General features: G+C 45.7%; 48 protein-coding genes, 1 pseudogene and 1 riboswitch (1 of these 50 running past the window's edge). Of the genes and pseudogenes, 42 read left to right on the top strand and 7 right to left on the bottom strand.

What is annotated here, in order from left to right; translation table 11 throughout:
• Together ACMN7X_RS12540 and ACMN7X_RS12535 are read left to right on the top strand one after the other, a co-directional pair.
• Nucleotides 1-2,292, top strand: the 3' end of a protein-coding gene (locus tag ACMN7X_RS12540) for a SpaA isopeptide-forming pilin-related protein (RefSeq protein ID WP_418747805.1). It extends 10,152 nt beyond the left edge of the window; the window shows 2,292 of its 12,444 coding nt (coding positions 10,153-12,444); its start codon lies beyond the left edge, outside the window; its stop codon occupies nt 2,290-2,292.
• Nucleotides 2,293-2,654: 362 nt separating this feature from the next.
• Nucleotides 2,655-3,446, top strand: a complete 792-nt coding sequence (locus ACMN7X_RS12535; RefSeq protein ID WP_418747804.1) for a GNAT family N-acetyltransferase — start codon at nt 2,655-2,657, stop codon at nt 3,444-3,446.
• 36 nt (nt 3,447-3,482) lie between these two features.
• On the opposite strand, the gene ACMN7X_RS12530 is transcribed toward ACMN7X_RS12535, so the two are convergent.
• Nucleotides 3,483-4,481, bottom strand: coding sequence for an MBL fold metallo-hydrolase (locus ACMN7X_RS12530; protein ID WP_418747803.1), 999 nt, complete (start codon nt 4,479-4,481; stop codon nt 3,483-3,485).
• Between the two features lie 100 nt (nt 4,482-4,581).
• On the opposite strand from ACMN7X_RS12530, the gene ACMN7X_RS12525 reads away from it, so the two are divergent.
• The 9 genes from ACMN7X_RS12525 to ACMN7X_RS12485 all read left to right on the top strand — a co-directional run bounded on the left by ACMN7X_RS12525 (nt 4,582) and on the right by ACMN7X_RS12485 (nt 16,791).
• Complete coding sequence (locus ACMN7X_RS12525) at nt 4,582-5,289, top strand: ClpP family protease (RefSeq protein WP_418747802.1); 708 nt, start codon at nt 4,582-4,584, stop codon at nt 5,287-5,289.
• 173 nt (nt 5,290-5,462) lie between these two features.
• Complete coding sequence (locus ACMN7X_RS12520) at nt 5,463-6,344, top strand: undecaprenyl-diphosphate phosphatase (RefSeq protein ID WP_418747801.1); 882 nt, start codon at nt 5,463-5,465, stop codon at nt 6,342-6,344.
• 106 nt (nt 6,345-6,450) lie between these two features.
• A complete protein-coding gene (locus ACMN7X_RS12515; RefSeq protein ID WP_418747800.1) occupies nt 6,451-9,213 on the top strand; it encodes a DNA translocase FtsK 4TM domain-containing protein in 2,763 nt (920 codons plus the stop codon).
• 18 nt (nt 9,214-9,231) lie between these two features.
• On the top strand, nt 9,232-10,902 hold the full coding sequence (locus tag ACMN7X_RS12510) for a formate--tetrahydrofolate ligase (protein WP_418747799.1): 1,671 nt from the start codon (nt 9,232-9,234) through the stop codon (nt 10,900-10,902).
• A 20-nt stretch (nt 10,903-10,922) separates the two neighbouring features.
• On the top strand, nt 10,923-11,768 hold the full coding sequence (folD, locus tag ACMN7X_RS12505; protein WP_418747798.1) for a bifunctional methylenetetrahydrofolate dehydrogenase/methenyltetrahydrofolate cyclohydrolase FolD: 846 nt from the start codon (nt 10,923-10,925) through the stop codon (nt 11,766-11,768).
• 2 nt (nt 11,769-11,770) lie between these two features.
• Nucleotides 11,771-13,108: a 30S ribosomal protein S12 methylthiotransferase RimO gene (rimO, locus tag ACMN7X_RS12500; protein ID WP_418747797.1), complete on the top strand. Its 1,338-nt coding sequence runs from the start codon at nt 11,771-11,773 to the stop codon at nt 13,106-13,108.
• Nucleotides 13,092-13,634 (top strand): CDP-diacylglycerol--glycerol-3-phosphate 3-phosphatidyltransferase, encoded by a 543-nt coding sequence (gene pgsA / locus ACMN7X_RS12495; RefSeq protein WP_418747796.1) that lies wholly within the window; start codon nt 13,092-13,094, stop codon nt 13,632-13,634. The genes rimO and pgsA overlap by 17 nt, the downstream gene beginning before the upstream one ends.
• A complete protein-coding gene (locus ACMN7X_RS12490; RefSeq protein WP_418747795.1) occupies nt 13,634-14,887 on the top strand; it encodes a competence/damage-inducible protein A in 1,254 nt (417 codons plus the stop codon). Before pgsA ends, ACMN7X_RS12490 begins: the two co-directional genes overlap by 1 nt.
• An 11-nt stretch (nt 14,888-14,898) precedes the next feature.
• Nucleotides 14,899-16,791 carry a hypothetical protein gene (locus ACMN7X_RS12485; protein WP_418747794.1) on the top strand — a complete coding sequence of 631 codons (1,893 nt, stop codon included), beginning with the start codon at nt 14,899-14,901 and terminating at the stop codon, nt 16,789-16,791.
• Here the strand turns inward: ACMN7X_RS12485 and ACMN7X_RS12480 are convergent.
• Nucleotides 16,788-17,429: pseudogene (locus ACMN7X_RS12480) on the bottom strand (TIGR01906 family membrane protein). The gene ACMN7X_RS12485 and the pseudogene ACMN7X_RS12480 overlap by 4 nt on opposite strands.
• Nucleotides 17,430-17,545: 116 nt before the next feature.
• Nucleotides 17,546-17,590, top strand: a riboswitch (PreQ1 riboswitch).
• Nucleotides 17,591-17,611: 21 nt separating this feature from the next.
• On the opposite strand from ACMN7X_RS12480, the gene ACMN7X_RS12475 reads away from it, so the two are divergent.
• The 3 genes from ACMN7X_RS12475 to ACMN7X_RS12465 are packed head-to-tail and all read left to right on the top strand — an operon-like array spanning nt 17,612 to nt 19,870.
• A complete protein-coding gene (locus ACMN7X_RS12475) occupies nt 17,612-18,616 on the top strand; it encodes a nucleoside hydrolase (RefSeq protein ID WP_418747793.1) in 1,005 nt (334 codons plus the stop codon).
• Complete coding sequence (locus ACMN7X_RS12470) at nt 18,613-19,194, top strand: ECF transporter S component (RefSeq protein WP_418747792.1); 582 nt, start codon at nt 18,613-18,615, stop codon at nt 19,192-19,194. The genes ACMN7X_RS12475 and ACMN7X_RS12470 overlap by 4 nt, the downstream gene beginning before the upstream one ends.
• Nucleotides 19,181-19,870: a radical SAM protein gene (locus ACMN7X_RS12465; protein WP_418747791.1), complete on the top strand. Its 690-nt coding sequence runs from the start codon at nt 19,181-19,183 to the stop codon at nt 19,868-19,870. Before ACMN7X_RS12470 ends, ACMN7X_RS12465 begins: the two co-directional genes overlap by 14 nt.
• A gap of 53 nt (nt 19,871-19,923) precedes the next feature.
• Here ACMN7X_RS12465 and ACMN7X_RS12460 read toward each other — a convergent pair whose 3' ends face one another.
• Nucleotides 19,924-20,748 carry a YhfC family intramembrane metalloprotease gene (locus tag ACMN7X_RS12460; protein ID WP_418747790.1) on the bottom strand — a complete coding sequence of 275 codons (825 nt, stop codon included), beginning with the start codon at nt 20,746-20,748 and terminating at the stop codon, nt 19,924-19,926.
• A 185-nt stretch (nt 20,749-20,933) separates the two neighbouring features.
• On the opposite strand from ACMN7X_RS12460, the gene ACMN7X_RS12455 reads away from it, so the two are divergent.
• Genes ACMN7X_RS12455 through ACMN7X_RS12440 form a run of 4 tightly spaced genes read left to right on the top strand, consistent with a single transcriptional unit; the run spans nt 20,934 to nt 23,049 of the window.
• Nucleotides 20,934-21,308: a GntR family transcriptional regulator gene (locus ACMN7X_RS12455; protein ID WP_418747789.1), complete on the top strand. Its 375-nt coding sequence runs from the start codon at nt 20,934-20,936 to the stop codon at nt 21,306-21,308.
• Nucleotides 21,309-21,310: 2 nt separating this feature from the next.
• The gene (locus tag ACMN7X_RS12450; RefSeq protein ID WP_418747788.1) at nt 21,311-22,168 is read left to right on the top strand and encodes an ABC transporter ATP-binding protein; all 858 of its coding nucleotides are present in this window, start codon (nt 21,311-21,313) and stop codon (nt 22,166-22,168) included.
• A gap of 1 nt (nt 22,169) precedes the next feature.
• On the top strand, nt 22,170-22,808 hold the full coding sequence (locus ACMN7X_RS12445) for an ABC-2 transporter permease (protein ID WP_418747787.1): 639 nt from the start codon (nt 22,170-22,172) through the stop codon (nt 22,806-22,808).
• A gap of 19 nt (nt 22,809-22,827) precedes the next feature.
• Nucleotides 22,828-23,049 carry a hypothetical protein gene (locus ACMN7X_RS12440; RefSeq protein ID WP_418747786.1) on the top strand — a complete coding sequence of 74 codons (222 nt, stop codon included), beginning with the start codon at nt 22,828-22,830 and terminating at the stop codon, nt 23,047-23,049.
• A 53-nt stretch (nt 23,050-23,102) separates the two neighbouring features.
• On the opposite strand, the gene ACMN7X_RS12435 is transcribed toward ACMN7X_RS12440, so the two are convergent.
• Complete coding sequence (locus tag ACMN7X_RS12435; RefSeq protein WP_418747785.1) at nt 23,103-24,746, bottom strand: ABC-F family ATP-binding cassette domain-containing protein; 1,644 nt, start codon at nt 24,744-24,746, stop codon at nt 23,103-23,105.
• 286 nt (nt 24,747-25,032) lie between these two features.
• On the opposite strand from ACMN7X_RS12435, the gene ACMN7X_RS12430 reads away from it, so the two are divergent.
• The 6 genes from ACMN7X_RS12430 to ACMN7X_RS12405 all read left to right on the top strand — a co-directional run bounded on the left by ACMN7X_RS12430 (nt 25,033) and on the right by ACMN7X_RS12405 (nt 36,762).
• Entirely contained in the window at nt 25,033-26,415 is a 1,383-nt protein-coding gene (locus ACMN7X_RS12430; protein WP_418747784.1) for an NCS2 family permease, read from the top strand.
• A gap of 22 nt (nt 26,416-26,437) precedes the next feature.
• Nucleotides 26,438-28,228, top strand: a complete 1,791-nt coding sequence (locus ACMN7X_RS12425; RefSeq protein ID WP_418747783.1) for an ABC-F family ATP-binding cassette domain-containing protein — start codon at nt 26,438-26,440, stop codon at nt 28,226-28,228.
• 202 nt (nt 28,229-28,430) lie between these two features.
• A complete protein-coding gene (locus ACMN7X_RS12420) occupies nt 28,431-31,970 on the top strand; it encodes a response regulator (RefSeq protein ID WP_418747782.1) in 3,540 nt (1,179 codons plus the stop codon).
• A 143-nt stretch (nt 31,971-32,113) separates the two neighbouring features.
• Nucleotides 32,114-32,386, top strand: coding sequence for an Hpt domain-containing protein (locus ACMN7X_RS12415; RefSeq protein ID WP_418747781.1), 273 nt, complete (start codon nt 32,114-32,116; stop codon nt 32,384-32,386).
• A 1-nt stretch (nt 32,387) separates the two neighbouring features.
• A complete protein-coding gene (locus ACMN7X_RS12410) occupies nt 32,388-34,940 on the top strand; it encodes a response regulator (protein ID WP_418747780.1) in 2,553 nt (850 codons plus the stop codon).
• Nucleotides 34,941-34,959: 19 nt separating this feature from the next.
• Complete coding sequence (locus tag ACMN7X_RS12405; RefSeq protein WP_418747779.1) at nt 34,960-36,762, top strand: alpha-amylase family glycosyl hydrolase; 1,803 nt, start codon at nt 34,960-34,962, stop codon at nt 36,760-36,762.
• A gap of 47 nt (nt 36,763-36,809) precedes the next feature.
• On the opposite strand, the gene ACMN7X_RS12400 is transcribed toward ACMN7X_RS12405, so the two are convergent.
• Together ACMN7X_RS12400 and ACMN7X_RS12395 are read right to left on the bottom strand one after the other, a co-directional pair.
• Nucleotides 36,810-36,992 carry a hypothetical protein gene (locus tag ACMN7X_RS12400; RefSeq protein ID WP_418747778.1) on the bottom strand — a complete coding sequence of 61 codons (183 nt, stop codon included), beginning with the start codon at nt 36,990-36,992 and terminating at the stop codon, nt 36,810-36,812.
• A gap of 87 nt (nt 36,993-37,079) precedes the next feature.
• On the bottom strand, nt 37,080-37,559 hold the full coding sequence (locus ACMN7X_RS12395; RefSeq protein ID WP_418747777.1) for an S-ribosylhomocysteine lyase: 480 nt from the start codon (nt 37,557-37,559) through the stop codon (nt 37,080-37,082).
• 136 nt (nt 37,560-37,695) lie between these two features.
• On the opposite strand from ACMN7X_RS12395, the gene ACMN7X_RS12390 reads away from it, so the two are divergent.
• The 9 genes from ACMN7X_RS12390 (at nt 37,696) to ACMN7X_RS12350 (ending at nt 46,448) form a co-directional block, all read left to right on the top strand.
• On the top strand, nt 37,696-39,081 hold the full coding sequence (locus ACMN7X_RS12390; protein WP_418747776.1) for a MurT ligase domain-containing protein: 1,386 nt from the start codon (nt 37,696-37,698) through the stop codon (nt 39,079-39,081).
• A complete protein-coding gene (locus ACMN7X_RS12385; RefSeq protein WP_418747775.1) occupies nt 39,078-39,785 on the top strand; it encodes a hypothetical protein in 708 nt (235 codons plus the stop codon). The genes ACMN7X_RS12390 and ACMN7X_RS12385 overlap by 4 nt, the downstream gene beginning before the upstream one ends.
• A 33-nt stretch (nt 39,786-39,818) precedes the next feature.
• Nucleotides 39,819-40,937 carry a MurT ligase domain-containing protein gene (locus tag ACMN7X_RS12380; protein ID WP_418747774.1) on the top strand — a complete coding sequence of 373 codons (1,119 nt, stop codon included), beginning with the start codon at nt 39,819-39,821 and terminating at the stop codon, nt 40,935-40,937.
• The gene (locus ACMN7X_RS12375) at nt 40,934-41,647 is read left to right on the top strand and encodes a hypothetical protein (protein ID WP_418747773.1); all 714 of its coding nucleotides are present in this window, start codon (nt 40,934-40,936) and stop codon (nt 41,645-41,647) included. The genes ACMN7X_RS12380 and ACMN7X_RS12375 overlap by 4 nt, the downstream gene beginning before the upstream one ends.
• Before the next feature lie 13 nt (nt 41,648-41,660).
• Nucleotides 41,661-42,704, top strand: a complete 1,044-nt coding sequence (locus ACMN7X_RS12370) for a lactonase family protein (protein WP_418747772.1) — start codon at nt 41,661-41,663, stop codon at nt 42,702-42,704.
• A 113-nt stretch (nt 42,705-42,817) separates the two neighbouring features.
• Complete coding sequence (locus ACMN7X_RS12365) at nt 42,818-43,477, top strand: response regulator transcription factor (protein WP_418747806.1); 660 nt, start codon at nt 42,818-42,820, stop codon at nt 43,475-43,477.
• Entirely contained in the window at nt 43,474-44,931 is a 1,458-nt protein-coding gene (locus ACMN7X_RS12360; protein ID WP_418747771.1) for a sensor histidine kinase, read from the top strand. The genes ACMN7X_RS12365 and ACMN7X_RS12360 overlap by 4 nt, the downstream gene beginning before the upstream one ends.
• Complete coding sequence (locus ACMN7X_RS12355) at nt 44,918-45,616, top strand: hypothetical protein (protein WP_418747770.1); 699 nt, start codon at nt 44,918-44,920, stop codon at nt 45,614-45,616. Before ACMN7X_RS12360 ends, ACMN7X_RS12355 begins: the two co-directional genes overlap by 14 nt.
• Before the next feature lie 91 nt (nt 45,617-45,707).
• Nucleotides 45,708-46,448 carry a M15 family metallopeptidase gene (locus tag ACMN7X_RS12350; RefSeq protein ID WP_418747769.1) on the top strand — a complete coding sequence of 247 codons (741 nt, stop codon included), beginning with the start codon at nt 45,708-45,710 and terminating at the stop codon, nt 46,446-46,448.
• A 16-nt stretch (nt 46,449-46,464) separates the two neighbouring features.
• On the opposite strand, the gene aroC is transcribed toward ACMN7X_RS12350, so the two are convergent.
• A complete protein-coding gene (gene aroC / locus ACMN7X_RS12345) occupies nt 46,465-47,571 on the bottom strand; it encodes a chorismate synthase (protein ID WP_418747768.1) in 1,107 nt (368 codons plus the stop codon).
• Between the two features lie 302 nt (nt 47,572-47,873).
• Between aroC and ACMN7X_RS12340 the strand changes: the two genes are divergently transcribed.
• The 9 genes from ACMN7X_RS12340 (at nt 47,874) to ACMN7X_RS12300 (ending at nt 57,003) form a co-directional block, all read left to right on the top strand.
• Nucleotides 47,874-48,095 (top strand): HPr family phosphocarrier protein, encoded by a 222-nt coding sequence (locus ACMN7X_RS12340; protein ID WP_418747767.1) that lies wholly within the window; start codon nt 47,874-47,876, stop codon nt 48,093-48,095.
• 333 nt (nt 48,096-48,428) lie between these two features.
• Complete coding sequence (gene tgt, locus ACMN7X_RS12335) at nt 48,429-49,565, top strand: tRNA guanosine(34) transglycosylase Tgt (protein ID WP_418747766.1); 1,137 nt, start codon at nt 48,429-48,431, stop codon at nt 49,563-49,565.
• Nucleotides 49,566-49,583: 18 nt separating this feature from the next.
• Nucleotides 49,584-49,874, top strand: coding sequence for a preprotein translocase subunit YajC (gene yajC / locus ACMN7X_RS12330; RefSeq protein ID WP_418747765.1), 291 nt, complete (start codon nt 49,584-49,586; stop codon nt 49,872-49,874).
• A 198-nt stretch (nt 49,875-50,072) separates the two neighbouring features.
• A complete protein-coding gene (locus ACMN7X_RS12325) occupies nt 50,073-50,771 on the top strand; it encodes an ABC transporter ATP-binding protein (RefSeq protein ID WP_418747764.1) in 699 nt (232 codons plus the stop codon).
• Between the two features lie 11 nt (nt 50,772-50,782).
• A complete protein-coding gene (locus tag ACMN7X_RS12320) occupies nt 50,783-53,101 on the top strand; it encodes an ABC transporter permease (RefSeq protein ID WP_418747763.1) in 2,319 nt (772 codons plus the stop codon).
• Nucleotides 53,102-53,123: 22 nt separating this feature from the next.
• Nucleotides 53,124-55,169 (top strand): hypothetical protein, encoded by a 2,046-nt coding sequence (locus ACMN7X_RS12315; protein WP_418747762.1) that lies wholly within the window; start codon nt 53,124-53,126, stop codon nt 55,167-55,169.
• 239 nt (nt 55,170-55,408) lie between these two features.
• Nucleotides 55,409-55,771, top strand: a complete 363-nt coding sequence (locus tag ACMN7X_RS12310; RefSeq protein ID WP_418747761.1) for a hypothetical protein — start codon at nt 55,409-55,411, stop codon at nt 55,769-55,771.
• A 223-nt stretch (nt 55,772-55,994) separates the two neighbouring features.
• A complete protein-coding gene (locus ACMN7X_RS12305; RefSeq protein WP_418747760.1) occupies nt 55,995-56,558 on the top strand; it encodes a hypothetical protein in 564 nt (187 codons plus the stop codon).
• A gap of 49 nt (nt 56,559-56,607) precedes the next feature.
• A complete protein-coding gene (locus ACMN7X_RS12300) occupies nt 56,608-57,003 on the top strand; it encodes an iron chaperone (protein WP_418747759.1) in 396 nt (131 codons plus the stop codon).
• Nucleotides 57,004-57,671 lie beyond the last annotated feature (668 nt).

The raw sequence follows: 57,671 nt of genomic DNA, 5'->3' as shown, positions 1-57,671 counted from the left end.
CTGTTGGACGGTGCGGAATTTTCACTGAAGGTTTTAGACGCAGATAATAATTGGAGAAGAGTTGTGGCTGAAAACCTGGTAACGGATCCGAAAGGAGAAATCAAACTGCAGGCAGAGGACGGAACTTCTCTGATAACCTCCGGTTCACAATATATGCTGACGGAAGAAAAGGCACCGGAAGGCTATATTACCCGGATACCGGCATTGAGTGTACAGTTTACGGCCGATGTTGATGGAACAGTGATCTTGCCGCAATCTCATGATGCGGACATTTCCCTTAACGACAGCAGGGACAGGATCATTGTAAAAAATATGGAGACAGCCATCTTTATTCAGAAGCTGGACAGTGAGACGGATGCGCCGATTCCGGGGGCAGAACTGGCGATTTATAAAAAGTCAGATTTTGTCGTGGATGATGATGGCGTGCCGATAAAACCGAATAGCGGAGCAGTGCCGGAGGCAGAATGTATCAGTGCCCGGGAGGCTATAAATCTGGAAGGGCTTGCGGAAGAAGAGAATTATATTCTCTGTGAAACAAAGGCTCCATCCGGCTATGATTCCTTTGCACCTTTCGAGTTCAGACTGGCAAAGGGTAATGTAGTCAGCCTTACGGGTAGTGACAGAAGTGACGCGCAGGTCCAGAGAACGGATGACCGGGGATATTATACCATTTTCATAGAAGACAGGCGAATCCGCGGACATGTGGAGCTGACGAAGTTTGTTGACAGCGATGGCGACGGCAAAGGTGATGAAGCGTTGAAGGGCGTTGAGTTTGCCCTGTACAGAGTCGGCTTTGATGAACCGATTGCAGAAAATCTGACAGTTGATGCGGATGGTAAATGGTGTTCTAAAAATAATATTGAGGATACATTTGTTGACCTTGATGGAGAGAAAAAGAACTTTGCGGATGGTCTCACGACAGGAGAATATTATTTCCTTGAGACAAAAGCGACGGCGGCGACAGCGCTGAATACGGAAAAGCACAGTTTTATCATCGGGGATTCGGATACGGGTGCCCATGGAAAGACAGCAGAGGTTACTGTGCTCAATGAAAGTTATGCGGCGGCAGTGGCATTGAAGAAGCTGGATGAAGAGAATGGTGAAGGAATTCGCGGAGTTTCCTTTGAGCTAAGCGGCATCCCTGAAGGCGGGACAGAAGCCGACCGGGTGACTCTGGAGGGAACAACGGACAGTAACGGCTGTCTGACCTTTGAGGGACTTGTGAAGGGCAACTATCGGCTGACGGAGATCAGTGCCGACGGATATGACATTGCTCAGGTTGGAAATAAGGAACATTTACCGTTTATTGGAGAATTTGTTTTGGGCGAAAATGAAAATGGCCGCAGGATTCAAATAAACCGTGGAGCAGCCGCGGAGAATGCGGAAACGAAGGTGACCGTTGTCCAGGGAACTCTGTCGGAAAAGGGTATCACCAATCCAAGGCTTTATGGAAGCGTCGTTCTATATAAGGCAGATGGGGAAAATGTCAGCAAGGCCCTCAGCAATGTGGAATTTACGCTGTATCAGCAAAATGAATCCACGGGGCTGTGGGAAACAGTCCGCTCCTTCCTGACAGGAAAATCCTATTCAGCGGTGGATAATTGGGCAGGTACGACTTTGGACGTCGAAGGAAAACTGATCATTCATGATCTGGACTGGGGAACTTATAAGCTTGTGGAGACGAAATCTGCTGACGGATATTCGATAACAGATAAGGAAACAGGCAGGGCTTTGGAAACGGCGGAGTTTACCTTTGACAGAGAAAGCAGTAAGCTGATCGAACTGAGTACGGATGGCGAAAGTTTCTCCAATTATCGTACAGCCCTGCGGATTAAGAAGAAGGCTGAGGACGGAGTTGTTCTGAGCGGGGCTCAGTTTGTGCTGAAGGGCAGTTTTGTTAATGAGGACGGGGCTGTGAAGGCAGGCACATTAAATCTTACAACAGATAGTCAGGGCCTGATTGAACTGAAAGGAGTGCTGGCAGCCGGTCAGACATATCTGTTGGAGGAAACATCGGCTCCGAACGGTTATGAAAGGCTGAATGAGGCGCTGGAATTCATGGTGGAGACAGATGGCAGAGTGACAGTTATAAAGAAAGCAGCAGGATATGAGCTGACAAAATCGGAATATTTTGATAATCAGCTTGAGGTGACGAATAAAAAACAGAAGCCGATCAACAATGCGGTACAAACCGGCGATACTACGCCTGTCGCCCGGCTTCTCGCACTGATGCTCGCTGCTCTCCTTGTTCTCATTCTGTTATTCCGCCGAAAAAGTGTGAAAACAGTATAAATAAAAACTTTGAAAAATACCCCTGCCGGAAGACAGTTCCTGTTTTTTCGCAGGGGTATATCTCTGCGGGCGCGGCTTTACATTCGGCTGTTAAGGTGTTATAATAATCGTATTTTCAACCAAATTTATATGAAAGGGGCGAGTTTTTTGGCAGGTAAATTTTATACCAGGCTTTGGTTTATTCTATGCATGTGTGTATTAATGCCGCCCTTTGGAATTTTTCTGACTTTATTTTTTAAGAACCCGGCAACACCAAAGCGGCGTACACTTTTGGTGGTTTTGACACTCATTCATTGGGCGGTCTGGCTCTATATTGCATATTTTAGTCCGATGAAAATTGTCTGATCGGGGAGGAAACTTTTGTGGAGCAGCGGCAGATTGGAGAAATTGAAGAGATTTTAATAAATGCCTTTCCGGCTGTGGAACGGGAAATTTATGACGGGTGGATTTTAAATTTTTCCGGCGGTTATACATATCGGGCCAACTGTATCTATCCCTTTTATCATTCAACCTATGATCTGGAGGAAAAGGTCATCTACTGTGAAAACCAGTATCGGGAATTGCTGTTGCCGGCAGTTTATAAGATGACGGAGGCTGTTCCGAAAGCTTTGGATGAACTTTTGGAAGCAAGGGGTTATGAGAATGTCAAATATGTTGATGTACTTCATTGTGATTTGAAGGGATGGACGGCTCCGGAAATGAAATGTCAGGGAAATGATTATGAGATGATCGTGATGAGCCGGATAGATGATGAATGGCTGGATGGAGTCAATCAATTGATAGATATTCCCTACCCTTCGATGGAAAAGATTCAGAAAAAGATTTTCCGGCGTATCCGTCTGCCGATAATATGTGTGAAAATTCGTTATCAGGGAAAAGTGATCGGAACCGGGCTGGGCGTGTTGGAACGACATTACATCGGTTTATATGCCATTCATGTTCATAGAGATTACAGGCGTCAGGGACTGGCAATGAAAATATGCAGCCGGATTATTGAGAAAGGAAAGAAGATGGGCGCAACCCAGGCTCATCTGCAGGTGAGACAGGGAAATACAGGGGCTTTTCTCATGTATGAAAAACTCGGACTGCAAAAAATCTATACCCAGTGGTTTCGAATGAAATCCTGGCCCGAATCGAAAAGAATATTTGATTAAATAAAAACAGGGGCAGCCTTTCGCAGGCTGCCTGATTTAATTTGTCATCTGATTTGCTGTATAGTAAATGATCTCTTTTTCATCATGACGGGTGATCAGTCCCCGTTTCATCAGATAATCCAGGTGGGAGATCGTTTCTCCGATGGCAAACCATTTTTGCTGAATCGGAAATTCATCCCAGTTTTTGCCGCGCATGGACCAGGTCATCCGGGCGCCGATCTGGCAGGCATTAAGTCCCGGCTCTTCGCGGACAATGGAGAGGGTTTGATGGATACGCCGTGCATGGTGTTCCTCGATCTGGCGGATGCGTTCATAAACGTCCATATCATTTTTTCTGTGGGCCGGAAGGGCAAGGCGGATATCCAGCGCCTTGATTTTTTTCAGGCTTTCAAGGTAATTTCCCAGAGAATCCTCCACACCGCGCCACATGGTGATATTCGGCGTAATATCAAATAAAATATGGTCCCCGCAGAATAAAATCTTTTCTTTTTCCATATAGAGGCAGGTATGTCCAGGCGTGTGCCCCGGTGTCCAGAGACAGCGGAATGTATAATCTCCGATCTGAAACGTGTCCCCGTCGGATACGGTGTCGGCGTCAAAAAGATATTCGGGAGCGTAGGCGCGGGCCGGATTTACTGTTCGCTGTAACTCAATCAAATCTCTGGAAAGCCCTTCACGGTAAAATTTCTCTTCCATCCATGGCCAGAAATTTTCATCATGCTGTGTCTTTAAATAATTATAGTCCACATCGCTGATGACAATGCGGGTTTTGGCTGTGGCGATATGATTGGTCAGACCGGTATGATCCGAATGAAGGTGAGTCAAAAAAAGAGTTGAGCGATCCATGTCAATTTCAAGCTCTTTTAATCCTTCGGTTAAAGCCGCCAGACATTCGGGCTGGTTAAAGCCGGTATCAATCACCAGATTCTCTTTGGGCGTTTTAATAATGTAGCAATTTAAATTTTTCAGCGGATTATTTGGAAGAACAACCGGCACTGTATATATATCCGGATTTTCATGGATTTGTCTGAACATGTGATACCTCCTGTAAAATAGATGATTCTATCATAGCATGATTTCTAATGTGATGGAAGCGCAGAGATAATGTATTTTTTATTCTTTTTCGATAAATACTATGGCAGAAGGCGATAAAAGCAGGAGGGTGAAAAATATGAATCAGGAAAAGGATGAAAATCTCAATGAAAACGGACAGATGATTCTGGAGGAAAATAAGGAGAAAAAGAAAATTCTCTTACTCTCGATCATTGGAGAGATCGAGGGCCATGAGGCGGCGCCGAATCAAAACAAAGCGACAAAATATGATCATGTACTGCCGAGACTGGCGGCCTTTGAAGATGACGATGGGTTGGAGGGGCTGCTTGTCCTGTTGAATACTCAGGGGGGCGATGTGGATGCCGGCCTGGCCATTGCCGAGATGATCGCTTCCTTAAGTAAACCGACAGTATCCCTTGTTCTCGGGGGCTCTCATTCCATTGGCGTGCCTTTGGCTGTATCGACGGATTATTCATTTATTGTAGAATCGGGGACGCTGTTGATTCATCCGGTACGGATGGGCGGAATGGTGATCGGGGCGCCTCAGAGCTATGCCTATTTTAAACGGGTCCAGGATCGGATCACCGGTTTTATTGCGGAGCACAGCCGGACAACTCAGGAAAAATTGGAAGAGATGATGATGGATAACACCGAATTGACAAAGGATTTGGGAACGATCCTCGTGGGAAAAGAGGCGGTGGACGCCGGGCTGATCAATGAAGTCGGAGGTATATCGCAGGCCCTTTTTCACTTAAAATCCATGATAAAATCCGGAAAACAAAATTCATAAAAATCCGGGAAGCAGCGGTTTAGAAAGAAGGCGGCTGCCGGAAACTAAAGGGGATGGAGTCGGATGGGCTCGGATCCCCTTTTAAAATAATGAAAAATAACTATCGTTTTGACAAAGACATTAATATGTAGTATGATAAAAACAATTGAGTGAAAATGACGGAGGAAAAATTTATGAGCCTTTTGCAAGCGATATTAATGGGGTTGATTCAGGGAATTACTGAATTTTTACCCGTCAGCAGTTCGGGACATTTAGCTATATTTCAATACATATTTAAAGTAAATACGGATACGGGGATGCTTTTCGAAGTGATGCTCCATTTGGGGACATTAGTGGCGGTATGTATTGTTTTCTGGAAAGATATTGCCAGATTATTCATTGAAGGTATTCATTTGCTGGCGGATGCCTGTGTCAATTTAAAAACATGGATAATGAACCGTTCTCGCCGGGGTGACGGCAAATATCGCCGGATCGTAACGAATGCCTATCGTAAGTTTGTTCTCCTGATTCTTGTGACAACAGTTCCGACAGGAATTATAGGGATCGTTTTAAACAATGTGGTGGCTTCTGCTTCAAATTCTCTGCTGATTCCGGGAATTTGCCTGATCATCAATGCGATCGTCCTCTTAATCGTGGGCTCGCTGCCGGGCGGCAAGAAAAAAGTGAAAAAAACTTCCTATAAAGATGCGGGCATTATCGGTGTGGCCCAGGGAATTGCGGTACTGCCCGGAATTTCCCGGTCCGGCTCTACCATTTCCGCATGCCTGGCTCTTGGATTTGACAGAAGTTTTGCAGTAAAATATTCGTTTATCGCGTCTTTGCCTGCGATTCTCGGGGCAAATCTTCTTGAATTGCGGCATCTGGGAGAAGCTGTCTCCGGCGGCGACAATATTTTATATTATGTCATCGGTATGATTGTGGCCGGTGTTGTCGGATATATCTGTATTCGTGTGATGATGTATGTGGTAAGCAATAAGAAATTCAGTTATTTTGCCTATTATTGTGCCGCTGTCGGTCTGATTTCTTTGGTTTTCCATTTTTTCATTATTAAATAACCGGTATGAAAAGCGGTAAAGTGCTATTGCGAAATGTCCTATAAGATATTTCGCTTTCGTACTCTATTCAGGTATTTTTTAAATTTGGATTTAGGAGGAATTTTGAATGGCTGGAAGACAGCAGAAGACAACTGGAAAAACAAAAAAAGCGTCGGCAGGGCGTAAAACGACAGCAAAAGGGAGAAAAACGTCCGGGAATAAGCCGGAACTGACATTGGAGGAAAAGCAGCAGCAGGCTGGGATCCGGGATGAGGTTGTTGTGCTTGTTATTCTTGCAGTAAGTATTTTATTGGTCCTCAGCAATTTTAATCTGTGCGGCAAGCTGGGGCAGATGATTTCCGGAGTTACCTTTGGATTGTTTGGCTATATGGCCTATCTGTTTCCGCTGGTAATCTTTTTTGGAATTTCATTTTTCATCGCAAACCGCTCCAACCGTATCGCTAAAATAAAATTGATTTCTTCGATTTTTTGCTATATATTTCTGACGGTTTTTGTACATATGGTAACTGAGCCTTATAATGCCGGCGCAAAGCTGATGGAAGCTTATAAAAACAGTTCGGCGGGAAGAAACGGCGGCGGATTGATCGGCGGAGCGGCGGTAAAGCTCCTTCATCCATTGCTTGGAACGGTGGGCTGTTACGTGGTGATCATTGTATTGATCCTGATCACGGTTGTTTTAATGACTCAGAAGTCCATTTTTATTCCGTTGGGGAAAAAGGGACGCAAAGCCTACTCAAAGGCTTCAGAGCGGCATAAAGAGCAGAGGGAGATTCGCAAAAAAGAGAGAGAAGCCCGGAAGGAAGCTGAGAAAGAGGAAAGAGGCACCGGCGGAAATCGAAATATTACCTTTGATGAAGTCAAAGAGGAATTTGAGAAGAAGGACTTTAATTTTGATTTAAGCGCGGCTTCGGAAGTCACGGCAAAACCCGTTTCCAAAAAACCAAAGGCAGATAAAAAGCCGGATAAGAAGGGTAAAGCTGTGAAACCATCGGTAGAAGAGATTACGGAGGAGATTATTCTGCCGTGGCAGGGCGAGGACCGAATTCAGGTCAGCCATATGGAACCGATAGAACCGGTAACACCGGCGTCAGCAGAAAAGAAAAATTCCTTTATTGTGCCGGAGGGTGATCTGCGGCCAATCGATATTGATATCGATGATGATTTCGGCGTGATGGAAGAGCCGGAGGCAAAGAATAGTGATCTTGGGGAACCGGCAGATGGAAATACTGTCATGCAGAAAACAGCGGCCGGAGCCGGAATGCAGAAACCGGTTTCCGAAATAAAGACGGCTCCGTCCCCAACGGCTGTGGCCAAGGCGGCAGCCAAAGCGGAGACGGCGAAAGCCTCCGCGCCGAGTGAGGCGGAAAAGCAGGCGACGGCCGAGGATATCGAGACTGCTCTGGAGCAGAAGCCGGAATACGTATTTCCTCCATTATCCCTGCTTGTACATGGGGAGAGAAATAATGGCGGCAATACGGATGAACAGCTCCGGCAGACTGCGGCGAAGCTGAAATCGACGCTGGATAGTTTCGGCGTGAAGGTGCAGATCACGAATGTGAGCTGCGGACCGAGCGTCACACGTTATGAGCTTCAGCCGGAGCAGGGAGTTAAGGTCAGCAAGATCGTGAGTCTCTCGGATGATATTAAATTAAATCTGGCTGTGGCCGATATACGAATTGAAGCTCCGATCCCGGGGAAGGCGGCCATCGGCATCGAGGTTCCGAATAAAGAAAATACAGCGGTTATGTTGAGAGATCTGCTGGAGAGCAGGGAATTCCAGAACAGTAAGTCGGGAATCGCCTTTGCGGCAGGCCGGGATATCGGCGGCAAGGTGATTGTTGCGGATATTGCCAAGATGCCCCATCTGCTCATTGCCGGGGCTACCGGTTCGGGAAAATCCGTATGTATTAATACATTGATCATGAGTATTATCTATAAAGCAAAACCGGAGGATGTCCGTCTGATCATGGTGGACCCGAAGGTGGTTGAATTGAGTGTTTATAACGGTATTCCGCACTTGCTGATCCCGGTTGTCACTGATCCGAAGAAGGCGGCGGGAGCCCTGAACTGGGCTGTCATGGAGATGACGGATCGTTATAAGAAATTCGCGGAACTGAATGTCCGGGATCTGAAGGGATATAATGAAAAAGTATCCCAGGCTGAATTTGCCAGCCCGGATTATCCGAAATTGCCGCAGATCGTTATTATTGTGGACGAGCTTGCGGACTTGATGATGGTTGCTCCGGGAGAAGTGGAGGATGCCATCTGCCGTCTGGCACAGCTGGCGAGGGCCTGTGGTATTCACCTTGTTATTGCCACACAGCGGCCTTCAGTCAATGTTATAACCGGTCTGATCAAGGCGAACATTCCTTCGAGAATTGCCTTTTCCGTATCCTCCAGTGTGGATTCAAGAACCATTATTGACATGGGCGGGGCGGAAAAACTTCTCGGAAAAGGGGATATGCTCTTTTATCCTTCGGGATATCAGAAACCACTGCGTGTGCAGGGCGCCTTTGTTTCAGATAAAGAAGTCAATGATGTGGTGGCTTTTCTTCGGGAAAGTCAGAATGATCAGGTAAACTACAATGAAGAGATCACCTCAAAGATCACCAGCGCCGGTCCGGCGGACGGGCCCGGAAATAATGAGAGGGATGTCTATTTTGTGGATGCCGGGAAGTTTATCATTGAAAAGGATAAAGCATCTATAGGGATGCTCCAGCGCGTATTTAAAATTGGGTTTAACCGGGCGGCGCGGATTATGGACCAGCTTTACGAAGCCGGTGTGGTTGGGCCTGAGGAGGGCACAAAGCCGAGAAAGGTTTTGATGTCTCCAGAAGAATTTGAAAACTATGTTGAAGAGTCTTTATAGGCGGGAGGAAGAAAAATTATGAAGACAGATATTCAGATTGCACAGGAAACAAAAATGGAACTGATTAAAAATGTAGCGGCCAGACTGGACATCCAGGAGGACGATCTGGAATTTTACGGCAAATATAAAGCCAAATTTTCCGATGAACTTTGGGAAAAGATTAAAGATAACCCGGATGGAAAACTGGTGCTTGTTACCGCGGTCAATCCGACACCGGCCGGAGAGGGAAAGACAACCATCAGTGTCGGCCTCGGCGAAGCTATGGGCGTTTTAAATAAAAAAGCCGTACTTGCTCTCCGTGAGCCGTCCCTCGGACCTTGCTTCGGTATTAAAGGCGGTGCCGCCGGCGGCGGATATGCCCAGTTGATCCCGATGGAAGAGCTGAACCTTCATTTTACCGGTGATTTTCATGCAATCACATCCGCAAACAACCTGTTGGCGGCGATGCTGGATAACCATATTCATCAGGGCAATGCGCTTCGGATCGATCCAAATCAGATCGTATGGAAACGCTGTGTGGATATGAATGACCGTGCCCTTCGGAATATTGTCGTGGGTCTTGGCGCAAAGGCTGACGGCGTTGTCCGCGAGGATCATTTTGTTATTTCTGTTGCTTCTGAGATCATGGCAATCCTCTGCCTTGCCAATGACTTAAATGACTTAAAAGAAATGCTCGGACGCATTATCGTTGCTTATAATTACGATGGCGAACCGGTGACAGCAAAGGATCTGAAAGCGGTAGGATCCATGGCGGCCCTTTTGAAGGATGCCATTAAACCGAATATGATCCAGACATTGGAACATACACCTGCCATCGTTCACGGCGGCCCGTTTGCCAATATTGCCCATGGCTGCAATAGTGTCCGCGCCACAAAGATGGCTTTAAAACTGGCGGATATTGTGATCACAGAGGCTGGTTTCGGCGCAGATTTGGGTGCTGAGAAGTTCTTTGATATCAAATGCCGTAAGGCAGGGCTGACACCGTCCGCGGTTGTTCTCGTATCGACAGTGAAGGCAATGAAATATAACGGCGGAGTGGCAAAGAAGGATCTGGCCGAAAAGAATATGGACGCTTTGAAAAAGGGAATTGTCAATCTGGAAAAACATATTGAAAATCTTCAGAAATATGGCGTTCCGATTGTCGTTACCCTGAATAAATATATCACCGATTCCGAGGAAGAACTGGCATACATCCGGGATTTCTGCGAATCCAGAGGCTGTGAGTTTGCTTTATCCGAAGTATGGGAGCATGGCGGCCAGGGCGGCGTTGAACTGGCGAATAAAGTGCTGAATATTCTGGAAAATAAAGAAAGTAACTTTAAGGTGCTTTATCCGGATGAGTATACATTAAAACAAAAAATTGAAACAATATCCAAAGAAATTTATGGCGCTGACGGTGTTACCTATACGGCCGCGGCGGAGAAAGCGCTGGCGCGTATTGAAGCTATGGGTATGGGGAACCTTCCGGTCTGCATGGCAAAGAATCAGTATTCTCTGTCGGATGATCCGAAGAAACTTGGACGTCCAACCGGATTTACAGTAAATATCCGGGAGGTTTATGTCAGCGCCGGAGCAGGCTTTGTTGTGGCCATTACAGGCACGATCATGACAATGCCGGGACTTCCGAAGGTGCCTGCGGCAGAGGCCATTGATGTGGATGATAACGGAAATATTGTCGGATTATTCTAATTTGGGAGGAAAAACAGATAATGACACAGATAATTGACGGAAAGAAGATTTCTGCTGAAATTAAGGATGAATTAAAAGAAAAAGTAGCTGCATTAAAGGCCGAAGGCAAAGAGATCACACTGGCCGTGATCCAGGTGGGCAATGACCCGGCATCGACGGTTTATGTCGGAAATAAAAAGAAATCCTGTGCCTATATCGGCATCCGTTCGCTGGCCTATGAGCTGCCGGAGGATACCACGGAGGAAGAGCTGCTTTCACTGGTAGAACAGCTCAATCAGAGCAGGGATGTCCATGGAATTCTTGTTCAGCTTCCGCTGCCGAAGCAGATCAATGAGGATAAGATCATTAAGGCCATTGCTCCGGCCAAGGATGTGGACGGCTTTCATCCCCAGAGTGTCGGCGCTTTGAGTATTGGCCAGCCGGGATTTGTGTCCTGCACGCCGGCCGGGATCATCCAGCTTTTAAAGCGCAGCGGTATTGAGATTGACGGCAAAGAATGTGTCATTGTCGGACGGAGCAATATTGTTGGAAAACCGATGGCGCTGCTCCTTCTGAGAGAAAACGGCACGGTGACTGTCTGCCATTCCCATACGAAGAATTTAAAGGATGTCTGCAAGCGGGCGGATATTCTTGTGGCGGCTATCGGCAAACCGAAATTCTTTGATCATGAATATGTTAAAGAGGGTGCGGTTGTCATCGATGTGGGAATTCACCGCAATGAAAATAATAAGCTGTGCGGCGATGTGGATTATGAGGATGTATTTCCGCATGTTTCCGCGATCACACCTGTTCCCGGCGGCGTTGGCCCGATGACAATTGCGATGCTGATGTACAATTGTGTGCAGGCAGCTGAAATGGAGATTTAGGAATGAAAATATTGTTTGTTTCACTGGGCTGTGATAAAAATCTGGTGGATTCGGAGGTAATGCTCGGACTTTTAAGAGACAGGGGTCATGAGATTACTAATGAGGAGTCGGAGGCGGAAATTGTTGTTGTCAACACCTGCAGTTTTATTCACGATGCCAGGGAAGAAAGTGTTCAGACCATTCTGGAAATGGCGGAATTAAAAAAGGAAGGCGTTTGCCGCCTGCTGATCGTAACCGGCTGCCTGGCTGAAAAATACCGGGAGGAGATTCTCACCGAATTGCCGGAGGTCGATGCGGTGCTGGGAACAACGGCCTATGATGCCATCTGCGATGTTATTGAAAAGAGTCTGGCCGGAGAGCGGGTTCAGGCCTTTGAATCTGTGGACCGGCTGCCCCTTGTGGATACCCGGCGGGTGATGACAACGGGCGGTTATACCAGTTATCTTAAAATCGGCGAGGGCTGTGACAAACACTGTACTTATTGCATTATTCCGAAGCTCCGGGGAAATTATCGGAGCGTTCCGATGGATTATGTACTGGAAGATGCCCGGAGACTGGCAGCTTCCGGCGTAAAGGAACTGAATATCGTGGCCCAGGAAACGACCACCTGGGGGAAGGATATCTATGGTGAGAAACGGCTGCACGTCCTTCTGAGAGAACTCTGTAAGGTGGAAGGTATTCGCTGGATCCGGCTTCTCTACTGTTATCCGGAGGAGATAACGGATGAACTGATTGAGGTCCTTCGGGCGGAGCCGAAGATCTGTCACTATCTGGACATGCCGATTCAGCACAGCAGTGATGCTGTTTTAAAACGTATGGGACGCCGGACATCCCGGAGGGAACTGGAGGACGTCATCGGAAAGCTGCGCCGGGAAATTCCGGATATTGCCCTGAGAACGACTCTTATTACCGGCTTTCCGGGGGAAACAGAGGAAGACCATGAAGATTTAAAATCCTTTGTGCGGAAGATGGAATTTGACCGTTTAGGCGTCTTTACCTATTCGCCGGAGGAAGGAACTCCTGCAGAAAAGATGCCGGATCAGGTGCCGGAGGAACTTAAAGAGAGCCGGAGGGATGAACTTATGCGCCTGCAGCAGCAGGTGTCGGCAAAGAAGACGGCGGCCATGGTCGGCAGGACGCTGGAAGTGCTGGTTGAAGGAAGAATACCGGAGGAAGGTATTTATGTCGGAAGGACTTATCGGGATGCCCCGGAGGTGGACGGTTATATTTTCCTGGATGCAGAGGAAGAAATAATTTCCGGAGATTTTGTGACCGCGAAGGTCAACGGCGCGGATGAATATGATTTGACAGGAGATGTGATCTATGAATTTACCGAATAAACTGACTGTACTCAGAGTTATCATGATTCCCTTTTTCGTATTTTTTTACCTTACAGGGAAAGTATATATAGCAGATGTTCTTTTTATCGTTGCCAGTCTGACAGATATGTTGGATGGAAAGATTGCGAGAAAATACAATCTTGTTACCAATTTTGGTAAATTTATGGACCCGCTGGCGGACAAACTTCTTGTGGCCGCGGCGCTTATCTGCTTTGTGGAAGTGGACCGGATACCGGCCTGGATCGTGCTGGTGATCATCAGCCGGGAATTTATTATCAGCGGTTTCCGACTGGTGGCAGCCGAGGGCGGCAAGGTGATCGCTGCCGGTTACTGGGGAAAAATTAAAACAGCCGTAACGATGGTAACGATTATTTTTATGATTCCGAATTTTGGAGGAATTTTCCTGGATGCATCCTGGATCTATCCTTTGGAACAGATTTTAGCCTATGCATCGCTCATACTGACAATTATCTCTCTGATTGACTATCTTGTGAAGAACAAAGAAGTGCTTGGAGGCGAAATGTAATGATCATTGAGTTTATATCTGTCGGGACGGAGATCCTTCTCGGCAGTATTACGAATACAAATGTCCGATATCTGGCAGAGGAGTGCGCGGTATTAGGTCTGACCAATTATTATCAGGTGACGGTTGGAGACAACGAGGGCCGTTTATCCGATGCCGTCCGCACGGCGCTGGACCGCTCGGATATCGTTCTTTTGAGCGGGGGTCTGGGGCCTACGGAGGATGATATTACCCGTGAAACCGTGGCGAAGGTTCTTGGCCGGGAGATGAAGGAAGTACCGGAAATTCATGAACAGATTCAGGCTTATTTTGAACGTATGGGCGCCAAACGGCCTTCAAACAATAACTGGCGGCAGGCGATGATTATCGAGGGCGCTGAGATTGTGGAGAATCACAATGGCACGGCGCCGGGAATGATCATCCCTGTGGAGGGCAATAAACATATTATCCTTATGCCGGGACCGCCGGAAGAATTGAAAATGATGTTTGAGGAGAGTATTGCGCCTTATCTGGTCGGTCTGAATCATCAGGTGATCTGCTCAAAAACGGTGAAGATCTGCGGTATGGGCGAAAGCCGGGTGGCGGATGCCGTCTCGGATTTAATCGATGCTCAGACAAATCCGACAATTGCAACCTATGCCAAGGGCGGTGAGGTCCATTTGAGGATCACGGCCAGCGGCAGCGATTCGAAGGCAGCCAGAAAGAGTATTAAGCCGATCGTCAAGGAGTTGAAAAGCCGGTTTGGCGAAAAAGTATATACGACCAGGGAAAGTGAAACGCTGGAACAGCATGTGGTCGGCCTTCTGAAACGGAAAAAGATGACCGTGGCTACGGCCGAATCCTGTACGGGAGGCATGGTTGCATCAACACTTGTCAACGTGCCGGGGGCTTCGGAAGTATTTAATGAAGGCTATATTACTTATTCTAATGAGGCAAAGCAGAAGATTCTGGGAGTAAAGAAAAAAACATTGAAAAAAGACGGCGCTGTCAGCGAGAATTGTGCGGCGGAAATGGCAAAGGGCGCGGCAAAGGCTGCAGGCGCCAGAGCGGCCATCTCTGTGACAGGCATTGCCGGACCGGATGGCGGTACAGAAGAGAAACCGGTCGGACTGGTATATTTTGGATGCTGTATTGACGGTAAAGTATGGGTGGAATCCTATCATATGAATGGCGACCGTCAGAAGGTCAGAGAAATTTCGGTGAAAAAGGCATTGGATATGCTGCGTCGGCATTTGAATCACGTGGAACAGGATTAAGGAGGCATCATATGGGCGCAAAAGACAAGAAGAAATGGTTACTGGCAGGATTGCTCTGTCTGCTGATGTGGCTGCTCTGCGGCTGTGTCGGAAACAATAAAATGAGCATTGATACGACTCTCGAAATAAACAGCAAGTTTAAGGGGCAGAGAGTAATGTCGGCTGTGGTTTCTGAAAGTGTTTTTCGCCAGGCTTTTGATGGAAATCTGGAGGACCTTCAGGGAATGGTGACGGAAAAGTGTCCGTCCACATTGATCTGCTCCGCTGAGGAGGTCAGCAACGGTGTGGCGATAACGATGACACTGGAGTTTGCCAACCTTTCGGATTATACAAATAAGATCGGACAGATTCTTGGAAAAACGCCGGGAATTTATTTTGATGCGTCCAATTCCATTTTCAAAGAGGGCTATATGCTTCAGGAAAATTTCACCTCCCAGGATTTGTTTGGCTGGCTTTTGGATGCGCTCAGGGACAAAAACAGTCAATTCGAGGACATGGAGTTGTCTGATATTTTTCAGAATGGGGATACAAAGGTCATTTATGAGGGGGAAACCGTGGAATCCGAAGCGATGATCCATGTGGAAAGGATGGAATCCCATGCCTTTGACAGCCTGTCTGTTGAAATGACGATGAATGACGATGGTTCCTATAAGACGGCGGTAAATTATATTGTCAGTCAGGATGTATATTACGATATGGGCGATGATATGGATGCGGCGATCAAAAGGCTTATGCCGGACGGCGGCGTTTATGAAGTCAATAATGTGGATACACAGCGGGTCTATACCATTGGTTTCAGCGCATATAATACGGAAACTCTCATTTCTCAGTTGAATTCGGTGCTTCATACAAATAACTGTGAGTTTGAAATCGAGGAGACCGGGGATGAGTCCGATCCGTTTCAGGCCCATAAGGAAATAACAATATATCTGGACGGTTCTTATTTCCTCGATTTTGCCAAAGAGGAGACAGAGCTCGTTTATCTGCTGAAGACCAGTTCGCAGTATTCTTTTAATGACTGCCAGTCGGTCACAGGTTTTTTAAGGAATTATTCTTTTGATAATGACGATAAATATACCAGCGTATATATGACCGTGGGACCTTCCGATAAGGTGCAGGTCCGTTTGACCTATGCGGTCGATATACAGAAGGTTGAAATTGCAACAAAGATTCACAGTGAAAATATGCTGGAGCGCACGCTGAGTTTTTATTTTGATCCGGGGCAGGCGGAATTGACCGGAGAAAATTTTGAAAATAAGCTCCGGGCCCGTATGGATGAAGATATGACGCTGGATACGGCTGATGCGGACGGTATGAGAGTTTATACGGTTCATATTCCGGCGGACAGTCCGGAAGATTTGTCTTTAAAGACGACAAAGTTTTTGGACGGCTCGGCGAACGAGGAAGAATTGACCAGCACCTTTGCGGGCGGTAAATCTTCGAAAAAGCAGTTAAAAATCCGCTCATATTTTTATGAGGATCATATCAATCTGGAGAAGTTTATCGGAAGTGCGGTGGTAAGCGACGGCATTGTATACCGTATGGAATATCCGAAGGGATATGCGGCGGCCTTTGAGGAGGGCAGCCATGCGGATATGGTGACCGAGGGCAATACGCTGACATGTACAACAAGAGATTTGATCATCAATGTGAAATCCCGGGGGGAAACGGTGAATGTGGCCGGTATGACCCAGTTGATCCTCTGGTGGGCTAGTCTGATATTGACGATCGTCACCCTTGTTTTGAATTTGAAACATATTGCGGGGTATATTCGTTACCGGGAAAAATATCTGCTGAAAACAGATCTTTTCCACGGCAGAAATCAAATCCTGTTGACGGCCGGCATTGTGGCGCTTACCGTGTTTGTGTTTACAAGTCTCCGATTGGTATTTCGGGTATATTAATGAACCTCGGAAGGAGACCGGCGATTCAGCCTGTGATGAATGATCAGGCATACGGCGCTGGAAATGACGACTAAAGCTAAAATCATCAACGCACAGTGCATGAAAAAACCGTCGGGCAGGATAAGAATGACGGGGTCGGTTTCCGCATCGAAAATCCAATAATCGTTATTAAAAAATAATTTATGAAATAAAACAAAGAAACGGTCCCAGTTCAGGGCGATCAGAATGCCGAGAACTGCGGGAAGGGCCAGGGTTAAAACAGAAGTCAGCTTCAGATAGGCCGGCTTCTGTTTTTTCAGGCTTATAATGCCGAGAATACTCCCGATAAAGCTTAACGGAAGAAGAACCGCCTAGATAAATACAAAAATCCGTTTGACTTCCACAAAATGAATCCGCCCCTCTTCGGACATGGCAAGTGTTGGAAATTCCAGTTCTCCGCGGTAGAAGGCAGAGTTGTAATCAATGAGGGCATCGTAATTTTTCCGGATCTCCTCTTCGGAATAGCCCGTATTTTCCGGCAGTGAAAAATGCTGAATGTCCATATAATAGAGGGGACGAAAATTCAGCGTAAAGACGACCGCGGCGGAAAGGATGCATAATGTCAGAGCCAGGGCGGTAAGAATCTGTTTTATTTTCATAGGTTTAACCTCCAAATCTTTATTTGATGGTTTCCATTATACATCATCTGCCGGGACTTGTCACATTTTATTAAATGTGGTATACTAACCCAGTTATTCATAAAATCAGGGATTTCCCTGGACTGGTTCGAAAACTTCCCAGGATAAAAAACCAAGAATCTAACACAGATAGGAGAATGAATATGAAAAAAAGGGTAATTATTGATTGTGACCCGGGGATCGACGACAGTCTGGCGTTGATGTATGCGCTGTCGGCACCGGAGTTGGAGGTTGTCGGGATTACGGTGGTCTGCGGCAACGTGCCGACGGATATGGGCGTTGAGAACGCAAGGCGGGTATGCCGTTTGATGGGACGGCAGGATATTCCGGTCTATGCCGGGGCCGGGGCACCTTTAAGCCGTCCGCTGGTGACAGCCCAGGACACCCACGGTATGGACGGATTAGGTGAAACTCATATCCCGGAGGTGACGGAGGAGGAATGGCCCCACGCCCGCTTTTCGGAAAGGACGGAGGCAGGAGGGTTCCATGTACATTCGGATTTGCCGGATGCCGTGGCCTTTATCAGCAAAGCACTGTCTGAGGAAAAGCTTTCAGTGATTGCCATTGGGCCGCTGACGAATATTGCCATGGCCCTGCAATATAAGCCTCAGATTGGGGAAAATGTTGGACGTTTTGTGTCTATGGGCGGCAATTTCAAAAGTTTTGGAAACTGTTCGCCGGTAGCTGAATTTAATTATTGGGTGGATCCGGAAGCTGCCCGGTATGTTTTTGAACATATGGAGTGTCCGGTGGAGATGGTCGGGCTGGATGTGACCCGCCGGATCGTACTGACACCGGAGATGATTCGGGGGCTTGAGTTGCTTGGTGATCCAAAAGCGGATTTTATTGTAAAGATCACCCGGTTTTATGTGGATTTTCATAAAAAACAGGAAGGCATTGACGGCTGTGTCATTAATGACCCTCTCGCCGTCGGATATTTTATAAATAGTGACTTATGTAAGGGCATCGACGTCTATACGACTGTGGAGACAAAAGGTTTATCGGTGGGCCAGACGATCGTGGATGAAAAAGGTTTTTGGAAAAAGAAGGCCAACAGCCGCGTTTTGACCCGGGTGGACTCCCCGCGCTTTATGCGCCAATTCATGTCTGCCTTATTTGGCAGCAGAGGGGAGGCTGTTCTGAGATGAGTGAGCGGAGAAATTTTACGACGTTAAAGCAGTGTATGGTTGCTCTTGGAATTGTATTAAATATTGTGGGCGCTTTTATTGCATTGAATCTGAGGCTGCCGATATATCTGGATTCGGTGGGCACCGTTCTTTCCGGCGCTCTTCTGGGCCCGGTTTACGGCGTGGCCACGGGCGTGCTCGGAAGTCTGATCAGCGGTATCACCTTTGATATTTATTCTCTCTACTATGCGCCTGTGCAGATTTTAACCGGGTTGATGGCCGGATGGATGTTTCGGACAAAGTGGCTTTCCGGTTGGCGGCTGCCTCTGGGCGGATTGGCTGTATCCCTGCCCACATCCATTGCCAGTGCGGTGATCACCGCCTTCCTTTTCGGGGGCATAACCTCGTCGGGCTCTTCCTATCTGGTCATTTTGATGAGCAACCTCGGGATGAATCTGACTTTAAGCTGTTTTTTAGTTCAGGTTTTAACGGATTATGCGGATAAATTGATTGCTGTTTTGTTGGTGACCGCGGCACTGAAGGCTTTGCCGGCGGAGATGAAAATGAAAATTCGGGGAGATAAAGATGGATCGTTATAGTCGGATCACGAATAAAAATCAAAGAGAAATCGTTTTGTTGAAGGCGAAGCCCTGTGCCTGGGGGAAATGCCGGTTTTGCGATTATATTGATGATAATTCGCGGGATATTCCGGAGATGGTTCGCCTGAACAGGGAAGTCCTTTCCAATGTGACCGGAGAATTCGGGGTGCTTGAGGTCATTGATTCGGCCAGCTGCTTCGAATTGCCGGAGGAAACCCTGCGGGATATAAAAAATGTGATTGAAAAATGCGGGATAAAAAAATTATTTTTTGAAAGCCACTGGATGTATCGAAAACGGCTGAATGAGATGCGGGAATATTTTGGCGTTCCGATTGTCTATAAAATCGGCGTGGAAACCTTTGACAATGATTTCCGGGAGAATTATTTAAATAAGCATGCGGATTTTGAGAGACCGGAGGAGGTGGCGGCTTATTTTGATTCCCCGTGTCTGATGGTCGGCATTAAAGGGCAGACAAAGGAAATGATCACCAGAGATATAGAGCTGTTAAAAAAATATTTTAAATTGGGAACTATTAATGTATATACGGATAATACGACTGATGTGAAGCGGGATGCGGAGTTGATCCGCTGGTTTGCCGAAAAATATGACTGGCTTAATGATGACCCCTCTGTGGAGGTCCTCTTTGAAAATACCGATTTTGGTGTCGGAGATTAAAAAAAGGTGCTTTGCCTTAAAAATGGGGCAAAGCACCTTTTTTTATTCAGAATTTAATAGTCATCATAGCGCAGGGACTGATATTGCCGATAGGCAAATACAGCCACAGCAATGGCATAGATGACAACAATGGCCTCAAGGAGCAGCAGATTGGTAATCAGGCCTGTCTGATAGAAGGCGGCAATGATATCAATGAGGGCATGAAGTACGATAGCAAGTAATATGTATATATATTTTTTGCGTACAACTGCCTTATAGATAAGAACGGAAAGGGCAATCTGCAAAACAAGGGCGGCCATCCGTTCAACACCGGACAGAATATAGGATGAAGCCGGCGTCTCAATCAGTGTGTTTAATAAAGAAGTTATAGAAGCGGCCGCTTCCGGGCTGCCGGCCTGGGAGGCATAGGCTTCCACACTGCCGTAATCATTCAGGACAACGGCGATCATAAGGTTTTGAAGCATCGTAAAAGAACCGAGAACAACAGCCTCAATTCCGCCGTGGCCGATACCATAAATGACAGCATTTTCGCGCTGATACATGTAGCGTTTCATAACCGTCATCATACAGAAAAACCGTCCGAATTCTTCGAAAATCCCGGCAGCCAGTCCGCCATAGACGGCATAAAGGAACGGATTGCCCGAAATCATCCTGCCGATGGCCGTATCGCCTGAAAGTATATATTGATGGGCGGAGCTTTCAAGAACAAGGGCAAAAATAATAAAAGTAATCGCGCCAAAAAAGAAAGGCGCCGCCTTTGTCTGAAACCGGCCTTTAAATACAAACAGCAGAACAATAGGCACTGCGATACATAAAATTCCGGTGAATCCCATAGCCAGAAGAGTGATCTGGGGGATAAGGGGTGCGGTTGTCATCATAATTGAATTCCTCCTAACAGAGTATAGTATACCTTTTTTGGAAGAAAAAGACAATATTGAAATTATCTATTGACAATGTATATATATGGTGTTATATTGTGTATATCAAGTATATACAATATGAATTTTAATTACAATTTTAAAAGATTTGCAGGCAGACGTGTCAGCAGATTGGAGGTAACAATGTGAATATATTTATAAGCAATTCGGGCGATGTGCCGATTTATGAACAGATTACAAGTCAGATCAAAGATATGATCATGCGGGGTGAGCTGAGAGGCGGGGATGCCCTTCCTTCGATGCGGGCTCTGGCAAAGGATCTGCATATCAGTGTTATTACGACAAAAAGGGCTTATGAGGAACTGGAGCGGAGCGGTTTTATTCACACCATGGTCGGCCGGGGAAGCTTTATCGCCGACGCCAATATGGAGATGATGAAGGAAGAAAAATACCGGCAGATTGAAGAGATATTGACAGAAGGGGTTCGGCTGGCGAAGAGCAGCGGGATCAGCTGCGAAGAACTTCAGGAGATCATACAGATGGTTTATGAGGAGGATTAGTGATGGAATATTTAATAGAAGTGGAAAATCTAAATAAAAGCTATCCGGAATTTTCGTTGAAAAACGTGAGTTTTAAAGTCCCGGGCGGATGTATCATGGGACTGATCGGCGAGAACGGCGCCGGAAAGTCAACAACCATTAAATCCATTTTGGATCTGGTTCATGCGGACAGCGGAAAAATCCGGATTTTTGGCAAAGATATTTATAAGAAGGGCAAAGAGATCCGGGAGGATATCGGCGTTGTTCTCGACGGCACCGGTTTTCATGAAACGCTGAAAGCCAGAGAAGTCGGGAAATTTATGGGAAAGATTTATAAGAACTGGGATGAAAAATATTATCAGAGGCTTTTAAAAACCCTTGAGGTTCCGGGAAATAAAAAACTGAAGGAATTTTCAACAGGTATGAGGATGAAGCTGATGATCGTGGCTGCCATGGCCCATCATCCGAAGCTGCTCATTCTCGATGAAGCGACCAGCGGCCTGGACCCGGTTGTCAGGGATGAGATTCTGGATATGTTCCAGGAATTTATTCAGGATGAGGAACACAGCGTGCTGATCTCATCCCATATTACAAGTGATCTGGAAAAGGTGGCGGATTATATCACCTTTATTCATAAAGGAGAGATTTTCCTGTCCGAAGAAAAGGATCGGATCATGGAGGAATATGGAATTATCCGCTGCCGCCCGGAGGATGTGTCATCCATTGATGGGAATATGATCATAGGTATCAGCCGGGGGACCTACAGCTGCGATGTGCTTGTGAGCCAGAGAGAAAAAATAAAACAGCAGCATCCGAATTTTATGATTGATCGGATTAAACTGGAAGATGTACTTTTATTTAAGGTGAAGGGAGATAAGTAATATGAGCGGATTGTTGGTTAAAGAGTATTTTACGCTGCGCCGTTATGTCAAACAGTATGTGCTGCTGTTTATCTTTTTCGGGGCGCTCAGTATTTATATGGAATCCATGACTTATTTTCAGTGCATGGTAACGATGAGTATGTGTATGCTGATCTTTACCGGCATGACTTATGATACGCTGTCGGGATGGGATAAATTTGTGCTGACTATGCCGGTGAGCCGGAAGGATATTGTGGGTTCCAAATATTTGTGCTGCATTATTTATGCGATCGTAGCGATCACTGCCAGCACTTTGTTCAGCCTTGTTTTAGGATATATCCATCCGATGGGGGATGATGATCTGATACTGCTGGCGGCGACTGCTGCAGCCCTGCTCTGCGTTATATTTTTGATCTATTCCATATTGATTCCTTTGATTTATAAACTGGGCGTAGAAAAAACCCGTATTGTGATGATCGCGGTCATTATGATACCGATTTTTGGATTAATGGCTATTTATGAATATATTCCGGAATCGGTATTTACCTTTGCCGAACAGCATGTCGGCCTTGTGGCCGCTGCCAGTGCCGCTTTCTGTGTGCTGGTGTATATTATTTCCTATTTTGTCAGTCTGAACATTTTCAGTAAGAAAGAGTATTAAGAAGAGTGGAGGGATTTTCATGAAAAACAGCGGCGTGTGCCCGAAATGCGGTTCACATACGGTAGCCTGTGTGCCCGATGATGCTCACCGCTATTTAGCTAACAGCATTTGTATGACGAAGACGGTGACTGTGGAGAGAATCCCGGTCACCCGCTATGTCTGCTGTGACTGCGGATATGTGGAAAATTGGGTGGAGTCCCAGGCGGGAAGAAATAAAATTAAAAAGAATTATTTGCCTTGACAAAAAATCCCTCTGCTGTCGGTAGAAAAGTCGGCAGCAGAGGGATGAATGAATTATTCTTCGGTGTCTTCCGCGATCTGTTCATCCATATTCATAATCTGGCGTTTCCGCGCCAGTTCATCGTTCTCAAGGTATTCATCATAGGTACACTGTTTGTCGATCAGGCCGCCGGGTGTAAGCTCCATGATGCGGTTGGCGGTTGTCTGAACAAACTGGTGATCCTGGGATGTAAAGAGCAGAACTCCCGGATATTTGATCAGGCCGTTATTCAGCGCGGTGATGGATTCCATATCCAGATGGTTGGTTGGCTCATCAAGAATCATCGTGTTGGCGCCGGACATCATCATGCGGGAGAGCATACAGCGCACCCGCTCACCGCCGGAGAGAACGTTGACCCGTTTCAGGCCGTCATCGCCGGAGAAGAGCATACGGCCGAGAAAACCGCGGACATAGGTAACATCTTTTTCCGGGGACCATGGCATCATCCAGTCCACAATGGTGTCATCACCGGCAAATTCCCGTGTGTTATCCTTCGGAAAGTAAGCCTGGGAGGTGGTCACGCCCCATTTATAGGTTCCTTCATCCGGCTCCATCTCACCGGCCAGAATTTTGAACAGAGTGGTTGTCGCATTGACATTCGGGCCGACAAAGGCAACTTTATCATCGTGGCCGAGGGTGAAGGAAATATTATCCAGCATTTTTACGCCGTCAATCGTTTTAGAGATACCGTCCACCGTGAGAACTTCATTGCCGATCTCCCGGTTTGGCTTGAAATCGATATACGGATATTTACGGCTGGACGGGCGGATTTCGTCCAATTCGATTTTTTCAAGGGCCCGCTTACGGGAAGTCGCCTGCTTCGATTTGGAAGCGTTGGCGCTGAACCGCTGTATAAATTCCTGAAGCTCTTTAATCTTTTCTTCTTTTTTCTTGTTGGCTTCCTTCATCTGTTTGATCATCAACTGGCTGGATTCATACCAGAAATCATAGTTTCCGGCATAGAGCTGAATCTTTCCGTAGTCGATATCCGCGATATGTGTGCAGACCTTATTTAAGAAATAACGGTCATGGGAGACAACGATGACTGTATTCTGAAAATTAATGAGGAATTCTTCAAGCCATGCGATGGCGTCCAGATCCAAATGGTTGGTTGGCTCGTCCAAAAGAAGGACATCCGGATTTCCGAAGAGGGCTTTGGCGAGGAGGACTTTGACTTTCTGTCCGCCGTCCAGATCCCGCATCATCGCATAGTGAAGGTCCGGCTCGATGCCGAGGCCGTTCAAAAGGATGGCGGCATCGCTTTCAGCCTCCCAGCCGTTTAACTCGGCAAATTCGCCTTCCAGTTCGCTGGCGCGGATTCCGTCTTCCTCGGTGAAATCTTCCTTCATATAAATAGCGTCTTTTTCTTTCATGATTTCATAAAGGCGGGCGTTGCCCATGATAACTGTATCCAAAACCTGAAAATCATCATATTTATAGTGGTCCTGCTCGAGGACAGAGAGGCGTTCACCCTGATTTATGGTGATATCGCCTTTACTCGGTTCCAGCTTCCCGGAAAGTATTTTTAAAAAAGTGGATTTTCCGGCGCCGTTGGCCCCGATCAGGCCGTAGCAGTTGCCTTCGGTAAATTTAATATTGACATCTTCAAATAACGCGCGTTTTCCCAAACGCAAAGTTACATTGTTTGCACTAATCATGTTTTAATACCTTTCTATCATTGTTCTTTTCAAATCGCACGTATTCTATTTTATCCAAAATCCCTGAATTTGCAAGAACTTTCCTGAAGAATTCTCAACTGTGCAGCGCTTTTTTCGGGCAATTGTCCATTTTAACATTAAAATAGGCTGCCGTCACTTTACTTTGCGTGATATAAGGGCTATAAGAGGGAAATAACAGAGAAATCCGGTTGACGGAATTAAAATAATCTTTTATGATAAACTAATGCGTATAAAATGAAAAAATCAAATTGCGGAGGAAGTTAAAATGTTGGAAAAGCTTTTTAAACTGAAGGAAAATAACACGACAGTGAAGACCGAAGTGCTGGCCGGCATAACGACCTTTATGACGATGGCTTATATTCTGGCAGTAAATCCGGGAATTCTTGCGGTGGCCGGAATGGATCAGGGGGCGGTGTTTACGGCAACGGCAATTGCAGCCTTTATCGGTACTCTCTGTATGGCACTGTTTGCCAATTATCCGTTTGCTCTGGCTCCGGGAATGGGCCTGAATGCCTATTTTGCCTATACGGTCGTTCTCAATATGGGCTATTCCTGGCAGACAGCGTTGACGGCCGTATTTGTTGAGGGGCTTGTTTTTATAGTTCTCTCGGTAACTAATGTGCGTGAGGCCATATTCAATGCGATTCCGTTAAATCTCAAGGCGGCAGTCAGTGTCGGCATCGGCTTATTTATCGCTTTTATCGGTCTGCAAAATGCGAATATTGTTGTCGGCGGCGCCACATTGCTGGAATTGTTCTCGATTGAGGGGTACAATCTGGCCAATGGTGTGAATGCCTCATTTAATAATGTGGGTATTACAGTGCTGCTGGCCATTATCGGCGTCATCATCACCGCGGTTTTGGTGATTAAAGACATTAAGGGAAATATTTTATGGGGGATTCTGGTGACATGGTTTCTGGGTATTGTATGTCAGTTCGCGGGAATTTATGTGCCGGATCCGGAGCTGGGATTTTATGATCTGCTCCCGGATTTCAGCAATGGTATCTCCATTCCGAGTCTTTCCCCCGTATTTTTTAAACTGGACTTTTCGAATGTATTTTCCCTCAACTTTTTTGTTGTTGTGTTTGCATTTTTATTTGTTGATATTTTTGATACTCTCGGCACTCTGATCGGTGTTTCCACAAAGGCGGGGATGCTGGATGATCAGGGTCGTCTTCCGAGGATCAGGGGAGCGCTGATGGCGGATGCCGTCGGCACGACTTTTGGGGCGATTCTCGGCACGTCAACAACGACAACTTTTGTGGAGAGTGCTTCCGGGGTTACTGAAGGCGGGCGTACCGGGTTGACAGCGCTGACGACGGCGGTTCTTTTTGCCCTGTCGTTATTATTGTCGCCGATTTTTCTGGCGATTCCGTCCTTTGCGACGGCTCCGGCGCTCATTATTGTCGGATTTTATATGTTGTCCAATGTTGTAAATATTGATTTTAAGGATTACAGCGAAGCAATCCCGTGCTATATCTGTATTGCGGCAATGCCGTTTTTCTACAGCATTTCCGAAGGAATTTCCATGGGCGTAATTTCCTATGTGGCCATTCATCTGCTGGCGGGAAAATATAAAGAGAAAAAAATCGGGCCTCTGATGTATGTGCTGGCGGTTCTGTTTATCTTGAAATATATTTTCCTGTAAAATAAAGGAGGCATCTTTTGCGATGAATGTTTTAAATATTGAGCATATTCATAAAATATATGGCGATAAAATCATATTTGATGATGTGTCCTGCGGGATTCAGGAGGGCGATAAGATCGGGATCATCGGCATTAACGGCACGGGAAAATCGACGCTTCTGAAAATGCTTGCGGGCGTTGAGACGCCGGATGAAGGGCAGATCGTCCGACAGAATGGGCTGAGGATTGCCTATATGTCCCAGAATCCCGAATTTCCGCCGGATGCGACGGTGGCTTCCTTTGCCCTGGATGGCAATGCGGAGACGGACTGGCAGGTTCAGAGCAATCTGACAAAGCTCGGGATTACAGAATATGATGCCCGGCTGGACCGGATGTCCGGCGGACAGCGGCGGCGCGTGGCCCTGGCGAAGGTGCTGACCGGAGAATTTGATGTGCTTTTAATGGACGAGCCGACGAATCATCTCGATGAGGAAATGATCTCCTGGCTGGAGGATTATTTGAAAAATTATAAGGGGACCGTAGTTATGGTGACCCATGACCGGTATTTCCTGGATAAGGTATCGAATCGGATCCTTGAGATCAGCCACGGAAGTCTGTACAGCTATACGGCAAATTATTCCCGTTTTCTGGAACTGAAGGCGGAGCGGGAGGAAATGGAACTGGCGAGTGAGCGTAAGCGCCAGAGTATTTTAAGGATGGAACTGGAGTGGGCAAAACGGGGATGCCGGGCCCGGACGACAAAACAGAGGGCCAGGCTTGAACGGCTGGAGGCACTGAAAAACGGGAAGGCGCCGGTGCAGGATGGAACTGTGGCTATGGATTCTGTGGAGACCCGCATGGGAAAGAAAACCATTGAACTTCATGATGTTTCTAAAGGCTATGGCGGACAGCCGCTTATCAGGAATTTTGAATATATTGTTCTGCGGAATCAGCGGCTTGGGATCATCGGCCCGAATGGCTGCGGCAAGTCGACTCTGATCAAAATGATCGCCGGGCTGGAAACGCCGGATTCGGGTTCTATTGAGATTGGCGAGACGATTAAAATCGGATATCTGGCCCAGGAAGAGACTGAGATGGACGGCAGCCGGCGGGTAATTGATTATATAAAAGATATCGGGGAATATGTTCAGACAAAGGAAGGGAAGATTACCGCTTCCCAGATGCTGGAGCGCTTTTTATTCACACCGGATATGCAGTACACGCCGATCTCAAAGCTTTCCGGCGGCGAGAGGCGGCGGCTCTATCTGCTGTCAGTTTTAATGCTCGGGGCCAATGTTCTGATTCTGGATGAGCCGTCCAACAATGTGGATATTCCGACGCTGACAATTTTGGAGGATTACATAAATTCCTTTTCGGGAATTGTTATCACAGTGTCCCATGACCGGTATTTTCTGGATAATATTGTGGATCGGATTTTTGAATTTGACGGCCGGGGCCATTTGCAGCAGTATGAGGGCGGATATACCGATTATCTGGAGGCAAAGCAGCGGCGGAGCGCGGCGGCCGAGACAGCGGTAAGTCAGAAGGCGCCGGATGGAAAAGCGCCAAAGGACTGGAAGCAGAACCGGCCGGTGAAATTGAAGTTTACGTATAAAGAGCAGAGAGAATATGAAACCATTGATGATGATATTGCCGCACTGGAAGAAAAAATCGCCGGGCTGGACGCGGATATGCTGGCCAACGCCACAAATTCGGGAAAGCTGAATGATCTGCTGAAAGAAAAAAGTCGGGCGGAAGCGGAACTGGAAGAAAAAATGGAGCGTTGGGTTTATCTCAATGATCTGGCTGAAAAGATAGAAGCGCAGAAAAAATAAGCGGAAAAATATAGTGTGAGATTAAAGTAAAAAGCGGTGTTTTCCAGGAGAGAGCGCCGTTTTTAATGTCTTATGCGGCTGCTAAAAAGCGCATTTTTCTTGCTTTCTAAAGAATAGTGTTTTATATTGGATTTAAGTGGAAATTATGGTAGGATATAATTAAGTAATACTATCAGGATATGATAAAAATGGAGAGTGTGCCATGAAGTCAGAAGATTATGAAGTGATTTTGGATGCCCTGGATACGACTGCGATTTATGTGATCAGTGAAGAAAATCACGAGATGCTGTATTATAACCAGAGGGTGAAAGATGTAGCGCCTGGGGTCAGAAAAGGGATGGTATGCCATGAATTATGGGCCGGGAAATGTGATAATTGTCCTTTGATCGAAATAGGGGATAAAGAGAAAAATTCGGTTACCAATTATAATGACCCTTTTGGAAAAGCGGTGGATATTGTCGCAAAAAGAATTATTTGGAAAGATACGATTCCGGCTTTTGTTATTACGATTACTCCCCATCAGGAGTCTGCCAGTTATTCTTATCACAAGATATTCCGGGGCAACCTGACATTTGATAGGTATGAGGTCGTTAAGGTGCCGAAGGAAGAGCGGGATATACATCCTTATAATACGGTCAGACTGTCGGATTGTCTGAATATGCTTGCCGATGATGGTTATATACACAGCGAGGATGAGGAAAAATTCCGTGAGTTTGTCCAATTGTCCCATCTCAGGGAAGAGCTGCATTCGGGCAAAAATATGCTTGTGTGTAATTACCGTCGGAAATCCGGGAAGGAGTACCGTTGGAATACAATAGAGGTTATTCCGGATTCGAATTACTCGGATGACAATCAATCGGTGATGGTTTATGTCAGGGATATGCATGATATGTATCAGGAAGGGTTGGGCTATGAAGAGCTTAACCTGAAGAATGAGGCCATATTGAAGGCCCTCGGAGAAGAAAATTTTGGAATATATCTCATTGATCTGAGTCAGGATACGGTTTCCGCCGTGCGTGCGGCAGAGGAGGATGAAGAACTGGTAGGCGGCCGAAGAAAAGGCTGGAACATCGTGTTGGAGAACCTGTTGAAATATCGGTATCATCCGGATTACTGGGATAAATTCCGAAGTATGTTTTCAAGAGAAGTATTGCAGGAATCTTCCAGGGAAGGAAAGACCAAACTGGAGCTTGTTGCGGAGCGAAAAATATCAGGCGAATATCATTATATCAGTGCAACGGCGCATTTTTATAACTACGGAAAAACCAGCGATTATGTTGTTATGGCTTTTCAGGATGTGGATGCCCGGATTCGCAGCGAGATTGAGCGGGCCCAGAATGATATAAGGATGGCAGCGATTATTCAGTCGAGATACGGTGTCATGAATACGCTGCATTTGTCGTCGGGAATCTGCGAAAGGGTTTATCTGCATGGAACGGAGAGAAACGGAAGAACGGAGAAAGGCGACTATGCCGCCTATATTGAGAAGGCGGTTGAAAATTGCGTCAGGGATGAGGACAGAGAGAGATTTCTTGCGGTCTTTTCTCTGGAAAACCTGCGGAAAAAAGCAGAAGAAGTTGAGGATTTTGAGGAGATCATCTTTCAGTATCAGCAAAAAAAGGAGCCGTACAGGTGGCTTGAGGAACATATTTTCTTTATTCCCCAGGAATCCGGTGTGGCGGTAAATATCCTTGGCCGGGATATCACTCTGGAGAGGGAAAAGGAAGAAGAGGAAATGCGGAAGGCCAGGGAAAGGGCCAATATCATCAACAGTCTGAGCAGTATGTTTTTTGCGACATATTATATTGATCTGATGAACGGCACTTTTCGCGTGATTACCCAGAAGGAGGATGTGCGGCAGGTACTTGGCGAGGAACGGAATTATATGGAGGGTATGGAGATATATACCCGTAAGTTTGTTCATCCGGATGACAGAGAAGATTATAAGAAGAAACTGGGCATCCCAAATTTGCTGAATGAATTAAGTCCGGAGCATCCGACGGTAGCTTTTGAGTATCGCAAAGCCGAGAAGCGAAATGGGATGACCCAATGGACGCGTGCCAGTATTGTTGCGGCGGATTGTGAGAACGGAAGGCCGAAAACAGTTATATATGTAGCCCAGGATATTACGGAAAGTAAGCAGAAGGAAGAACGGGACAGAAAAGCGTTGATAGAAGCCTGTGAGGCGGCAAATCATGCCAATGCGGCCAAAAGTGAATTCTTATCGCGGATGAGTCATGATATAAGAACGCCAATGAATGCGATCATCGGCATGACTGCGATTGCCGGAACGCATCTGGATGACAGGGAGAAGGTTTCGGACTGTTTGGGGAAGATTACGGTTTCCAGCAGGCATTTGCTGTCGTTGATCAATGAAGTACTCGATATGAGCAAGATTGAATCGGGCAGAATTGAGCTGACCGAAGAAGAATTTAACCTGTCCAATCTGCTTGAAAGTATTTTGACGATGGTCCGGCCATCTATGAACGCTAAGGAACAGCAGCTGCATGTTCATATTTTTGAAGTAGCCCATGAGGATGTTATCGGTGATGAGATCCGACTTCAGCAGGTGTTTATGAATATTATATCGAATGCTGTCAAATATACGCCGGTCGGAGGAAAACTGGAAATTGAGATTTCGGAGAAACCTTCAAAGATTTATGGATACGGATGTTATGAATTTGTTTTCCAGGATAATGGTATCGGCATGTCCGAAGAATATCAGAAACAGATATTTGAGCCGTTTTCCAGGGCTGAGGATTGCCGTGTCAGCAAGATTGAGGGGACCGGCCTCGGCATGACGATAGCGCAGAATATTGTACGGATGATGAACGGAGATATTGACGTCGTGAGCAAGGAGAACGAGGGCTCCAGATTTACGGTGACAGTGTTCCTCAAGCAGCAGAATGTAGAGAATTCCGATATCAGAGAGCTGCAGCAGCTTCCTGTTCTTGTGGCGGATGATGATGAATATGCCTGTGAGGCAGCCTGCAAAATACTGGCCGATATCGGAATGTGCGGGGAATGGGTGCTTTCCGGTGAAGAGGCGGTAAGAAGGACTCAGGCGGCCTGTGAGGAAGGAAGAGATTTCTTTGCGGTGATTCTGGACTGGAAAATGCCCGGAATGGATGGCATTGAAACTGCGAGAGAGATACGGAAATTATTGGGAGATGAACTGCCTATCATTATCCTTTCGGCCTATGACTGGTCAGAGGTGGAGGAAGAGGCGAGAGAGGCCGGCGTAAACGGTTTTATCACGAAGCCGTTGTTTAAATCACGGCTCGTCTACATGTTCAGGCAGTTTATTGAGACTTCCGGAAACAGGAAGGATGCGGAGAAAGAAGACGGTTCGGAGAGAGATTACGGCGAAAAAAGGCTGCTGCTTGTTGAGGATAATGAATTGAACCGGGAGATTGCGGAGGAGATCATCGGAGAAACGGGAATTATCATAGAGACTGCGGTAAATGGGCTGGAAGCCGTGGAAATGTACGAAAGTCATGAGGAACATTATTACGATCTCATCTTTATGGATGTTCAAATGCCGGTGATGGATGGATATACGGCCACCCGGAGAATTCGACAGTCTCATAAGGGAGATGCCTTCAGTATTCCGATCATTGCCATGACGGCCAATGCTTTTTCAGATGATGTGGCGCAGAGCAAACGGGCCGGAATGAATGAGCATATTACAAAGCCGCTGGATATCGAAGAACTGATGCGGTGCATGGACCGGTGGCTGTAGAAAACGAATCAGGCGTTTTATTATGCAATGCACAAAGGGAGGAAATATTTATGAATTTGCAGGAATGTTACGCTGCTCTGGGTGGTAATTATACCGAGGTGTGTGGATGACTGCACAGTGAACGGTTAGTGCAGAAATTTGTTTTGAAATTTTTGGATGATAAAAGCTATGAGCTGCTCTGTGTTTCGATGGCAGAGAAAGATTATGGAGAGGCTTTTCGGGCCGCTCATACAATAAAGGGTGTGTGCCAGAATCTTGGCTTTACAAAACTGTTGGAATCCAGCAGCCTGCTGTCGGATGCGCTGCGCAACGGCTGGACGCCGGAAGCGGATACGCTGATCGGGCAGGTGAAAGAGGATTACCGCATAACCGCAGAGGCGATTCGGGAATTTCAGAAGAGCTGCGGAGGACGGTAAGATGGAAAAAAAGGATAGAACGATTCGTTTTTTGACATTCAGTTTATTGGGCGTCAGTGTTTTTTGTGTTTGTGTTTTCGGATTTTTAATAAGATACATAAATCAGCAGAGTTCGGAAACCGTCAATGAGTTGGGGAATATTTATATGACCGGCATGAATGAGCGGATCTCAAAGCATTTTGAGACAATGGTCGAATTGAAGATGACTCAGCTTGAAACGACGGTGAATACGATTCCGGCAAAATATGATTCCGACAGTGAGGAACTGAGGGAATGGCTGGAATCCGGCGCGAAAGCCCGTGATTTTGAAGCTTTGGCCTATTATTTTGAAGATGGAAGTTTTGAAATGATCTATGGGAGCCCGGTGGAGTCCCCGAATCCGGATTTGTTTCTGGAATCCATGAAAAACGGAGAACGGAAGATATCTGTGGGGATTAATGAAGAGGGAGAAAAGAGTGCGGTTTTGGGAGTGCCCTTTTCTCTGAAGACGGAAGATGGAAGAAACTGTATTGCCCTGGTGGGGAAAATGCCGATCGACTATATTTCTTCGACGCTTTCCCTGGGAGACCAGGATACGATGGTGTACTCTTTTGTTATCCGAAAAGATGGGAGTTTTGTTGTTCGAAGCTACGACAGCACCCGGGATAGTTATTTTAAACGGATCCGAGCGCTTTATGAAGAAATTGACGGAAAGCCGACAGAGCAGTTGATCTCTGAGCTGCAGACAGCCATGGAGAATGATGAGGATTATGCTTCCATGCTTAAAATTTACGGGGAAAGGCGCCAGATGTATTGCTCTAAGCTGCCGATGTCCGAGTGGTATCTGGTGACAGTTATGCCTTATGGAACGCTGGACCGCACAATTGAGTCTATGGGAAGACGGTCGCTGAATGTTTTTGTGGCAGGCTGCGCCCTTATACTGGTTGCGCTTGCTCTCGTTTTCTGGAAATATATCAGGATGAGCCGGAAGCAGATGCAGGAATTGGAAGAGGCCCGGCGGATGGCGGAAAAAGCCAGCCGGTCCAAGGGTGAATTTCTTTCAAATATGAGCCACGATATCCGTACCCCGATGAATGCCATCGTCGGCATGACAGCCATTGCCATGGCCAATATCCAGGACAGCAAGAAGGTGCACGATTGTCTCAGAAAAATAGCCCTGTCAAGCAAACATCTGCTCGGATTGATCAATGATGTGCTGGATATGTCAAAAATTGAGAGCGGAAAAATGACGCTCAATAAGGAGTTGGTATCCCTGAGAGAGGCGATGGAAAGCCTCATCAATATTATCCAGCCTCAGATTCGGGAGAAACAGCAAAAGTTTAATGTTTTCATTTATAATATTTCTTCAGAAAATGTACGCTGCGACAGTGTCCGGCTGAATCAGATCCTGTTGAATCTGCTGTCCAATGCGGTTAAATTCACTCCGGAGGGCGGTTCCATTGAAGTGTCTCTTCATGAGGAAGAATCTCCGAAGGGGAATGATTATGTCCGCATTTTGATCCGGGTTAAGGATAACGGCATCGGAATGTCTGAGGAATTCCAGGAACATCTTTTTGACTCCTTTACACGGGAGGACAGTAAGCGTGTACAGAAGACAGAGGGAACCGGCTTAGGAATGGCTATTACAAAATACATTGTGGATGCCATGAAGGGAGATATTCAGGTTAAGAGCGTTCAGGGGAAGGGAACGGAATTTTGCGTTACTCTGGACTTTGAAAAAGCGGAGGAGCGGGAGGAAACGATGCATCTTCCGAATATTACGATGCTTGTGGTGGATGATGATCAGCAGCTGTGCGAGAGTACGGTGGCTTCCCTGAATTCCATCGGCATTGAGGCGGAATGGGCGCTGGATGGTGAAACCGCTATCGAAATGGTGAACCGGCATCACAGTATCCATGATGATTATCAGGTGATCCTTCTCGACTGGAAGCTTCCGGGGATGGACGGCATCCGAACAGCCAGGGAACTTCGCAGAGAATTGGGTGCGGATGTTCCGATTTTGTTGATTTCCGCTTATGACTGCAATGAAATCGAGGCGGAGGCACGGGCTGCCGGAATCAGTGGATTTTTGTCAAAGCCTTTGTTTAAGTCAACATTGTATTACGGATTAAAGCCGTATACAGGAGCATCGGAACATATATCATCTGTGCCGAAGCCGTCGGAGCATGATTTCTCCGGCCGTCGGCTGCTGGTTGCGGAAGATAACGAATTAAACTGGGAGATTGTCAGCGAGCTGCTCCGGGAATTGGGAATGGAACTGGAATGGGCGGAAAACGGCCGGATCTGTGTGGATAAATTCAGTCAGTCGGAAGTGGGATTTTATGATGCGATCTTGATGGATATCCGAATGCCGGTCATGGACGGATATGAAGCGTCAGATTCTATCCGCGGTATGAACCGCCCGGATGCCGATCTGCCGATCATAGCCATGACGGCCGACGCATTTTCGGAGGATATTCAGAGATGTATCAAGCATGGTATGAATGCCCATATAGCGAAACCAATCGATATCAAAGAGGTTTCCCGTGTTCTGGAAAGATACTTTGAACTTTAATCGTGAAGGAGGGGGATGGATGTCTTGGAAGATAAGCCGGGGAGAGCCATGGCCCTATGGAATTACTATAAGAGATAAGAAGATAAATATAACCTTTGAACTTCCGGAGGAGAGGCCAAGCCGGAGAAGCGGGAAACCCGCATGTCCGGCGGAGAAAAATCTTATCCTGAAAATATATAATCTAAAAAGCCGCGGGGAAGAGGAACTGCCGATTGATAAAAACTGGCGTTTTGCCCGGATATACAGCATCGCCTTAGAGTGGGAAGCATCGGATATGCGGGATGACCGGATGGATATAGAAGATTACGGTTATCAGATTTTATATGGCGGGCAGCCGGTCTCCATGCCCTATGCCAAAGCATTGAGGCGTATAAAGGGAGAAAGGATTTATCTCTTTAAGGAAAAGGATTATGATTGGGGAGAAGATGCATTTCCGGGCCTGGATTTTGATGAGCTGATCATCTATAAGCTGCATGTCAGGGGCTTTACAAAACATGCGTCCTCCCGGGTAAAGCATCGGGGGACCTTTGAAGGCGTTATCGAAAAAATACCTTATTTGAAAGCTTTGGGAATCAATGGTGTGGAACTTATGCCCGTATATGATTTTGATGTGGAGAATCCGGAGGATGCGGCAGGACGTAAAAATTACTGGGGCTATGGTCCGGCCCATTTTATGGCCGTAAAGCCGGAATATGGAGCCGAGCCGGAAAACGCCGGGGAAAGTCTGAAGGCGCTGGTGCGGGCGATGCACCGCGAAGGCATCGAGGTTTATATGGAACTGTTTTTTACCGGAAAGGAAACGGCGGACTTTCAGATGGCCTGCCTGCGCCGGTGGGTTCTCGATTATCACATCGATGGTTTTCATCTGAATCAGACGTCCACCCGTCTCCGGGAGGTTTTAGCGGATGGTATTTTGGCGGAAACCAAAGTGATGAGCGAAGATTTTAACGGATTTTCGGATAAAAACATGTCGGGCCGGCGCCGGGCCGTTTATCATAACGGTTTTCAGGACAGCATGCGTCGTTTCCTGCGGGGGAACGAGGGCTGCGCCGGTGATTTCATGATGCAGATTTTGAATCGCTCCGATGCTCAGGGAAACATCCAGTATATGACAAACAATAATGGATTTACGATGATGGACCTGGTCAGCTATGACAACCGCCATAATGAGGCAAACGGTGAGGAGAATCTGGACGGGTCCTCATGGAATTTCAGCTGGAACTGCGGAGCGGAGGGAACGAGCCGGAAACGGGATGTTCTTCGGCTGCGGCGGCAGCAGTTGAAAAATGCCTGGATTCTGAATATTTTCCAGCAGGGAACGCCGCTGATCTATGCGGGGGATGAATTTGGGAACAGCCAGAAGGGAAATAATAATGCCTGGTGCCAGGATAACAGCGTTTCATGGCTGAACTGGAATTTACTGCAAAAAAATGAATGGCTGTATGATTTTGCTGTAAAGATGATCGAATTGCGCATGACAGATCGGCTGCTGCATCCGGAGAAGCCTTTTGCTCAGACGGATAAGTCGGCCAACGGTCTGCCGGATTTTTCCTTTCATGGAAAAGTACCGTGGTTTGTTTATGAAGCAAACTGGAACCGCTGTATCGGATGTATGTATGCGGAGAACGGCGAGGCATGGTATTTTGCTTATAATATGAATTTTACAAAGGAAATATTTTCTCTGCCGGGGCTGCCGAAAAAAGGCCTGTGGCGTGTCTATCTGGATACGGCCGAGTCCAATGTTCCGGGCTCCCTGCTGGATGACGGACAGATCATCCTGGAGGGGCACAGCATTGTTCTTCTTCGCGGAAAATATATTTAAAAATAAAAATCAGGGCAGAGTCATAAAACGTCTCAGCCCTGATTCTTTTAATAGAAATGTTGCCCGGAATAGTCGTCCTCCGGCGGAAAATCGCCGATATAAGGCAAGTCATGCCTGTCATCCACAAGCATAGTGTCCGGGGTATCACTGTAATCCGTGTAATCATCCGACATTCGGTGGACTCGCGGGAACCAATGGTGTACCTTTTTGTTTCCGTCATAAAAAGTCATAAGGAACCTCCTTTGCTCCGATATATTGTTAGTTTGAAGCAAAAGGGTGGAATTTATTCTGCCGGGCGATTTTTGGCGGATAATGGATCATTCCGGGTAGATGAGGCGTTCATTGCCGATATTTTCCAGAACTTCTTTTAAAAATTTATCGGCCAGGTAATTCGCCATCGGCAGATTCATATCCCGGAAATTGCCGCAGTCCTTTGCACAAGCGCCGGGAACTTCACCGTCAAAATCCCTGATAAATAAGAACATTTCCTTCATCAGAGGAACAATATCCTTGGATTCGTAATCGCCGCTTAAAAGTAAATAAAATCCGGTTCGGCAGCCCATTGGACCGAAGTAGACGGTTTTCGGGCCATATTGAGGATGATTTCTCAGGAAAGTCGCCGCCAGATGTTCTATGGTGTGAATTTCCGCCGTATTCATGACCGGCTCATAATTCGGGCGGGTCATACGGATGTCAAAGGTGGTTACAGTTTCCGCGCCGACCGCATCCTTTCGCGATACATATATTCCCGGAAGCAGTTTTAAATGATCAATCGTAAAGCTGGTTATTTTTTCCATAAACGGTCTCCTTTTATTTCTTTAATATATAGGAATATTATATAAGAGAATGAAAGAAAACGCAATTCTTGTTGAATTTTAAGGGGTATAAGTGTAAAATGGAACGTGACGAAAAGATAAGGGGAGGAGTCAATCGATGAAAACAAGCAAAATACGTTTTTATGTGACGATTTCTATTGTAAAAATAGCGACAAAAATATTAAAGATTTTAGGACGAAATGCAACCCATCTGCCGGGATGGATGGCCAATAAACTTTGCCCGGATTTTCTCGGGCATCTGGAAAAGCCGGAGCGCCTTGTATATATAACTGGAACAAATGGTAAAACAACGGTATCTAATCTGACGGCAGAAGTGTTGAAAGATAATGGCTATGATTATATTAATAATGCCTCAGGCAGTAATGTCAGTGAGGGAGTTATTTCTGCTCTTCTTTCCAAAAGCAGTTTTTTTGGTAAATCCAGGTGCAAACTGGCAATTTTAGAAGTAGATGAACGCTATTCACCATTAATTTACCCATATATGCCGCCGGATTATTTGCTTTGCACAAATTTATTTAGAGATTCTTATAAACGTAATGCCCATGCGGAATTTATTTTCAATGTTTTAAACAGTCAGATACCGAGGCATACTAAACTTATTTTAAATGGTGAGGATTTAATCAGCAATCATTTGGCTGTGGGAAATGAACGGTGCTATTTCGGAATTCATTGCCCGGATGGTCACAGCAGTTCGGATAATATTATTAAAGATATTGTGGCTTGTCCAAATTGTGGAGCTATGCTTAAATATGAGTATATCCGTTATAATCATATTGGACGGGCCCATTGTCCGAATTGTGATTTTGGGTCACCGGAGATGGATTATTCAGTAGAGAAAATTGATTATGACAGTCAGAGATGCCTCGTAAAGACTCCGGATGGAACTTATGACTTTAAATTGATCGGAAATAATGTGACGGATATTTATAATATGATTGCGGCGATTTCACTCTTATCAGAATTGGGATTGAAAATGCCACAGATTCAGGAATCTTTTGAAAAAGTAAAAGTGGCTGCATCGCGTTATAGTTCTGAAATGGTGAATGGCAGGGAATTGATAATGAATCTTGCAAAGGGCCAGAATCCGATCGCATGTTCCAGAGTCTGTGATTTTATACAGCATGAGCAGGGAACCAAAACCGTTGTATGTATGGTAGACGATTTTTTTGATGCAAAAGAAACCAGTGAAAATATCGCCTGGATTTTTGATATTGATTTTGAATTTTTAAATAATAATTCAGTAAAACAGATTGTACTTACAGGGGCTCGAAATGCAGATTATCATCTGAGGCTGTTGATGGCTGGTATACCTGAAGAGAAGATTGTTTGCTGTGAAAAGGAAGTGGATGCAGCAGATTATGTTGACATTTCGCTGTCAGATAAAATTTATTTGCTATATGATGTTTATACGGTGGAATATGCAGAAAAGGTATATCAGAATTTGAAAAAACGATTGGAAGAAGGAGGAGAGAAAGCACAATGAAGATTGAAGTTCTTTTTCCGGAGTATTGTAATCTGTTTGCAGACTCTTCGAACATGAAATATTTGAGACAATGTTTGCCGGAAGCTGAATTTATATATACGGATTATATGTCTGAACCTGCATTTGTCAGGGAATCAGTGGATTTGATTTATATGGGTGCTATGACGGAGCGGGTTCAGTCAATGATAATAAATAAATTGTTTCCTTATAGAGAAAGGATTGTTGAGCTAATTAAAAAGGATGTTCCTTTTCTTATTACCAGTAATGCGTTGGAAGTTTTTGGACGCTGGATTGAAAATGAAGACGGTACAAAAGAAAAGGGATTGGCTATATTTGATTTTTATGCAAAGCGGAACATGATGCACCGATTTAATGGACTGGTTCGCGGACATTTTGGGGATATGCCTATTATTGGTTTTAAAACTCAGTTCTCCATGGCTTACAGTGACAATTTTAAATATAGCTTTATTCAGGTCGATAGAGGCACCGGCATGAATTCTTCCGTTGATACAGAAGGTATTCATGTACATCAGTTTTATGGAACCTATCTTGTCGGTCCATTTCTTATACTTAATCCATTATTTACAAAATATCTGATGCAGGTAATGGGGATTGAGAATCCAAAGCTGGCTTTTGAGACGGTCATTATGGAAGCTTATGAGCGACGTATGAAGGAGTTTATGGATCCTAAAGTTAAATTTTAAAAAATACTCAGACATAAGGATGGAGTTTGTAACATGGGAAAAAACACATCAGGATTTAAGAATTCTATATTAAAACTCATTAGAGGTGGGAAGCCTGTTCAGGAAATCTTTGAGCAGGTGAATAAACCGGCAACATTAGTGTATGTCAGCGGAACGAAAGGAAAAACAACGGTTTTGAATCTGGCTGGTCATGTGCTTAAAGAAAATGCCTGTGATTTTATGTGGAATATGTCAAAAGGGAATACGATTGAGACGGTGGCATCGGTTTTGCGCTCGGGGAAAAGTGTTTCTGGGCAGATGGGATGCAGCCTGGCGTTGATGGAGGTGGATGAAAAGGATATAGTACAGCTATATGAAAAAATGGCTCCGGATATTCTGGTATATACAAATATTTATACAGGTTTCTGGAATCAAAAGGGATGGATGGATGGTATTGAAAAAGAGACGGATATGTCTGTTTTTGAAAATACGAAGTTAATCTCAGAGGGAAATGGTTATGAAGTTATTTCGGTGGATGTAGAAAATGAGACATTTGTTTTGAAAATTGAAGAAAAAATGGAGAATTATCGTTTACTTGGTCCGACAAAAGCAGATATAAGCAATGAGGCAATGGCGATTGTTCTCTTGCATCAATTGGGTATGGGTTATACGCAGATTGCGGAAGGACTGAAAAGTGCGGAGAAATTTACCATTTGCAGCCATGTGGATACCGTTGGGAGTAAGAAAGTTTTTATGTGTCATGGGGAGGCGCAGAGTCCGGCCGTTTGTTCGCATATACTTGAGTGGATTGGAAAACAAAGAGATGACTGCGCAGTCGTTCTTATGGATTACAATCAGCAGGAGCAGGTGAAAGCCTCAGAGAATACAGCATGGCTTTATGAGGTGGATTATGAACCGTTAAAGCGGGCAGGCATCCGGCAGGTGATGAGCGCCGGAAACCGGTGTTATGATTATTGGGTACGTCTTCTTTTGGCAGGAATTAATGAGGAACGAATTACTTGTGCGTTTCATCCGGAGGATATTGTAAAATTAGTTGATATTGAGGATGTGGATAATATCTATGTTATATATGGACAGGGAACAGATGCGAAGGCGAAGGAGATTAAGGAGCATTTGCTTCAGCGTATCATGAAAGAGAGGGAAATAAAATGAAAATAGAAATATTATTTCCGGAATATGGCCATCTCTTTGGAGATTACGGTAATATAATGTATTTAAAGGCATGTCTGCCGGATGCGGAATTTATTGAGACTTCCCTGAACAGTGAGCCGGCTTTTGCTGTGGATGATATGAATCTTATCTATATGGGGCCAATGACTTTATATGCTCAGGAAATAGTGATTCAGAAGCTTTTGCCATACAAAGACAGAATCGAGGAATTGATTCACCGGAAGACCTGTTTTCTTTTTACGGGAAATGCAATGGAAGTATTGTTCAGGGAAATTATTGATGGCGAGAGAAAGATTCCGGGATTAAATATCTTTGATTTTTCGTCAGTCCGTGTATCCGATGGTTATTTTATCGGGAATTATTACGGGGAGTTTAATCAGAGAAAAGTTGTGGGCTGTAAAATTCAGTCGTCGATGGCCTATGGTGCAAATGAACATTGTTATTTTGCGAAGGGAATTCGCGGAACAGGGATTAATCGGACCACGGCCTATGAGGGTGTGCGGCGCAGAAACTTTATCGGTACTTACCTGCTGGGGCCGCTGCTGGTGATGAATCCGTATTTTACCCAGTATCTGATGTACCATATGGGCGTGGAAAAGCCAAAGCTGGCCTATGCGGAGGCGATGAAAGAGGCCTACAATCAAAGATTGACAGAATTTGAAAATAAACGTACGGTGATGGAAAAGGAATAACAGGAGGAAAAGCATGAACAAATACAGGGCTTATGTGGGGTCTTATACCCGTGGAGAGAGTAAAGGCATCTATATGTATGATTTTAACGGGGATTCGCCGTCTTTTGAAAAGCAGGGAATTGTGGAGATTACCAATCCATCCTTTCTGACATTGTCTGCGAATGGAGAATATTTGTATACGAATTGTGATGAAGGTGTTGCGGCCTTTAAGGTTTATGAGGATGGGAGTCTGGATTATCTGAACCGTCATTCGGTTCAGGGACTGCGGCCGTGTTATCTGCAGGTGGATTCTGCCAATGAATATCTTATAAGCGCCGGGTATTATGACGGTAAACTGACAATTTCCCGTTTGAATCCGGACGGCACGGTAGGCGATGTGACGGATGAGGTTTTTATGAAGAGTCCGGGAAGTGTTATTTCAAGAAATAACCGCTGCCATGTAAACTGTGCGCTGTTCACGCCGGATGAAAAATACATTCTTGCTGTGGATCTGGGAATGGATCAGATAAAGGTTTATGAGTTTGACCGGGTTCGCGGTACGATCGGGCTGAAAGATATTATCCGCTGCGAGATTGATTCGGGGCCGAAACATATTATATTTTCTCATGATAAAAAGTATATTTATCTGACTCATGAAAATGCCAATATGGTGACAGAGTATGCCTATTCCATGGGAAAGAAGGGACCGAAGTTTGAGAAGCTTGCGCAGCGGTCAACGCTGCCGCCGAATTTTACGGAGGACAACTGTGCGGTAACATTAAAGATCACGGAGGATGACAGGTATCTGTTTGTGACGAACTCGGGCGACAACAGTGTGGCTATCTATAAAATCGATGATGAAAAGAAAATGGATAAGCTTTGCGTGCTTCCGGTCAGCGGGATTTATCCGAGGGATATTTACCTCTTCCCGGATGGAAAGCATTTTGCCTCCGTTAATCAGGAATCGAATTCGATCACACTGTTCGGCGTTGATTATGAAAAGGGATATATTTACATGAAGGGTAAGCCGATCCATGTGCCTTGTCCGACTTGTATTGCGGTTAAAAAGTTGAAATAGTTATCGGGGATGCTTTAAAATGAGGAAATCTTATTTTAAAGCATCCTTTTATGATTAAGATGCAAAAATGATGCAGGAAGGATGTAAAATGGCGGAAAAGGAAGGTGTGTATGATGAATCGGATTTTAATTGTTGAGGATGAAAAGTCCATATTAGAGCTGATTCGGCTGAATCTTGTGGATGCCGGCTATTTCTGCGTTTGTGCGGAGGATGGGGAAAGAGCGGCGGATATACTTGAGAGGGAGAATTTTGATTTAATCATACTGGATATCATGCTGCCGAAGATCAGCGGCTATGAGTTGATGGAATACATTCGTCCGATGAATATACCGGTCATTTTTCTGACGGCAAAGTCGGATGTGATGGACCGGGTGAAGGGGTTAAAGCTCGGGGCTGAGGATTATATTGTGAAGCCTTTTGAGATCATCGAGCTGCTGGCCCGGATAGAAACGGTTCTTCGGAGGTATAATAAAACCTCCCGTGTTTTATCGGTTTATGATATTACGGTAGATACCTTTTCGAGGGTGGTAAAGAAAGCCGGGCAGACAGTGAATCTGACGGCAAAGGAATATGAACTCCTTCTGCTGTTTTTGAGGAATAAAAATATTGCTCTGTTCCGGGACAGAATTTATGAGAGTGTCTGGGGAGAAATGTACATGGGTGAAAGCCGGACCGTGGATTTACATGTTCAGCGGATGCGGAAAAAACTTGGCCTGGAATCCAAGATTGTTCCGGTTTATAAAATCGGATACCGCCTGGAGGTGGATGAGTGAAATTTTTTTGGAAATTATTTTTCAGCATTATTCTTGTCACGGAGTTTTTTGTGGGAGTCAGCGGCTATGTGCTGATCTATTCCAGTTTCAGGAATTCCGTAGAGCAGGAAGTGGAGGCGACCTATCGGGAAAATGATATGCTCTGTTTTTCTTTGAATCAGGGACTGGCATGGTCTATGGAAATGTCCAGTATATCGTTGATGTGGGGGATAGAATCGGAAGAGGAAGAGGCAGATTATAAAGATCTATTGACAAAAGCATTAACAATTCAGACGACGGAAGGGGTGATCCCTTTTTGCTTCAGTGATTCGAATGGTGAGCTCATCTGTGGAAGCCGAAAAAAAGGGTTGGATGACAGCCTTGTGAAGAAGCTGAATATGCAGCAGCGCGGATATGAGATCCGCGAGGTGGACGGTCAATATATGATTCATTGCGCCCGACCGGTAAAACTTTTAAATAAAGATTATTATATTGAGAATTACAGGGATATTACGGGCGTTTTTGAGAATCAGGCCGGATATACCCGGACTTTTTCTATAATTATGGGTTTGCTGTTTCTGGTGGGCGGCGTGGTTATTTTTATCATTTCCTACTGGCTTGTCCGGCCGATCCGGCTTTTGTCTCAGGCGACGCGGCGGCTGGCTGAGGGCAGCGATATGAAGCCGGTAAAGGTTGGCAGTCATGATGAGATCGGTCAGCTGGCAGAGGATTTCAACTGTATGGCGGTTCGGCTTTCTGAGAACATGGCTGTTTTAAAGGAATATGCACGGCGGCAGGAAATGTTTGTGGGGAATTTTGATCATGAATTGAAAACGCCGCTGACTTCAATTATCGGATATGCGGACATGCTCCGCTCCAAACGGATGACAGAGGAGCAGATCGTCCTTTTGGCAAATCAGATTTTTCAGGAAGGGAAACGGCTGCAGGTGATGTCCGAAAAACTCATGCAGCTTACGGTTTTGAAGCGGCAGGATTTTAAAATGCGGAGAGTGTCGGCAAAGCGTTTTCTGACATCGGTCTATGATACGGTGTTTCCGGCCATGCAGGCGGACGGCATTCGATTTATTGCGGAAATCCGGGAGGGGAAACTGGTTATTGAGCCGGATTTGATGAAAACCGTCTGCATTAATCTGTTGGATAATGCGCGGAAAGCCATTGACGGCGCCGGTGGCCAGGTTGTTCTCTCCGGAAAAAGAGTGAAAGGCGGCTATGAGATTGGAGTGAAGGACAATGGCTGCGGTATTCCGGCAGAGGAGCTGGCAAAGATCAGCGAGGCGTTTTATATGGTCAACAAAGCCCGTTCCCGGGGGCGCGGCGGCGCCGGACTGGGGCTTGCCGTGTGTACGGCCATTATGGAGGTTCATCACGGGCAGATGTTTTATGAGAGTACTCCGGGGAAAGGAACCTGTGTCCGGGTATTTTTGACGGAGGTGAAACGTGATGAAGCGGATTGAGAAAGCGGGGCCGTTTTTGGCAGCCGTTTTGTTATTGGCCTTTTTTATATCCATGCCGGCTCTGTTTACGGGAATTGAAGAAAAAGCGCTGATAAATCGGGTTGTCACGGAAGAATTGCCTGAAAATGTATCGATGGAGTATTCAAAGGCATCGTTATCTGTGGCTGAAAAACTGGAGATGATCGCGAGTGTGCGTGCGGGAAGCAGGAGGATCAGCCAGGTCAACGGCGGAGTTTCCACTGCGGCCAGTGATGCGGATATCATGGATAAGGCCAGAGAAGAATTGGAGAAGCTTATAAAAATGCAGGCGATCATGGAGTTCCCGGTGGAAAACTGTGAGCTCATCGGCGCCGATTTTTTTACCTTTGTGGATACTCAGGATATGAGCCGGTCCGTCAATCTTATGTGGCTTCATTTGTATACGGATGTAGGGATGGCGGACATATTGATGGATATGGAAACAGGGCAGATTTATGAGTACAATCTCTACTGGGAAAGCTACGATATGCTTGGCGGCCCGGGCGAAGTTTCCGGGGCAGCTGCCGGGGAAGTTGATGGGAGTCTGGATCTGATGGGCCTGGATGAAATGATCCGGAATTTTCAGGAATATCTTGGATTATCCCGGGAGGAATTTGAAAGCTATTATGATATTTTGAATATGCCATGGTATATAGGATTGAAATAATTTAAAATGATGCAGTTTTGATGGCAATTTGCGGCAGTTTTTATGTTTTCTCATTTTACACTGTCTCTATTAAAAGAAAGATGGTGAGGAAATGAGAAGAAAAAAAATAAACAGATTGCATATTTTGGGCAGATATATCCTGTGGGTAGTGATGCTGTCGGTTGTCATCATGGCGGCTTTTATTATTGGACATGTTTCTGCTCAGAGGTCGGGAAAAGGAGAAACATCCGGCGCTTCAGGGCGGACAAATGTTTCGGAGGATGTGCTTTTGACACTGGTCAATGGGGACCATCCAATGCCGGAGGACTGGCAGTATGAATTGGTCGAACTGAATAACGGACAGAGTATTGACAGCCGTGCTTATCCGGATCTGCAGGAAATGATGGATGATGCCCGGGCGGAAGGTCTTGAGCCTTATATCTGTTCCTCCTGGCGGAGCTATGAAACTCAGGAACAGCTCTTTAAAGATGAAACTGCAAACTATGTCAAACAGGGGTATTCAAAGAGTGAAGCGGAAATTCAGGCGGCCCGGTGGGTGGCTGTGCCGGGAACAAGTGAGCATGAACTTGGCCTGGCGCTGGACATCGTGTCTGTGGAAAATCAGCGGTTGGAAGAGGCGCAGGAGGATACGCCGACACAGCGGTGGCTGATGGCGCATTGTTATGAATATGGTTTTATTCCCCGTTATCCAAAGGATAAGGAAGAGATTACAGGCATCAGTTATGAGCCGTGGCACTATCGCTATGTGGGCCGGGAAAATGCCGAGGCCATTCGGAATTCGGGACTGTGTCTGGAGGAATATGTATCCCGGGCGGAATCAGAGAAAAACTGATTCCGCCTTTGGCTGTTTATTCAAGAGTTTTATAAAATTTCAGGATCCGATCCATTCGGGATGTCATATTGGCGAGCAAAGCATCCATAACGGTAATTGCCGCCATGGCTTCGACGACAACAACAGCCCTCGGAACGATTACCGGGTCATGCCTGCCCTTGATCTGAATTTCAATATCTTCATCCGAATTATTCACGGTTTTCTGAGATTGGAAGATCGAAGGAGTTGGTTTGACGGCAACGCGGAGATGAACCGGCGAGCCATCGCTCATGCCGCCGAGGGTACCGCCGGAGTGATTTGTCTTTTTTGCCACGCGGCCGTTTTCCATATAGAAAGCGTCATTATTTTGAGAACCATAGGCAAACGCCGCACGGAAACCGTCACCGATCTCCACCCCCTTCACAGCGCCGATGGACATCATTGCCTTGGCAAGATTGGCATCCAGCTTTTCAAAAACCGTTTCGCCCAAGCCGACAGGAAGGCCGGTGATCTCGCAGTCAATCGTGCCTCCGATAGAATCTCTGGCAGCCATCATTTCTTTGAGCAGGGCTTCTGCTTTGGCGGCGGCCTCTCTATCCGGCATATTTAACGGATTTTTATAGATTTCGGAGAAATCTTTGGCCGTTTCATCAATGCTGACGGGGCCGATACTCCGGGTGTAGGCCTGAAGTTTTATGCCGAGGCTGTTTAAAAATTTGGAAGCAATGGCTCCGGCGGCTACTCTGGCGACAGTTTCACGGGCGGAGGAGCGTCCGCCGCCGCGGTAATCGCGGAAACCGTATTTCTGCTCAAAAGTATAGTCGGCATGTCCCGGACGGTAGTATTTGGCAATCTCCGAATAATCGGAAGAACGGGCCGATGTATTCCAAACGAGCATGGAAATCGGTGTCCCGGTTGTTTTTCCCTCAAAGATGCCGGAGAGAATTTCTACCTTATCTGCTTCATTTCTCGGTGTGGCATAGGGAGACTGGCCCGGCTTGCGGCGATTTAAAAAGATTTGAATATCTTCTTCCGAGAGAGGCAGGCCGGCCGGGCAGCCGTCCACCACGACACCGACAGCCCTTCCATGGGATTCTCCCCAGGTTGTTATCTTAAATATATTTCCAATGCTGGAACCAAACATAATATTTTCACCTCTGAATTTATTTTATGTATCATTATAACGAATTTATAGCGAGTATGCAAACAATTATTGTGATATTCGTGAGGTATTATGAAAAAAAGTACCGGATGTATGATTATTCATCTAAAAAAAATGCCTATTAGAACAATGGGGTTTTAACTTAATGCCTAAAAAAGACAGAATTTGTCCATGAAAAGGCGGTTTTGACAAATAATGGATTTCATGGTAAAACAATTAAAACGTAACTCGGCGATGCCATATAGGAAATGCCATCGGAGTTATTTCGTTTGGAGGTGTAATTTATGAAGACCCAGATTAAATTACAGGACATTAACGGAGCAAAGGAATTCGTTCGTGCTGCTGTAAAGTGTGATTTCGACATTGATGTATACTATAATCGGATCGCGTTGGATGCAAAATCGGTCTTAGGTATTCTCAGTCTGGATCCGAGACATCCGATTACTGTTGATTTTGACGGTGAAAATGCTGGCTTGAATGAAGTACTTGAAAAATATGCTATCTAAAATTATTTAGATATAACCAACTTGCGGAGCGGACATCATTGCGGACCTGAATAACGGACTTGCGAGGCGGACATCATGGATAACTTGAATTGCGGACATCATTGCGGACTTGCGAAGCGAACCTGAATTTATGAGATCAAGCAGAATATTTATGAAGAAACGGAGCTGTTTTGCCGGGAAATTGCCGGCAGGGCGGCTCTTTTCTTTTGCGATGGGATGAACGAAAAAATCCGGTTAAAAAAATTAAAATTTAGCTGTTGCGAAAAAATCCGGTTAAAGGTATACTGGTAGTGTTAGTCTGAAATTTGAAAGTCAGCGGATAAGGGGGACTTTATGTATAAATTATTGACGACAGATGGAAGAGCCAAGCGGGGCGAATTTACCACAGTCCATGGGACGATTCAAACGCCGGTATTTATGAACGTGGGAACGGCGGCGGCGATTAAAGGCGCGGTGGCCACGACGGATCTGCAGCAGATTAAGACCCAGGTGGAATTATCGAATACTTATCATCTGCATCTGCGCCCGGGGGATACGGTGGTAAAAAAACTGGGAGGTCTCCATAAATTTATGAATTGGGACAAGCCGATTTTGACCGATTCGGGCGGGTTTCAGGTATTTTCCCTGACAAGTCTGAGAAAGATTAAAGAAGAGGGCGTTTATTTCAATTCCCATATTGACGGCCATAAGATTTTTATGGGCCCGGAGCAGAGTATGCAGATTCAGTCCAATCTGGCGTCCACGATTGCCATGGCTTTCGATGAATGTGCGCCGTCTCTGGCCGACAGGGAATATATACAAAATTCGGTGGACCGCACGACTCGGTGGCTTCACCGGTGCAAAGCGGAAATGCAGCGATTGAACAGTCTGCCGGATACGATTAATTCAAAACAGATGCTTTTTGGCATTAATCAGGGCGGAACCTTTGCGGACATTCGTGTGGAGCATGCCAAACGGATTTCTGAGCTGGATCTGGACGGTTATGCCGTGGGCGGTCTGGCCGTTGGCGAGACCCATGAAGAGATGTATTATATTCTTGAGGAAACGGTGCCGTACCTGCCGAAGGAGAAACCAACCTATCTTATGGGTGTGGGTACTCCGGCCAATATCCTGGAGGGCGTCGACAGGGGTGTGGACTTCTTTGACTGCGTTTATCCGTCGAGAAACGGCCGTCACGGCCATGTTTATACGAATCATGGCAAAATGAATCTTTTCAATGCCAAGTATGAGCTGGATGAACGTCCAATTGAAGAAGGCTGCGGTTGTCCGGCCTGTCAGAATTACAGCAGGGCTTATATCCGTCATCTTTTAAAAGCAAAAGAAATGCTCGGAATGCGTCTTTGCGTCTTGCACAATTTGTATTTTTATAATACAATGATGGAAGAGATTCGAGCGGCTATCGAGGAACATCGATATGCGTCTTATAAAAAAGCGAAGCTGGAAGGCTTTGAGATGAAAGAAGAAAATTAATTTAGGAGGAATCGTTTTATGGAAGGTAGTTACTGGATTTGGGTGATCGGCTTATTAGCCGTTTATGGAGTTGTTTTATACTTTTTATCCATTCGTCCACAGAAAAAGCAGGAAAAGAAAATGCAGGCTATGCTGGATGCCCTGGAGGTTGGCGACAGCATTGAGACCAGCGGCGGACTGTTCGGTGTTGTTATTGATGTCAGCGGGGATATCCTGATCGTAGAATTCGGTGGAGACAGACATTGTCGGATTCCGATGCGGAAAACCGCGGTTGTAAGTATTGAAAAAGCAAATAGTACAGAGGAATAAAAAATTATTTACCGGTCTTCCAAAAGCCAGACAAAAAAGCTGGCGGTTGGGAGACCGGTATTTTTATGACAAAATAGATTTTTTATTTGATGTTATTGAATAAATTTATCAACTAAAACTGTCTTTTTTACCTCAAATGTGGTATGCTAGATATGGGTTTGTCAAAACTAACCGAAGCGGTCAATGAGAGGTAGAAAAATGTTTTTGGAGATTCATGATTTAAAAAAGAGTTACGGTGAAGAATCCAACCGGGTGGATGTTTTGAAGGGCATAAATTTTTCTGTGGAAAAAGGAGAGATCTGTGTTCTTTTGGGGCCTTCCGGTTCCGGAAAATCAACGCTGCTGAACATTATCGGCGGTATCGACAGTGCCGACGGCGGAGATATATGGATTAATGGCGAGCGGACGGCGGATATGAAGGAAAAGGGATTGACTTTATACCGGAGAAAGCATTTGGGATATATTTTTCAGATGTATAATCTCATCCCAAATCTGACAGTCCGGGAGAATATCGAAGTGGGCGCTTATTTAAGCGAGAGCCCTTTAAATGTGGATGAACTTTTACATACGCTTGGCCTGTATGAGCATCGGCATAAAATACCGAATCAGCTTTCCGGAGGACAGCAGCAGCGGACGGCCATCGGCCGGGCGGTTGTGAAGAACCCGGATATTTTATTGTGCGACGAGCCGACGGGCGCTTTGGATTATCAGACTTCCAAAGAAATATTGAAGTTGATAGAGACGGTCAATCAGAAGTATGGGAATACGGTGATCATGGTGACCCATAACGACGCCATTAAGGGCATGGCGGACCGGGTTGTTCATCTGAGAGATGGGAATATCCGCAAAAATTATCGGAACGGACAGCGTATTCCGGCAGCGGAACTGGAATGGTAGGGAGGCGTCCTATGAAAAATCCTTTAAGAAAACGGCTGCTGCGGGAATTGAAAAGTGAACTCGGAAAATATCTGGTTATTTTTCTTCTGCTTGTCGGAACGATCGGATTTGTTTCCGGTTTTCTGGTGGCCGATGGGAGTATGATCCGGGCTTATAATGAAGGTTTTGAAAAATATAACATTGAGGATGGCAATTTCAGGCTGGCGGATAAGGCCAATAAGGCTCTGAAGAAAACGATTCAGTCCTTTGGCGTGACATTGTTTGATAATTTTTATGCCGAGGAAGCGTTGAAGAATGGCAGTACGCTTCGGATTTTCAAGAATCGGGAAGAAGTGAATAGGGTATGCCTTATGGAAGGCGCTCTGCCGGAAAATACCGGAGAAATTGCCATTGACCGTATGTATGCGGATAATAATAAAATTCAGGTGGGAGATATTCTGGAAAGTGAAAATCGCTCCTGGACAGTGACAGGGTTGGTTGCCCTTTCCGATTACAGCTGCCTCTTTTCGAATAATAATGATTCGATGTTTGATTCAGTGAAATTCGGAGTTTCCGTAGTCACAGGGGAAGAATTTGATGCCTTTGATGAGGAAAAATTGAATTACAGCTATTCGTGGAAATACGATAATCCGCCTGCGGATGAAGCGGAAGAAAAGCAGATGTCCGAGGATTTAATGAAGCGGATCAGCAGCGAGGCGTCGCTGGAAGCTTTTGTGCCCTGCTATCTGAATCAGGCGATTCAGTTTACGGGGGAGGACATGGGCAGCGACAGGGCAATGATGGTTGCTCTGTTGTATATTGTTATCGTGATCATGGCCTTTGTTTTTGGAATCACCATCAGCAATACCATTAATAAAGAGGCGAATGTCATCGGAACATTGAGGGCTTCGGGCTATACGCGGGGCGAACTCATTCGGCATTATATGGCGATGCCGCTGCTTGTCACGGCAGTGGGCGCTGTAGTCGGCAATATTCTCGGCTATACGGTGTTTAAAGATGTCTGCGTGTCCATGTATTATGGCAGCTACAGTCTGCCGACCTATGAAACGATATGGAGCGGCGAAGCGTTTTTGATGACGACAGTTATTCCTGTGCTGTTGATGATTATTATTAACTATGTTGTTTTAAGATATAAAATGACCTTGTCTCCTTTGAAATTCCTGCGGCGGGATCTGAGCAGGAGAAAACAGAAGCGGGCATTGCGGCTCAGCACAAAAATGGGATTTTTCCGAAGATTTCGCCTGCGGATTATTTTCCAGAATTTAAATAATTATGTGATCCTATTTATCGGCGTGCTCTTTGCCAATCTGCTGCTCATGTTCGGCCTTGTGTTTCCGGCAGTGCTGGACCATTATCAGGAAGAAATGGAGAACAATCTTCTGTGTAATTATCAATATATTCTTCAGGTTCCATTGGATGCTGTGGATGAAGAGCATAAGTTAAAAAGCCTGTTGTCCATGATGCAGTTTGCGCGGGATGTGGAGACGGAAAATGAGGAGGCCGAAAAGTTCAGCGCTTATTCTCTGAATACGCTGGATGGTGTGTATAAAAGTGAATCTATCATGCTTTACGGTATTAAAAATGAAAGCCGGTATGTCCCGGTGGATGTATCGGGAGAGCAGGTATATATATCCTCGGCCTATTCGGAAAAATACGGTGTTGTTCCGGGAGACAGGATACAGCTAAAAGAAGCTTATGAAGATACAATGTATGAGTTTACGGTGGCAGATATTTATGATTATGAAGGAGCCCTGGCCGTGTTTATGGGGCAGTCGCTTTTGAATGAGACCTTTGGAATGGATAAGGATTATTTCAGCGGCTATTTTTCTGATACGGAGATCACTGATATTGACAGCCGGTATATCGGCTCAGTCATTGACCTGGAAGCGCTGACGAAAATTTCACGCCAGTTGGATGTGTCTATGGGAAGTATGATGCTTTTAGTGGATGGATTTGCCATTGTTATCTTTATGGTTTTGATTTATCTGCTGTCGAAGATCATTATCGAAAAAAATGCCCAGTCCATTTCTATGGTGAAGATTCTCGGATATTCGGATGGGGAAATCAGCCGGCTGTATATCGTTTCGACAACGATTGTCGTTATTTTATTCCTGCTGATCAGTCTGCCGATCGAATATCAGGTGATGGTGTTTTTATTCCGGGTGATTATGATGAGCAGCATTTCAGGGTGGATTCCTCTCTATGTGGATTCGGTGATCTATGTGAAAATGTTCCTCATAGGCCTTGGAACTTATCTGGCGGTGGCTTTGTTGGAGCATCGGAAGATACGCAGGGTGCCTATGGATGAGGCGCTGAAAAATGTTGAATGAAAATAATTGTGGAGGTAGGAAGATGAAGAGAGCAGCGGCGTTGCTTTTAATCGGAGTTTTGATTCTGGGGCAGCCTTTTTCGGCAATGGGCGTACAGGCGCAGGAGGCGGCGGAGAAAAGTCAGACCCGGGATAACGCTGAGGACAGCCGGGAGGATAAAACGGAAACCGTCTATGTCAAGGCGGATGCGGAGGGAAATGTTCAGGAAATTTCGGTGGAGACGGTTCTCAAAAACAGAAATAACGGGGAAAGTCTTCCGGATTATTCGAAGCTCAGCGATATTAAAAATATGGAGGGTGATGAGGAATTTACCCAAAATGAGGATGGAAGCATATTATGGGAAAACCACGGGGAGGACATTTCCTATAAGGGAAAAAGCAGCGAAAGTCTTCCGGTATCTGTGAAGGTAAGCTATTATCTGGATGGTGAAGCAATAACGCCGGATGCTCTGGCCGGAAAGAGCGGAACGGTTCGAATCCGGTTTGACTATGAAAATCATACGTCGCAGCGGGTGACTGTCAATGGCCGGAACATGGAGGTGCAGACGCCCTTTGTCCTTATGTCAATGCTGTTTTTGCCGTCGGATACATTTTCAAATATTCGGGTGACCAATGGCAAGGTGATGACCGGCGGCGATGATCAGATCGTCATCGGCTACACGAGCCCGGGACTGTCCGACAGCCTGAAGCTGGAAAGCTATGGGCCGACGGAGGATGTCTCTGTGCCGGATTATGTGGAGGTTACGGCAGATGTCTCAGAATTTGAATTGGGATTCACCGCCACTGTGGTGACACCGGGATTTTTTGCGGATATGGATACAGAAAATCTGGAGGATGGGGATGAACTAATTTCGGATATGGGGAAACTCACGGATGCTTCAGGCCAGCTTGTCAGCGGGACTTCCGGTTATCTGACAGGTATAAAAACATTTCAAGCTTATATGGGTGAGTACGTAAAGGGCGTTGGGGCTGTCTCGGAAGGCTCAGACACACTGGCTTCCGGGCTGGCTGTTTTGAATGAGAACAAAGAGGCTGTGCAGGACGGAGCGGAGACTTTGCAAAGCGGACTTGAAAATTTGAATGGTGCGTTGGCGCAGATCACTGTGCCGTCCTTTGAGGGAATGGATGACACAGCCTTTGCAGAAGCGGCAGAGACTCTGGCGGCGGACGGAGAACAGCTTGCCGTATGTTTAGCCTCGGCGCAGGAGAGCATTGTTCAGATGCAGACCTTTATGAAAAATGTGTCTGCTTATGCGGAAACCGTTCAAAATAATGTTTCGGCGGCCCGGAATGAACTGGCATCGGCGAAGCCGGGAGATGTGGAAGCTGCGGCGGATGCCATGGCGAAGGAGCAGGCCGGCAGCGCGGTGGATGCCGCCCTTGCCGCCATTCCGGAGGATAAGCTTTCAGCGGAGGAAAAAAATGCCATTCGCGATGCGGTAGTTAATGGGATAAATATAAGCGGGATTTCCTCAGGGGCAGAGAATCATATCCTGGCAGCGGAAACACAACTTGCGGCAATCCCTGATTTTGAAGCGTCGGAACTGTCTCTCGATGTCAGCACGATTGAAACCCTTGTCGGCGATATGTCGGCAAACCTGGAAATTCTTCAATCCTATTCGGAATCCCTTTCCGGTATCGGAGATACATTTTCAGAGATGGGAAGTCTGCTGGAAACACTGAAATCCAGTGTCTCCCAGTTGGAGAGCGGAAGCAGACAGCTCACCGAAGGAATCATCGCCTTTAACGACGGCGTTTCCAAACTTTATGAGGGGGCATCTGCCCTGAATACCGGCGTCTCCGAACTGACAACCGCGGGAGAAACCTTAAATGACGGCGTTGAAACATTAGTTCAGGGCGCCGGGGCATTAAACGACGGAGTAACGGCCTTTGATGAAGAGGGCGTTCAGAGCCTTGACGATTTGGCCGGAGGCGACCTTGAAAACCTCCTGACACGGATCCGGGCTTTAAAAGAAGCGGACAGCCGCTACAATAACTTCGGCGGAATCCGGGAAGATCAGACCGGCAGTGTGAAATTCATTATTGAGACGGCGGAGATTGAGAAATAGTTTTGCAGATGGATGTGATTTGGTGTTTGGGCAAATTCATTTTGTCGATAAATAAACATGTTTCTATACTGCATTTCGACAGGTTCTTCAAGCGAGTTATGTTAATTTTTTATTGTAAGATAAGAGAAATCATGATACATTGAATGAGGAAAAGTATTGAAGAACGAAAAAAATGAAAAACTTGTACGCAAGTCGTTGAAAAGCTGACACTGCTCGAACGTTTCCTTTTTGATACGGACATGAGTGATTCGGAAATCTGCCGGAATATCCTTTCAATTATATTTGGGAACAAAGAAGTGCTGCCAATCCGGATTGGCATTGCCGAGAAAACAGAGGAACCTTATTACGCTTCCCGGGCGGTCCGGATGGATCTGCTGGCTGTCGATGAGAATGAAGTGATCTATGATGCGGAGGCCCAGAAGGAGAATAAGGGAAAACGATTCCTGCTGAGGCGCAGCCGATTGTACCAGTCGGCCATTGATGTAAATCTTATGGAACCGGGAAAATTCGATTTTGGAAATATGAATGATGTCTATGTGATTTTCATTGCACCCTTTGATTTGCTTGGGAAGGACAAATATACCTTATCGTGCGCAGCTTGATGGAGCACGCCCATGCGAAGCATCTGACATGCGGGGGCACGAATGGGTATCGTTATACCTTCCGCATGATTTGTGATGAAGTCTCGGGGCTGTCAATGGATGATGGGGCAGTGAGAATTTTTCTGAACACACATGGAAAGAATGATGACGAAATGTCGCTGGGCCCTGTTGAATTTCTTTACATTGATAAACAGAGCGGCAAATCAGCTTTAGAGGGGTAGAAATGAGTTTTGCAGATGATTTAAGGAAATATGATAGACAAAAAGAAGCACAGAAAAAAGCAGATTATGATGCACAAAATCAAGCAAAGGAATTGATTTCGGCAATTATGTCAGCTTGCCATACTGCAAGCCATAATGGAAACAGATGTATTTCGGGTTATGTCCGTAGGTATACGGATGACGGATATTCAGAGACTGAATTTGTTAATTCGCTCCCAACAGTAAAAAGTTATGAAGAGCTATCCAGGAAATTTAATAAGGAACGTCATTATTACACAGGTGGGAGAGATTCGGTTAGCCCTGGAAAAGGGGAGATAAGGCTGTATGAAGGGTATATCATTGCACAGGATAATGTAAATTTTATAAAACTGGTAAGGGATAAATTAGCAGTAGAAATCAGAAAACTAGGTTTCACAAAATTTAGTGTTAAGATTCAGAAATTGCAAGATATTTATGTTGTGATAAGTAGAACTGCGGGCTTTTTTTCTCAAAAGGTAACTGAGACTGTAAGCGAACGGGTAAGCCAACACGTTCTTTATACGATAAAAATAGACATAGAATGGTAAATTCTAGTTGAAGAACTGGAGAAATCGCCATTTAGAGAGGAAACAGTATATGTGGGTATGTCCAAAATGCGGGAGAAAATTTGAAAAGACAAATCAAGGGCATTATTGCGGAGAAGCACCAAAAACTGTATTAGAATATATAGAAGCTCAATCTTTAGAAGCACATTCCCATTTAAAAAATATGGTAGCCATAATCCGAGATAGTGTTCCAGATGCAAATGAGCGTATATCATGGAGTATGCCATTTTATGAAAAGGCAGGGAAATCGGTTTCGTTTTCTGCCTGCAAAAATCATATTAGCCTTTATGTGGGCATTGACGCTATTGAAAAATTTGCATCTGAGTTAAATGGATTTAGCACTAAGAAAAACGCTATCTATCTCCCTTATAACAAAATGTTGCCATCAAAATTGATTGAGGATATTATAAAATGGTGCTTAATGTAATCCGCTAACTTCCAGTTTGTCGAACGGAGAAGATATACTCATTCGGTCATTCCGTATGTCAGATGCTTCGCATGGCCGTGCTCCGACAGGCTTCGCACGATAAGGTATACCCAGTAATCAAGATGCAGAGTCAGTGAAGTGTGAGAAAATGCACATTTCATTGGCTCTTTCCTTATACCCAAATCCAATGGTGTACTCATATTTCCGAGAAAGGCTGCAGGCGGAGATTGAGAAAGGAAGATTGAGAAATAATATGTGTTATCTTGACATTTAGAGACTTTTAGGCTATGATTAAAACAAATCCGAGTATGTACTCCATGATAAACACAGTGAACCGCCGCGGAGGTCCATTCCGCGGCGGTTCTTTTTGGTTAGCTGTCTTTAAAGTTTCGGTCTAACCATTTACGGATGTAGTATCCGGCTACATTCGCCGTAACCGAAACTATGAATCCCATTATGTACTCCAAACAAAACACCTCCTTCCTACTGGAAAGAGTCGACAGCAATTTTATTATACATCAGTGTAAATATTCAGTCTACTTAAAGCGTGGAGCCGTCGCATCAATGGTTTTATAAATCATAGATGCGGCGGCATCTTTATGTGTATTTTCGGTACTATATGGTGGATAACTTCAGGATTTTTGATGAAAAAGCGCACTTTCACAAAC

The sequence above is a fragment of the Frisingicoccus sp. genome (assembly GCF_048388605.1).
Classification (GTDB): Bacteria; Bacillota; Clostridia; order Lachnospirales; family Lachnospiraceae; genus Frisingicoccus.
This window is presented reverse-complemented; position numbering and strand designations above follow the sequence as displayed.

What these genes read in the sequence shown, in the direction of transcription:
- ACMN7X_RS12425 (WP_418747783.1), top strand. Translation starts at nt 26,438, where the DNA reads ATGAATGTTTTAAATATTGAGCATATTCATAAAATATATGGCGATAAA.
- ACMN7X_RS12485 (WP_418747794.1), top strand. Translation starts at nt 14,899, where the DNA reads ATGGGCGCAAAAGACAAGAAGAAATGGTTACTGGCAGGATTGCTCTGT.
- ACMN7X_RS12420 (WP_418747782.1), top strand. Translation starts at nt 28,431, where the DNA reads ATGAAGTCAGAAGATTATGAAGTGATTTTGGATGCCCTGGATACGACT.
- ACMN7X_RS12520 (WP_418747801.1), top strand. Translation starts at nt 5,463, where the DNA reads ATGAGCCTTTTGCAAGCGATATTAATGGGGTTGATTCAGGGAATTACT.
- ACMN7X_RS12460 (WP_418747790.1), bottom strand. Translation starts at nt 20,748, where the DNA reads ATGATGACAACCGCACCCCTTATCCCCCAGATCACTCTTCTGGCTATG.
- ACMN7X_RS12390 (WP_418747776.1), top strand. Translation starts at nt 37,696, where the DNA reads ATGAAAACAAGCAAAATACGTTTTTATGTGACGATTTCTATTGTAAAA.
- yajC (WP_418747765.1), top strand. Translation starts at nt 49,584, where the DNA reads ATGGAAGGTAGTTACTGGATTTGGGTGATCGGCTTATTAGCCGTTTAT.
- ACMN7X_RS12305 (WP_418747760.1), top strand. Translation starts at nt 55,995, where the DNA reads ATGAGTTTTGCAGATGATTTAAGGAAATATGATAGACAAAAAGAAGCA.
- ACMN7X_RS12375 (WP_418747773.1), top strand. Translation starts at nt 40,934, where the DNA reads ATGAAAATAGAAATATTATTTCCGGAATATGGCCATCTCTTTGGAGAT.
- ACMN7X_RS12325 (WP_418747764.1), top strand. Translation starts at nt 50,073, where the DNA reads ATGTTTTTGGAGATTCATGATTTAAAAAAGAGTTACGGTGAAGAATCC.
- ACMN7X_RS12435 (WP_418747785.1), bottom strand. Translation starts at nt 24,746, where the DNA reads ATGATTAGTGCAAACAATGTAACTTTGCGTTTGGGAAAACGCGCGTTA.
- folD (WP_418747798.1), top strand. Translation starts at nt 10,923, where the DNA reads ATGACACAGATAATTGACGGAAAGAAGATTTCTGCTGAAATTAAGGAT.
- ACMN7X_RS12405 (WP_418747779.1), top strand. Translation starts at nt 34,960, where the DNA reads ATGTCTTGGAAGATAAGCCGGGGAGAGCCATGGCCCTATGGAATTACT.
- ACMN7X_RS12440 (WP_418747786.1), top strand. Translation starts at nt 22,828, where the DNA reads ATGAAAAACAGCGGCGTGTGCCCGAAATGCGGTTCACATACGGTAGCC.
- ACMN7X_RS12475 (WP_418747793.1), top strand. Translation starts at nt 17,612, where the DNA reads ATGAAAAAAAGGGTAATTATTGATTGTGACCCGGGGATCGACGACAGT.
- ACMN7X_RS12385 (WP_418747775.1), top strand. Translation starts at nt 39,078, where the DNA reads ATGAAGATTGAAGTTCTTTTTCCGGAGTATTGTAATCTGTTTGCAGAC.
- ACMN7X_RS12310 (WP_418747761.1), top strand. Translation starts at nt 55,409, where the DNA reads ATGAGTGATTCGGAAATCTGCCGGAATATCCTTTCAATTATATTTGGG.
- ACMN7X_RS12530 (WP_418747803.1), bottom strand. Translation starts at nt 4,481, where the DNA reads ATGTTCAGACAAATCCATGAAAATCCGGATATATATACAGTGCCGGTT.
- ACMN7X_RS12355 (WP_418747770.1), top strand. Translation starts at nt 44,918, where the DNA reads ATGAAGCGGATTGAGAAAGCGGGGCCGTTTTTGGCAGCCGTTTTGTTA.
- ACMN7X_RS12510 (WP_418747799.1), top strand. Translation starts at nt 9,232, where the DNA reads ATGAAGACAGATATTCAGATTGCACAGGAAACAAAAATGGAACTGATT.
- ACMN7X_RS12450 (WP_418747788.1), top strand. Translation starts at nt 21,311, where the DNA reads ATGGAATATTTAATAGAAGTGGAAAATCTAAATAAAAGCTATCCGGAA.
- ACMN7X_RS12490 (WP_418747795.1), top strand. Translation starts at nt 13,634, where the DNA reads ATGATCATTGAGTTTATATCTGTCGGGACGGAGATCCTTCTCGGCAGT.
- ACMN7X_RS12380 (WP_418747774.1), top strand. Translation starts at nt 39,819, where the DNA reads ATGGGAAAAAACACATCAGGATTTAAGAATTCTATATTAAAACTCATT.
- aroC (WP_418747768.1), bottom strand. Translation starts at nt 47,571, where the DNA reads ATGTTTGGTTCCAGCATTGGAAATATATTTAAGATAACAACCTGGGGA.
- ACMN7X_RS12445 (WP_418747787.1), top strand. Translation starts at nt 22,170, where the DNA reads ATGAGCGGATTGTTGGTTAAAGAGTATTTTACGCTGCGCCGTTATGTC.
- ACMN7X_RS12300 (WP_418747759.1), top strand. Translation starts at nt 56,608, where the DNA reads ATGTGGGTATGTCCAAAATGCGGGAGAAAATTTGAAAAGACAAATCAA.
- ACMN7X_RS12465 (WP_418747791.1), top strand. Translation starts at nt 19,181, where the DNA reads ATGGATCGTTATAGTCGGATCACGAATAAAAATCAAAGAGAAATCGTT.
- ACMN7X_RS12400 (WP_418747778.1), bottom strand. Translation starts at nt 36,992, where the DNA reads ATGACTTTTTATGACGGAAACAAAAAGGTACACCATTGGTTCCCGCGA.
- ACMN7X_RS12320 (WP_418747763.1), top strand. Translation starts at nt 50,783, where the DNA reads ATGAAAAATCCTTTAAGAAAACGGCTGCTGCGGGAATTGAAAAGTGAA.
- ACMN7X_RS12350 (WP_418747769.1), top strand. Translation starts at nt 45,708, where the DNA reads ATGAGAAGAAAAAAAATAAACAGATTGCATATTTTGGGCAGATATATC.
- tgt (WP_418747766.1), top strand. Translation starts at nt 48,429, where the DNA reads ATGTATAAATTATTGACGACAGATGGAAGAGCCAAGCGGGGCGAATTT.
- ACMN7X_RS12470 (WP_418747792.1), top strand. Translation starts at nt 18,613, where the DNA reads ATGAGTGAGCGGAGAAATTTTACGACGTTAAAGCAGTGTATGGTTGCT.
- ACMN7X_RS12430 (WP_418747784.1), top strand. Translation starts at nt 25,033, where the DNA reads ATGTTGGAAAAGCTTTTTAAACTGAAGGAAAATAACACGACAGTGAAG.
- ACMN7X_RS12525 (WP_418747802.1), top strand. Translation starts at nt 4,582, where the DNA reads ATGGCAGAAGGCGATAAAAGCAGGAGGGTGAAAAATATGAATCAGGAA.
- pgsA (WP_418747796.1), top strand. Translation starts at nt 13,092, where the DNA reads ATGAATTTACCGAATAAACTGACTGTACTCAGAGTTATCATGATTCCC.
- ACMN7X_RS12515 (WP_418747800.1), top strand. Translation starts at nt 6,451, where the DNA reads ATGGCTGGAAGACAGCAGAAGACAACTGGAAAAACAAAAAAAGCGTCG.
- ACMN7X_RS12365 (WP_418747806.1), top strand. Translation starts at nt 42,818, where the DNA reads ATGAATCGGATTTTAATTGTTGAGGATGAAAAGTCCATATTAGAGCTG.
- ACMN7X_RS12340 (WP_418747767.1), top strand. Translation starts at nt 47,874, where the DNA reads ATGAAGACCCAGATTAAATTACAGGACATTAACGGAGCAAAGGAATTC.
- rimO (WP_418747797.1), top strand. Translation starts at nt 11,771, where the DNA reads ATGAAAATATTGTTTGTTTCACTGGGCTGTGATAAAAATCTGGTGGAT.
- ACMN7X_RS12315 (WP_418747762.1), top strand. Translation starts at nt 53,124, where the DNA reads ATGAAGAGAGCAGCGGCGTTGCTTTTAATCGGAGTTTTGATTCTGGGG.
- ACMN7X_RS12370 (WP_418747772.1), top strand. Translation starts at nt 41,661, where the DNA reads ATGAACAAATACAGGGCTTATGTGGGGTCTTATACCCGTGGAGAGAGT.
- ACMN7X_RS12410 (WP_418747780.1), top strand. Translation starts at nt 32,388, where the DNA reads ATGGAAAAAAAGGATAGAACGATTCGTTTTTTGACATTCAGTTTATTG.
- ACMN7X_RS12395 (WP_418747777.1), bottom strand. Translation starts at nt 37,559, where the DNA reads ATGGAAAAAATAACCAGCTTTACGATTGATCATTTAAAACTGCTTCCG.